The 46517-nt window shown below is 61.1% G+C and carries 51 protein-coding genes and 16 tRNA genes (1 of these 67 only partly in view); 18 read left to right on the top strand and 49 right to left on the bottom strand.

Annotated features, from left to right (window positions below; all coding sequences use genetic code 11):
* The first annotated feature begins 225 nt into the window (after positions 1 to 225).
* The 6 genes from ACFRAQ_RS35210 to ACFRAQ_RS35185 all read left to right on the top strand — a co-directional run bounded on the left by ACFRAQ_RS35210 (position 226) and on the right by ACFRAQ_RS35185 (position 5254).
* The gene (locus ACFRAQ_RS35210; protein ID WP_379107387.1) at positions 226 to 1659 is read left to right on the top strand and encodes a tyrosine-type recombinase/integrase; all 1434 of its coding nucleotides are present in this window, start codon (positions 226 to 228) and stop codon (positions 1657 to 1659) included.
* A gap of 149 nt (positions 1660 to 1808) precedes the next feature.
* On the top strand, positions 1809 to 2633 hold the full coding sequence (locus ACFRAQ_RS35205; RefSeq protein ID WP_379107386.1) for a hypothetical protein: 825 nt from the start codon (positions 1809 to 1811) through the stop codon (positions 2631 to 2633).
* 130 nt (positions 2634 to 2763) lie between these two features.
* Complete coding sequence (locus ACFRAQ_RS35200) at positions 2764 to 3255, top strand: hypothetical protein (protein ID WP_379107385.1); 492 nt, start codon at positions 2764 to 2766, stop codon at positions 3253 to 3255.
* Between the two features lie 461 nt (positions 3256 to 3716).
* Positions 3717 to 4097, top strand: a complete 381-nt coding sequence (locus ACFRAQ_RS35195; protein ID WP_379107384.1) for a DUF732 domain-containing protein — start codon at positions 3717 to 3719, stop codon at positions 4095 to 4097.
* Between the two features lie 517 nt (positions 4098 to 4614).
* Positions 4615 to 4815 carry a hypothetical protein gene (locus ACFRAQ_RS35190; protein WP_379107383.1) on the top strand — a complete coding sequence of 67 codons (201 nt, stop codon included), beginning with the start codon at positions 4615 to 4617 and terminating at the stop codon, positions 4813 to 4815.
* Positions 4816 to 4900: 85 nt separating this feature from the next.
* Positions 4901 to 5254 carry an Lsr2 family protein gene (locus ACFRAQ_RS35185; protein WP_379107382.1) on the top strand — a complete coding sequence of 118 codons (354 nt, stop codon included), beginning with the start codon at positions 4901 to 4903 and terminating at the stop codon, positions 5252 to 5254.
* Between the two features lie 101 nt (positions 5255 to 5355).
* On the opposite strand, the gene ACFRAQ_RS35180 is transcribed toward ACFRAQ_RS35185, so the two are convergent.
* The 47 genes from ACFRAQ_RS35180 to ACFRAQ_RS34950 all read right to left on the bottom strand — a co-directional run bounded on the left by ACFRAQ_RS35180 (position 5356) and on the right by ACFRAQ_RS34950 (position 36817).
* Positions 5356 to 6423: an SGNH/GDSL hydrolase family protein gene (locus ACFRAQ_RS35180; RefSeq protein ID WP_379107381.1), complete on the bottom strand. Its 1068-nt coding sequence runs from the start codon at positions 6421 to 6423 to the stop codon at positions 5356 to 5358.
* A 950-nt stretch (positions 6424 to 7373) separates the two neighbouring features.
* Positions 7374 to 7730: a hypothetical protein gene (locus ACFRAQ_RS35175; protein WP_379107380.1), complete on the bottom strand. Its 357-nt coding sequence runs from the start codon at positions 7728 to 7730 to the stop codon at positions 7374 to 7376.
* Positions 7731 to 7759: 29 nt separating this feature from the next.
* A complete protein-coding gene (locus ACFRAQ_RS35170) occupies positions 7760 to 8836 on the bottom strand; it encodes a hypothetical protein (protein ID WP_379107379.1) in 1077 nt (358 codons plus the stop codon).
* Between the two features lie 130 nt (positions 8837 to 8966).
* Positions 8967 to 9305, bottom strand: coding sequence for a hypothetical protein (locus ACFRAQ_RS35165; protein ID WP_379107378.1), 339 nt, complete (start codon positions 9303 to 9305; stop codon positions 8967 to 8969).
* A complete protein-coding gene (locus tag ACFRAQ_RS35160; protein WP_379107377.1) occupies positions 9302 to 9955 on the bottom strand; it encodes a hypothetical protein in 654 nt (217 codons plus the stop codon). Before ACFRAQ_RS35160 ends, ACFRAQ_RS35165 begins: the two co-directional genes overlap by 4 nt.
* Positions 9956 to 10002: 47 nt before the next feature.
* Positions 10003 to 10611, bottom strand: a complete 609-nt coding sequence (locus tag ACFRAQ_RS35155; RefSeq protein ID WP_379107376.1) for a hypothetical protein — start codon at positions 10609 to 10611, stop codon at positions 10003 to 10005.
* Between the two features lie 9 nt (positions 10612 to 10620).
* Positions 10621 to 10920: a hypothetical protein gene (locus ACFRAQ_RS35150; protein ID WP_379107375.1), complete on the bottom strand. Its 300-nt coding sequence runs from the start codon at positions 10918 to 10920 to the stop codon at positions 10621 to 10623.
* 3 nt (positions 10921 to 10923) lie between these two features.
* Entirely contained in the window at positions 10924 to 11118 is a 195-nt protein-coding gene (locus ACFRAQ_RS35145) for a hypothetical protein (RefSeq protein WP_379107373.1), read from the bottom strand.
* Between the two features lie 33 nt (positions 11119 to 11151).
* On the bottom strand, positions 11152 to 11988 hold the full coding sequence (locus tag ACFRAQ_RS35140) for an N-acetylmuramoyl-L-alanine amidase (RefSeq protein WP_379107372.1): 837 nt from the start codon (positions 11986 to 11988) through the stop codon (positions 11152 to 11154).
* 89 nt (positions 11989 to 12077) lie between these two features.
* Positions 12078 to 12482 carry a DUF2744 domain-containing protein gene (locus tag ACFRAQ_RS35135; protein ID WP_379107371.1) on the bottom strand — a complete coding sequence of 135 codons (405 nt, stop codon included), beginning with the start codon at positions 12480 to 12482 and terminating at the stop codon, positions 12078 to 12080.
* Complete coding sequence (locus ACFRAQ_RS35130) at positions 12479 to 14122, bottom strand: phage tail protein (protein ID WP_379107370.1); 1644 nt, start codon at positions 14120 to 14122, stop codon at positions 12479 to 12481. Before ACFRAQ_RS35130 ends, ACFRAQ_RS35135 begins: the two co-directional genes overlap by 4 nt.
* Complete coding sequence (locus ACFRAQ_RS35125; RefSeq protein ID WP_379107369.1) at positions 14119 to 14994, bottom strand: phage tail protein; 876 nt, start codon at positions 14992 to 14994, stop codon at positions 14119 to 14121. Before ACFRAQ_RS35125 ends, ACFRAQ_RS35130 begins: the two co-directional genes overlap by 4 nt.
* A gap of 46 nt (positions 14995 to 15040) precedes the next feature.
* Entirely contained in the window at positions 15041 to 22960 is a 7920-nt protein-coding gene (locus ACFRAQ_RS35120) for a transglycosylase SLT domain-containing protein (RefSeq protein WP_379107368.1), read from the bottom strand.
* A gap of 21 nt (positions 22961 to 22981) precedes the next feature.
* Positions 22982 to 23287 carry a hypothetical protein gene (locus ACFRAQ_RS35115; protein ID WP_379107367.1) on the bottom strand — a complete coding sequence of 102 codons (306 nt, stop codon included), beginning with the start codon at positions 23285 to 23287 and terminating at the stop codon, positions 22982 to 22984.
* Between the two features lie 158 nt (positions 23288 to 23445).
* Entirely contained in the window at positions 23446 to 23823 is a 378-nt protein-coding gene (locus ACFRAQ_RS35110; protein WP_379107366.1) for a hypothetical protein, read from the bottom strand.
* A gap of 33 nt (positions 23824 to 23856) precedes the next feature.
* A complete protein-coding gene (locus ACFRAQ_RS35105) occupies positions 23857 to 24045 on the bottom strand; it encodes a hypothetical protein (protein WP_379107365.1) in 189 nt (62 codons plus the stop codon).
* A gap of 96 nt (positions 24046 to 24141) precedes the next feature.
* A complete protein-coding gene (locus ACFRAQ_RS35100; protein ID WP_379107364.1) occupies positions 24142 to 24810 on the bottom strand; it encodes a hypothetical protein in 669 nt (222 codons plus the stop codon).
* A 64-nt stretch (positions 24811 to 24874) separates the two neighbouring features.
* Complete coding sequence (locus ACFRAQ_RS35095) at positions 24875 to 25255, bottom strand: hypothetical protein (protein ID WP_379107363.1); 381 nt, start codon at positions 25253 to 25255, stop codon at positions 24875 to 24877.
* Complete coding sequence (locus ACFRAQ_RS35090) at positions 25255 to 25698, bottom strand: hypothetical protein (RefSeq protein WP_379107362.1); 444 nt, start codon at positions 25696 to 25698, stop codon at positions 25255 to 25257. Before ACFRAQ_RS35090 ends, ACFRAQ_RS35095 begins: the two co-directional genes overlap by 1 nt.
* Positions 25698 to 26033, bottom strand: a complete 336-nt coding sequence (locus tag ACFRAQ_RS35085; RefSeq protein WP_379107361.1) for a hypothetical protein — start codon at positions 26031 to 26033, stop codon at positions 25698 to 25700. The genes ACFRAQ_RS35090 and ACFRAQ_RS35085 overlap by 1 nt, the downstream gene beginning before the upstream one ends.
* A gap of 1 nt (position 26034) precedes the next feature.
* Positions 26035 to 26418: a hypothetical protein gene (locus ACFRAQ_RS35080; RefSeq protein WP_379107360.1), complete on the bottom strand. Its 384-nt coding sequence runs from the start codon at positions 26416 to 26418 to the stop codon at positions 26035 to 26037.
* Positions 26418 to 26681, bottom strand: a complete 264-nt coding sequence (locus ACFRAQ_RS35075) for a hypothetical protein (protein WP_379107359.1) — start codon at positions 26679 to 26681, stop codon at positions 26418 to 26420. Before ACFRAQ_RS35075 ends, ACFRAQ_RS35080 begins: the two co-directional genes overlap by 1 nt.
* Before the next feature lie 110 nt (positions 26682 to 26791).
* Complete coding sequence (locus tag ACFRAQ_RS35070; protein WP_379107357.1) at positions 26792 to 27832, bottom strand: major capsid protein; 1041 nt, start codon at positions 27830 to 27832, stop codon at positions 26792 to 26794.
* Between the two features lie 43 nt (positions 27833 to 27875).
* Positions 27876 to 28289 carry a head decoration protein gene (locus ACFRAQ_RS35065; protein WP_379107356.1) on the bottom strand — a complete coding sequence of 138 codons (414 nt, stop codon included), beginning with the start codon at positions 28287 to 28289 and terminating at the stop codon, positions 27876 to 27878.
* A gap of 32 nt (positions 28290 to 28321) precedes the next feature.
* Complete coding sequence (locus tag ACFRAQ_RS35060; protein WP_379107355.1) at positions 28322 to 29002, bottom strand: hypothetical protein; 681 nt, start codon at positions 29000 to 29002, stop codon at positions 28322 to 28324.
* Positions 29003 to 29059: 57 nt separating this feature from the next.
* Positions 29060 to 30112, bottom strand: a complete 1053-nt coding sequence (locus tag ACFRAQ_RS35055; protein WP_379107354.1) for a hypothetical protein — start codon at positions 30110 to 30112, stop codon at positions 29060 to 29062.
* Positions 30109 to 30444, bottom strand: coding sequence for a hypothetical protein (locus ACFRAQ_RS35050; protein ID WP_379107353.1), 336 nt, complete (start codon positions 30442 to 30444; stop codon positions 30109 to 30111). The genes ACFRAQ_RS35055 and ACFRAQ_RS35050 overlap by 4 nt, the downstream gene beginning before the upstream one ends.
* Entirely contained in the window at positions 30444 to 32027 is a 1584-nt protein-coding gene (locus tag ACFRAQ_RS35045; RefSeq protein WP_379107352.1) for a phage portal protein, read from the bottom strand. Before ACFRAQ_RS35045 ends, ACFRAQ_RS35050 begins: the two co-directional genes overlap by 1 nt.
* Before the next feature lie 9 nt (positions 32028 to 32036).
* Positions 32037 to 33740 carry a hypothetical protein gene (locus ACFRAQ_RS35040; RefSeq protein WP_379107351.1) on the bottom strand — a complete coding sequence of 568 codons (1704 nt, stop codon included), beginning with the start codon at positions 33738 to 33740 and terminating at the stop codon, positions 32037 to 32039.
* 9 nt (positions 33741 to 33749) lie between these two features.
* A complete protein-coding gene (locus ACFRAQ_RS35035; RefSeq protein ID WP_379107350.1) occupies positions 33750 to 34217 on the bottom strand; it encodes a hypothetical protein in 468 nt (155 codons plus the stop codon).
* A 197-nt stretch (positions 34218 to 34414) separates the two neighbouring features.
* A tRNA-Ser gene (locus tag ACFRAQ_RS35030) sits at positions 34415 to 34500 on the bottom strand.
* A gap of 4 nt (positions 34501 to 34504) precedes the next feature.
* Positions 34505 to 34581 (bottom strand) — tRNA-His (locus ACFRAQ_RS35025).
* Between the two features lie 2 nt (positions 34582 to 34583).
* A tRNA-Gln gene (locus ACFRAQ_RS35020) sits at positions 34584 to 34654 on the bottom strand.
* Positions 34655 to 34665: 11 nt separating this feature from the next.
* Positions 34666 to 34738, bottom strand: a tRNA-Asn gene (locus ACFRAQ_RS35015).
* A 5-nt stretch (positions 34739 to 34743) separates the two neighbouring features.
* Positions 34744 to 34816, bottom strand: a tRNA-Lys gene (locus ACFRAQ_RS35010).
* A 5-nt stretch (positions 34817 to 34821) separates the two neighbouring features.
* Positions 34822 to 34899: transfer RNA gene (locus ACFRAQ_RS35005), tRNA-Tyr, on the bottom strand.
* A 1-nt stretch (position 34900) separates the two neighbouring features.
* Positions 34901 to 34973, bottom strand: a tRNA-Ile gene (locus ACFRAQ_RS35000).
* A gap of 34 nt (positions 34974 to 35007) precedes the next feature.
* Positions 35008 to 35082: transfer RNA gene (locus ACFRAQ_RS34995), tRNA-Val, on the bottom strand.
* Between the two features lie 153 nt (positions 35083 to 35235).
* Positions 35236 to 35307 (bottom strand) — tRNA-Thr (locus tag ACFRAQ_RS34990).
* A gap of 62 nt (positions 35308 to 35369) precedes the next feature.
* A tRNA-OTHER gene (locus ACFRAQ_RS34985) sits at positions 35370 to 35481 on the bottom strand.
* Positions 35482 to 35546: 65 nt separating this feature from the next.
* A tRNA-Leu gene (locus ACFRAQ_RS34980) sits at positions 35547 to 35619 on the bottom strand.
* Positions 35620 to 35687: 68 nt separating this feature from the next.
* A tRNA-Pro gene (locus tag ACFRAQ_RS34975) sits at positions 35688 to 35762 on the bottom strand.
* 214 nt (positions 35763 to 35976) lie between these two features.
* Positions 35977 to 36050, bottom strand: a tRNA-Gly gene (locus ACFRAQ_RS34970).
* A gap of 66 nt (positions 36051 to 36116) precedes the next feature.
* Positions 36117 to 36197: transfer RNA gene (locus ACFRAQ_RS34965), tRNA-Leu, on the bottom strand.
* Between the two features lie 64 nt (positions 36198 to 36261).
* A tRNA-Trp gene (locus tag ACFRAQ_RS34960) sits at positions 36262 to 36336 on the bottom strand.
* 9 nt (positions 36337 to 36345) lie between these two features.
* Positions 36346 to 36421: transfer RNA gene (locus ACFRAQ_RS34955), tRNA-Met, on the bottom strand.
* 156 nt (positions 36422 to 36577) lie between these two features.
* Entirely contained in the window at positions 36578 to 36817 is a 240-nt protein-coding gene (locus tag ACFRAQ_RS34950; RefSeq protein WP_379107388.1) for an HNH endonuclease, read from the bottom strand.
* A 170-nt stretch (positions 36818 to 36987) separates the two neighbouring features.
* Here ACFRAQ_RS34950 and ACFRAQ_RS34945 point away from each other — a divergent pair, with 170 nt between their 5' ends.
* On the top strand, positions 36988 to 37245 hold the full coding sequence (locus tag ACFRAQ_RS34945; protein WP_379107349.1) for an XRE family transcriptional regulator: 258 nt from the start codon (positions 36988 to 36990) through the stop codon (positions 37243 to 37245).
* 34 nt (positions 37246 to 37279) lie between these two features.
* Here the strand turns inward: ACFRAQ_RS34945 and ACFRAQ_RS34940 are convergent, their stop codons facing one another.
* Positions 37280 to 37711 (bottom strand): hypothetical protein, encoded by a 432-nt coding sequence (locus ACFRAQ_RS34940; protein ID WP_379107348.1) that lies wholly within the window; start codon positions 37709 to 37711, stop codon positions 37280 to 37282.
* Between the two features lie 41 nt (positions 37712 to 37752).
* Complete coding sequence (locus tag ACFRAQ_RS34935; protein ID WP_379107347.1) at positions 37753 to 38439, bottom strand: HNH endonuclease; 687 nt, start codon at positions 38437 to 38439, stop codon at positions 37753 to 37755.
* Between the two features lie 1350 nt (positions 38440 to 39789).
* Here ACFRAQ_RS34935 and ACFRAQ_RS34930 point away from each other — a divergent pair.
* From ACFRAQ_RS34930 to ACFRAQ_RS34880, 11 genes are all read left to right on the top strand, one after another.
* Entirely contained in the window at positions 39790 to 40470 is a 681-nt protein-coding gene (locus ACFRAQ_RS34930; RefSeq protein ID WP_379107346.1) for a hypothetical protein, read from the top strand.
* 318 nt (positions 40471 to 40788) lie between these two features.
* Positions 40789 to 41037, top strand: a complete 249-nt coding sequence (locus ACFRAQ_RS34925) for a hypothetical protein (protein ID WP_379107344.1) — start codon at positions 40789 to 40791, stop codon at positions 41035 to 41037.
* A 95-nt stretch (positions 41038 to 41132) separates the two neighbouring features.
* Positions 41133 to 41447 carry a hypothetical protein gene (locus tag ACFRAQ_RS34920; protein WP_379107343.1) on the top strand — a complete coding sequence of 105 codons (315 nt, stop codon included), beginning with the start codon at positions 41133 to 41135 and terminating at the stop codon, positions 41445 to 41447.
* Positions 41444 to 41683 carry a hypothetical protein gene (locus ACFRAQ_RS34915; RefSeq protein ID WP_379107341.1) on the top strand — a complete coding sequence of 80 codons (240 nt, stop codon included), beginning with the start codon at positions 41444 to 41446 and terminating at the stop codon, positions 41681 to 41683. Before ACFRAQ_RS34920 ends, ACFRAQ_RS34915 begins: the two co-directional genes overlap by 4 nt.
* Positions 41684 to 41793: 110 nt before the next feature.
* A complete protein-coding gene (locus tag ACFRAQ_RS34910) occupies positions 41794 to 42516 on the top strand; it encodes a hypothetical protein (protein ID WP_379107340.1) in 723 nt (240 codons plus the stop codon).
* A 2-nt stretch (positions 42517 to 42518) separates the two neighbouring features.
* On the top strand, positions 42519 to 42782 hold the full coding sequence (locus ACFRAQ_RS34905) for a hypothetical protein (protein ID WP_379107339.1): 264 nt from the start codon (positions 42519 to 42521) through the stop codon (positions 42780 to 42782).
* A gap of 299 nt (positions 42783 to 43081) precedes the next feature.
* The gene (locus ACFRAQ_RS34900; protein ID WP_379107338.1) at positions 43082 to 44200 is read left to right on the top strand and encodes a hypothetical protein; all 1119 of its coding nucleotides are present in this window, start codon (positions 43082 to 43084) and stop codon (positions 44198 to 44200) included.
* Between the two features lie 96 nt (positions 44201 to 44296).
* Positions 44297 to 45106, top strand: a complete 810-nt coding sequence (locus ACFRAQ_RS34895) for a hypothetical protein (protein WP_379107337.1) — start codon at positions 44297 to 44299, stop codon at positions 45104 to 45106.
* A gap of 29 nt (positions 45107 to 45135) precedes the next feature.
* Positions 45136 to 45399 (top strand): hypothetical protein, encoded by a 264-nt coding sequence (locus ACFRAQ_RS34890; RefSeq protein WP_379107336.1) that lies wholly within the window; start codon positions 45136 to 45138, stop codon positions 45397 to 45399.
* Positions 45399 to 46184, top strand: coding sequence for a hypothetical protein (locus ACFRAQ_RS34885; protein WP_379107335.1), 786 nt, complete (start codon positions 45399 to 45401; stop codon positions 46182 to 46184). Before ACFRAQ_RS34890 ends, ACFRAQ_RS34885 begins: the two co-directional genes overlap by 1 nt.
* Positions 46177 to 46517 carry the 5' portion of a hypothetical protein gene (locus ACFRAQ_RS34880; RefSeq protein ID WP_379107334.1) on the top strand. 22 nt of this gene lie beyond the right edge of the window, so the window shows 341 of its 363 coding nt (coding positions 1-341); its start codon is at positions 46177 to 46179; its stop codon lies off the right edge, out of view. The genes ACFRAQ_RS34885 and ACFRAQ_RS34880 overlap by 8 nt, the downstream gene beginning before the upstream one ends.

Genomic DNA, 46517 nt, shown 5'->3' with positions numbered 1-46517 from the left:
TCATTACGAGTGATAAGTTCGAGCATATTCCCAGGTAGGTCAACGATAGGGCGAAACGGATACGTGCAGGTCAGGACTACTTAGTAGGGTCTACTTACCTCTAGTTGGACAAGAAACGTTGTGCCCCCCGTTGTGCCCCCCAGCTCCTTGCCGGTGACGGAGACCTCTCGTAAGGTCCACGCCGCCAACAGGACCGGACCACCGCGCACACTCGTAGGACAACCATTGCCGAAGCAAATGCTCAGCAACCCACCCCGTGGCAAGCGTCGAACCACCGCCAATGGCGATACCAGAAAACGCGCAGTTAACGGCAGTATCTCGCACTACAAGGACGAGAAGAAGGGGCTCCACGTTTTCTCGATGGAGCACCCTCAAAAGACGGGTCCTGACGGCAAACGCATGCCCCGACTGCGTGCCAAGAACAAGGATTACAACGCCGGACTCGCTGCCATTCAGGGGAAATTCGACCGAGTCAAGCAGGGCCTTCCCCCGACTGTCAGCAAGATTACGGTTGGCTGGTGGCTCGACTATTGGTACGAGCACATCCTCAAAGTGACCGCGAAGCCGAAGACCCTTGAAGGCTTCGAAATCGCGATCCGCCTGCACATCACGCCGCACATCGGAAACGTGAAACTCGAAGAACTCGGGCCAGACCACGTCCGATATATGCAGGAACAAATCATTGAAGCCACCGGTGTACCGACCGCCAGGAAAGCTCGGAGGGTGCTGAATAGCGCGATCAACGCGGGCGTCGGCGAACGAAAAGAACTGCCTTTCAACCGAGTCGCTAACGTCCCACAACCGAAGGCTCTGCCTTCCACGAAGACGCCGTACACGCCCAGGGAAGCCGCAATGCTTCTGCGCTTCGTTCAGGACAGCGAAGACTTCTACGCGTCGCTGTGGGGCTTCTTCTTGCTCACAGGTGACCGGAAGGGAGAGGCCATCGGGCTGACGTGGGACTGCGTCGACTTCGTCAACGACACGATCGATATGTCCTGGCAGCTCCAGCGATACACCAAGAAGCATGGCTGCGAGCCGCTGGTCATCGCCCCAAACGGCAAGGTTGAGGCGTGGACCTGCGAGCGGGCGTACGGCGCGTACTGCCCGCAGGCCCGCTTCGACTTCCCCGACTGGTACGAGGTCCGGGAGCTGTGGGGTGGACTGGTGCTGTCACGGCCGAAAACGGAAGCGGGTCAGCGTCTCATCCCGATGATTGCGCCGCTTCGTGAATTGCTCGCCAGACAGGCTGAAAGGACGTACGACGAGCCCAATAACGTCCACAATCTCGTCTGGTACAACATTCGACCGCGAAGCATGTTCCGGCCCGTATCTCCGGAGTTCGTGGACGACTTGTGGGCTTCCGTCCATGAGCAAGTCGGGATCCCCAGTCGCAGCTTGCACGAGATCCGTCACACCACGGTGACTTTGCTCATGGCGTTCGGCGTTCCGATCGAAATCATCAAGCAGATTGTCGGGCACTCGACTGTCTTCTCCACCGAGAACTATCTCCACGTCGGAGTCGATCTCGCACGCAAGGAGTTCGCCAAGCTCAACATGCTGCTCAGTATCGACACATCGGAGCCTGAAGTGGTTGTCTCGGCCGCGAGTGGCCGACGCCTGCCACCAGGACTTTCGCCTCAAATACGCGCTATCTCTTGACAATTCAAGTCCGGATAGCGCACGCTGTCAGGGCTGCCGTTCCTCCCGAACGGCAGCCCAACAGCAAACAAGCTGACAAATGAAAACGCCCCTCGCCGGATTGCCGTCCAGCGAGGGGCTAGTTACCGAGAAGATTGGAGCTTCCCGGCATGAACATCATGTCACAGTCCCCCCTGCCGTCCGCTACCCCGTTGTCGTCGATCGACGACCTGGTCCGGCAGATGAACAACGCCGCCGACCAGGGCATGGCCAGCCTCGTCGATGCGTCCGCCAAGAGCATCGCCACCGAGCGCGCCGCCCTGGCCGAGCAGATCGCGAAGCGCCAGATCGAGATGGACAGGATCGCTTCCACCGCCGCCGCTGACGCCGCCAAGCTGGCCGCCGATACCCAGGCGCAGATCATGAAGTCGGACGCGGACTCGGCACGCTGGCAGGCGAAGGCCATCGCCGACGAGCAGCAGATCACCAGCCCGTACGGCAAGGTCGCGCTCATCAAGAAGATTTCCAGCCGCGCCGACTGGGCTCTGTTCGGTGCCATCGGCATCGGAATCGGCCTGGGAGCCCTCAACATTCAGCGCACGATCGCCACCCACGGTGCCGCAGATCCGCTGACCTGGTTCGCGTTCGGCATGGAAGCCATGGTGTCGGTGCCGATCATCATCACCATGGTTGTAGCCACCCTCGGCATGCGCCTCGGCGAGAGCTTCGACCGCAAATGGTTCGCCGTCATCGAGGCCGTCCTGCTCCTCGCTGCGATCGGCCTGAACTCCGCACCCCACCTCATGGCAGGCGACAAGCTCGCCGCCCTCCAGTTCGGTGCCGCACCCGCCCTCATGGCGTTCACCGTGGCCCTGCACGGACTGGTTTCCGCGCTGCTGGCCAAGTGGCTGCGTAAGGCCGCGACCGAGGCCAAGGCCGAGACCGAGCGTCTGCGTGAGGTCGCCCTCCTGAACACCGCCTACGCCGCCGGTTAGCTGCGCCCGGCCGGTAACCCCAGCATCACAACTGAATACCCTGCTGGGGTTTCCGGCCGTCTGGACACTGATCGCAGTCCGGCGCAAGCCGCTACGGTCGACATCGACACGACAGGAGGCCCCGAACAGGATGGCCATCACCTACAAGGTTGGCGACAAAGTCACCTACAGACACGACGCATACGAGCCGGGCAAGAGCCTTGGGGCCGTCTTGCGGTCGGGCACGAAGCTCGAATGGCCGCCGGGCTGGGACCAGGAGCCCCATGGGCCGTCCAGGGACGTTCTCGGAGTCCATTGGACGAAGGGCAACCACATTGGCCGGAAGAAGCCCGTCGACCGGGCCTACATCCTGCCAGTCAGCCACCTCCAGGACGCGAAGCGCAGGATGCAGGCGTTCATCAAGGCGGAGGACGCAAGGTTCGTCGGCGACCCGACCGCTCTGGATCGGATGCCCCCTGGCACGGCCGTGTGGGACTTCATCGGTCTCGTCTGGCAGCGGGTGCACCACGGCTGGCGTTCTTCGGAAACGATGATCGTCAGCAGCGCCTGGCCATCGACGCAACTGCTCGAGATTTCAGGGGCCGTGAAAGTCATTGGCCCATCGCCGTTCTGGCCGAACTGACAGAGGAAGCACGCAATGATCATGTGCAAGCACTGCCCGTTCGAGGGCACCCCGGATCAGGTGGCGAACCACGAGGTGCTGTGTGCCCGGCTTCACGACCCGGACGCGATCGGTCCACGGCGGTCCGCACTCGGGATCAAGCCACTGGGAGACGACCCACCTTCGAGCGTCGATCGGCTGCCCGTTCCGCCTGCCCGGCGGTCCCTGCACGGCTTGCTGCGGTCGGCGAGGAAGCGTCTGCCGGGTTCCTGACCAATTCTGCTCGAGGCCGTGATGGACCGGCCTCGAGCATCGGCTCCCCTCGGAGCGCGCGAAATCCCGTGCTGACTCGCGCCTCGATGCCGACATATCGTGCCAGCCTGGGTTTTGGATTTGATCCTGGCTGGATGTTTGGTCGTGCGTTTCGCCGCGCGCCTGTTTACGCTCGAGCGGTGAGAAACCTTCGGATGGTTGCAGCGTCCTTGACGTTGCTCGCGTTGGCTGGCTGCTCGTCGCCTGATGGCGGTTCGCAGGCTTCACCGACGATTACGACGACGGCCGCGCAGGCGACTACGGCCGCGAGTAAGCCGGGCAGCCGAATCTTCGGGCTGAGCGACAATCAGACGGCGGCGCTGGACTATTTGACGACCCTGGAGGATCGGCACGCCCCCTTTGTCTCTGATGATCGACTTCTCGCGCTGCACCGTGGCGGCGAGATCTGCGTCGATCTCGACAATGGGATGTCCTTCTCCGATCTCGTTGCGTCCTGGAAGCCGGAGCTTCGGGAGGATGGCGCGAAGCTGTATGTCCGCGCGGCTGTCGAGAAGCTGTGTCAGGACAACAGGTCGAAGGTTCCCGCGTAGGGCTGGTGCCGCTACGCTGAGGCTTGCGGGTCGGGTTCCTTTCCCGAGGGTCACAGGCCCGCATTGGCCCCGGCCGCGTGTTGATTCCGCGTGTCGGGGCCTTTCTTATACCCCTAATGTAACGTTTCGGTAACAGATGCGGACCGATCGCGCCCGCCATGGGGGCTTCCTGGGGTGACCTTTCGCACAGCAACGCACTCACTCAATGTGAAACCGGGCTGTCCGATCCATTCCCTGAACTGCATAAATGGGACAAGTAGACTGCTGCACATTTGCGCACAGTGACGTAGGCAGGGTTTTTGCAAAAAAGTTGCGATCGTCACAGTCATGCACATTATGCATAAGTGACCGTGGCTCGCGAGCCGCCTGCGGCCCACCCCTCCCGATTCCGATCACAAACATCTCCGGAAGAGGGGATAAAGTACTCAGGGAGCAGAGAACCCCGGCCGTTGCACCGGTCCGGGGTTCAGCCTCTGCCCATTACGTCCAACCACGAACGAAGAGGAATACACAAGGCATGACCAAAATACAACACCGCCCCAGCTGGGGCAACTGGGCCACGCCCGCCGACCGGCTGCTCGCCTGCTGCCAGTACCTCACGAGCATCGGACTCAGCACCCTGTGCGCCCTGATCATCGCCAGCTGCGAAAACCCTGGAATCGGACTGAGCGCCCTCGGATTATGCCTCGGCGCAAACGAGATTAAGCGGCTGTTCTAACCGGGCAACTAAATCGACAATGGGGGCACCAGGAATTGGTGCCCCCATTGTTCTCTATTGCGCCGACAGATGCTAGCCTTCGAATATGGCAAAGAAGGTAACCGTCGAGTTGATCGACGATACGGACGGCAAGTCGGTCGCCGAAGAAACTGTCACATTCGCCATTGACGGTGTCGACTACGAGATCGACCTGAGTGGCAAGAACGCAGAAAAACTGCGAGCCGCCCTCGCTACGTACGCCGAGCACGGGCGCAAGGTCACCCCGGCCCGCCGCACCCCCGGCCGCAAGAAGCCGACCGCCAGCGCCAGCCGCCCCAGCGACCGCGAAGAAAGCACCGCGATCCGGGAATGGGCGCGGGCACAGGGTCATCAGGTTTCGTCACGTGGCCGCATCCCCGTCGAGATCGTCGAGGAGTACCGGGGCCAGGCTGCCAGCTGAAGCTCGCCGACGCACCCCTTCGGTGGTGTAGGCTGACGCGGTTCCCTTTTGGGGGACGTGCTTCCCGTGGGGCCGGACTGGTATTCCGGCCCCACACCCATCTAGATGGCCACGTGCGCCTTGACCGCGCGGGCGAGGATGCCGACGCCTTGCGTGGACGGGTGGATGTTGTCGTTGCAGACCAGGGCCGCGTCTACCGCGTACGTGGCGGTGGTACGCATCGGCATGTCCGTGTCGATGACACCGGCGATACCACCCGGCAGCGTACCGAGCCAGTTGTTGACGTTCCCTCGAATCGTCTCCAAGCTAGCGGAGACGCCCTGCCAGTTGCGGGGCATCACGTTGGCCACGTAGATGGGTTTGCCCGCGCCGATGATCGTTTGCGCATTCGCGATGACAGACAGGATGTCGGCTTGGATCTGAGCCAGCGTTCGGTTGTTGTTGATGTCGTTCGACCCGAGACCGACGATCGCGCCCGCCCAAGTGCTCTGCGAGGTGTCTAGCCGTGTCCAGCAACCGAACGACGAAGACGCCCACTGTTGAGCGGAAGTCGTTGCGAGCGCATGGTTTTGGATCAAAAGTGGACTGATGGATTCCCACTGCCGAAGGTACGAAGCCTTGAACAGTGGAGCTGCGGCCGGGGCGGTCGCCTTATCGCCAGTGACGCCTTCCATGATCGAGTCGCCGATGGCCAGCCATGCCGGACGGCGGGACACCGACTCGTACTCGATGACGATGTCCAGTGGCACATACTGTTGCGCCGTGGTCGCGGCGGAACCGGCGATCGTCGGGTCTACACCCGAGGTGGCGTTGCTCCAATACCAGCATCGGCCGGAACCGAGCTGGTGAGTGACAGAGCTGGCGGCCGTCCACCCGATACCGATGATGTGCTCGGTGCCAGCGTCGAACTGGTCACCCGACGCGGTAACCCATGCGGACGTGTACCAACTACCATCGCCAGGGATCGTGAAGTCCGAACTGACAATCGTGGTGGCCGTGTTGCCAACGAAGTTGCCAGTCTCCGGGGTGGCCGTAGACGTCGAACGAGCGTGGTCACCGTGGATGATCTTCTTACCGGTGAGCGCCGTCTTCGCGGTGGCCGCGAACACGTCATAGTTCCTGATCTTGATACGCCAGCGCGTAGACGCAACCGGGAGCTTCACAATCATGCGAGTAGATGCAGCGGCGGTAGCGACAGTCAGACCGAAGCCACCGATACCGCCATTCGAGTACGAAAGAATCCGCGTGGAAGCAGTACCGAGAACCGCGTCTTGAGCCTCAGAGGCGGACACAGCGCCCGTAGCCGAACGGGCGGCAGCAGTCGTACCGGCGGTCAAGACCGCCCGACCGATCGAGGTCGAGTCCGAGATGTCGGTGGATGGGTGGGTGTGAGCCGAGGGCGCGAACGTCGAGGGCTTGCTACTGAGTGTGGACCAGTCGCTCGGGAACGTTGAGGGCTTGCCGGTGATCCCGGTCCAGTCCGCAGGGAACGTGGACGGCTTGCCAGAGATAGTGGACCAGTCGCCGGGGAAAGTTGTTGGCTTGCCGGAGATTTCGCTCCAATTGCTCGCGCCGGACGCCCCGGTGTCACCCTTCGGACCCTGCGGCCCCTGGATTCCCTGGATTCCCTGCGGTCCGGCGCTTCCGTCGGCTCCGGCGGGTCCAGTCGCCCCGGCCGGGCCAGTCGCTCCGGCGGGGCCAGTCGCCCCAGTAGCCCCCGTGTTCCCCTGAATTCCCTGCGGCCCCTGCGGACCCTGCGCTCCCTGGACCGGGGTTCCCGCTGATTCAGCGGGCCATGCGCCCGAAGTGCGCCGGTACAGTTTCCCGCCAGCGAGCCACACTGAACCGTCCGGTGCCGACGATGGAAGGTCCGCGTAAGCCGTTACCTGCCCGTCGATTTCAAGACCGTCGCCCTGCGGTCCGGCGGGTCCGGTCGGCCCCTGGACGCCCTGGATGCCTTGCGGGCCAGTGGGTCCGGTCGGGCCTTGGATTCCCTGCGGGCCTTGCGCGCCGGTCGGTCCGGCCGGGCCGGGCGATGGGATCAGGATGCTTCCGGTCGGCTGGGTGTAGTTGCCGATTTGCGGCGTGTCTGGGCCGGAGCCAATCAGATCAGTCATGGTCAGCCCCCAATTGGCTTCTGCCGGGCGACGATTCCGAGCGCCAGCGTCTTGTCCGTCACCGGAGTGGTGGTCGTGTTCTGGTACATCAGGACGTATGGAGTGCGGTCCGCCATCGCGTCCGTCGTCTCGGATTCGACCTTGATGGATGCACGGGAACCGGAAATGGTGTACGCCCAGGTGGTTCCGCCGGTCCAGCTGTTACCGGGGCCGTCCTTGAACCGGTAGAACAAGTGCGCGCCGGTCGGGAAGGTCTGCGCGGGATTGTCTGCCCCGTCAGGCTTCCAGTCGTAATACCATTCGTAATCGTCGCCGATGATGAGGATCAGGTCCTCTTCCTTGGCGCTGCGTCCAGCCATAGCGGACCCCTATTCAGTTAGATATTCAGTTAGAACGCGGTCTTGATTCGCACGTCATTCCATGAGCCGGAGCCCTGTTTGACGCGCACGCCCGCGTACGTTTGCCCGGCGGCGGGAACATGGCCATTCATGTCGGCCATGACCACGATTTCGCCGCCGATCTCAATCCATGCCGCTTCGCCGTTGCAGCACAACGCGACTAGCGTTCCGCTGGGGATTGAGACAGCTGCGGAGTTGTAGTCGATCATGGTCGGGTTGTCCAGGCCGCCGGTAAAGTGCGAGAGGACGACGGCGTTGTTGAAGACGTTGCCCGCCAACCCTTCTGATCCGTCCGATTTCACGCGAGCGACGAGTGTGCAGTTCGTGGACGACGGTGCATTGTTTCCGCCGACGACGGCTTCGACCCTGTGCGCGCCGTGCGTAACTCCGGTGTCGCGGATCGCCGCCGCCGAGCCGCTGCCTGTCGACGCGTAGCTGTTGTTGACGATTCCGGCGTCGGTGCCGATCTGCGTCCAGCCGTTGCCGACCGAACCGTTGGCCCGATTAAAGTTGTCGTAGAACGCTTCTCGTGTCCAGCCGATCTTCGTTTGCAGGTTGGATCGATTGTCGAACAGCCTGAAATTCTTGATGTACGCCGGGTTAGTCGTCTGATTGAGCAAGCTCAAAGCGCGACGGTTAGGGCCAGCAGCATACTGATTAGGCAGCCAGTACTGAAATCGAAACTCTCCGTTGATGTACACCCGAACAAGGTGGTCCTCATCAATGAGGAGCTTGACTGTGTACCACGAGTTGTTTTGCAGGTCGCCGTAGGTCCCGGTGGATGCCAGCGACTCAATCTCCGCAGCAGAGTGGTACACAATCACGCGGATAGAATTGAGCTGGCCACCGAATGCATCTCGCCAGATGGAGACCATCGGGACTTCGATAAGGTCGCTAAACCCGACCTTAGCCCACGAGCTAGACAGGGCCATCGCAAAAATCTGCGTCTGGATAACGTTACCGTCGATGCGCAGATCAAACTCGATACCCCAGTCTGGAGTTAGACACATCTTTTCGTAGCTGACCCCGCCTACCTGAAACGGGGTCTCCAACCCGTCCGCGATCACGAGCACGTTGCTCTGAAGAGAGACAGTGCGATTCGAATTAGTCCGCTTCCACGGAGGGAGAATGGCGGGCTCATCGGCACGGTCGTAATAACCATCCAAATCGTGCCAACCGGCCCAGGCCCACGGGAGATTACGGCGGAGTAGGAACATCGTGTTCCACCAGGCCACTGATCGTGGCGTCGGCGAAGTCGGCGAGCGTGGCACGCATCTGCTGAAGCACCATCCGGTTGCCACGCAGGCCACGGAAGTCTGAGGCATCCAAGAGTGGACGCAGGGAATCCGGGTCGTGGTTGAACCGGTTGATCGCGGCGTCGAACAGCGGGATTGCCTGCTCGGCCGTGGCCAGGTCGAACAAGCCGTCCAGGCTTTCGACATCAAACGCCTTCGCCCACAGCGGGATCTGCTCAGGCTCGAGGCGGACCTCTTCCAAGCCCTTGCCGCCACCGAAGCGGGTTTCGAAAAACTTCATTCCATGACTCCGAACAAGAGAATTTGAAGGACAGTGGGCGGCGTCGTACCCGTCACGGAAGTGACGTTGATGTACAGGCGCTCGCGGGAATTCATGAAGAAATTCAGATTGGCCCAGTTCGCTCGGGTCGTCCCAGCCGACAACGTGTAGGTGCCGAGGACGCTGCTCGTCGTGCCGAGGGCATCCCACTTGCGCAGCTCGAATGTCATCCCATTCGGCTGCTCCAGCATCGCCAGATGCATATCGGTGACCTTGCGCGTCATGCCGCCCGGCACGTTCTGGCACAAGCCGATCAACAGTTCATTGACGCCGAGTAGCACTTCCGCACTCGCGCAAACAAATTCGGATTCCCAATACGAAGCTCGGGCGGAGGCGCTAGCGGCTGTAGATTCCGCTGCGGCAGCAGTATTCGCGGCGAGTGAGGACTGCGCAACCGCTTCATCCGCCGCGCCTTGTGCTGATACCGCGATCGTGTAGTTGGTCGCGATCTTCTCGTTGTATTCGGTGTGGTGGGAGTCCTGGGCGTTGCCGTAGGACACCCTCACACCGCCGGACATCTGGTTCTTCGCGGACTGCTCGGTGATGTCCTGACCGAAGCGTGAACCGACAACATATGCGCCATCTACTGGCGGCTGACCGGGCATAGTCATCGGCTAGCCCCTACCTATTCAGTTCTATTCAGTTGTAAGTCAGAGGATTACGGCGATGCGGGTACCGGCGTGTAGGTGTACGTCATGTACTGCCAGCCACCATTGAGATCCACGACGTCGAGCACCGTGTGGTCCGTATCGGTCGGCGACACTGGATCGGCCTGCAACGAGACGACCAAGTTGCCGACCTCGCTGCGCTTGTTGATATCGATCACCACGTGGAACTCGAACTTCAGCGAATCTGCGTTGCCGACCTGGCGCACCTTGTCGATTCGCACAAAACCGGGGATCGGAGCGCGGAAGTTGTAGACATCGCCGACCAGGGTCATTGCGCGCAGCTCGACAGGCAGGTAGGCGGGCAGGCCCGGCGGCACCACAGGTGGCATCAGGTACTTCTCCACATACATGTAGGCGTACTGGCCGCCGCGAATGAAGATCTTGCCCAACTCGATCCAGCCCGGAACCTCCAGTGGTGCATCCACATTCGGATGCAGGCTAACCAGGTAGATTTCATCCAGGTTGGTGTCGTCGTAGCGGACGTACAGTTCGACAATGCCCATGTCGGAAATCTGGCGCATCTCGTCGACTTCGACGTAGCCAGGGACGTAGATCTGCATGCCAGCGTTGCCGCGATAGACGGCAGTCTTGATAGCCATAGGTCTCTCTTAGAGATCGTCCGCAATGTCTTGCGGCACAGGCGGAACCGGCCCCGGCACCAGCTTCAACAGCTTGCGTGCGTAGTCGACGAGGAGTCGGTACTTGCGGTTGGATGCGCGCAGCTCGTCTTCGAGGTGCGCTACCCGGTCGCGAAGTTCACGAAGCTCGTCACGGAGCGGTTGCAGGACGGAATTAAAGTCAGCGCGCTGGCTTTCCAGCGACGGCACCCGCGACCCGAAATAGCCGATCAGGGCGACCGCGATAGCCGAGAAAACAGTGGCGACGGTCGCCAAGATCGCGGGCAGCATCAGTTACCGGTCCTTCGGTCCGAACGAGACGTTGCTAGCAGCAACAGACACAGCACCGACGCCCAGGACCGCCTCCGCGACAGTCAGGATCGGGTCCACATAGTCGCCGGTGATCACATGCAAGGCAGCCAGCAACGGCAGCGCGGCGAGGACAATTCGGTAAATGTACGACCGGATTTCCGGAGTGAACGTGAGCATGGCTCTCCTCTATTCAGTTGTGCGGCAGCCGGATTAGGCAGCCTTGCGGGTCTTCGGGTCGTAGAAGCCGGGGACGCCCAGCTTCTCGCCGATCGCGGCCAGAGCGTCCACGACGGTGCGGTTGCCGAGCTGCGGCCAGCCAGGGAAGTCAGCGCCTCGCGAGGTGCCGAGACCGCCGAGCTGATCGATGGTCTGGGCGGCGTGCAGATCGGTGTACTTCTGCATGTCCTCGCGGGATACGCGGTCGCCGGTGAGGTTCACTACCTGAGTGCCCCAGCCGTCACAAGTTCCAGCCATAATGGTGTTCCCATCTTCAGTTGTAGTTGGCCGCCGGTCGATGAATGCCTGCACATCGCGGCGGAAGTCGCCCATGTCGATTCCGGCGGGGTCGATCTTGCCCTCGGAGCTGTACTCACGGTGGGCGGCGCAGTCGTCGGCGTTACGGCCGATACGGCGCAGGATCGCGGCCACGCCACGCTTGTAGGCGTCGATCTGCACGTCGGTCCAGTCGGAGCCGTCGCCGCGCGAAACGGCCTCGATGCCGATGGTGTGGTAGTTGGCATTGTTGGTCGGCCAGTCCGACCAGGAGCCACGCCCGGCGTGCCAGCAGACGCCAGCAGCGATCACGCGGAAGGTGCCGTCACGTTCCAAAACGAGCTGCGCGAGAGGGCCTTCCAAGTCCGGGCGGCCGTACTGCACGATCTTCCAGTCGCTGGTGCCGCCCCCGGCGGTGTGGTGACAGATGACGCCACGCAGGTCACCGAAGTCGCCATGACCTCGATCGCGCCAACCCTCATGCTCGATTACGTTCAATCCCTCGGCACGCAGCACATCGGCAAGCCAAATCGGATCGCTCATGGCAAACCCCATCGCTATTAAGTTGTATTTCAACGTCGCTCCAGAATCGGCGACGGATCTATCTACGATTGTCAACGAGGTTTGCCATGGGCGAAAGATGATTAGTCCAGCAGGACGCGAGCAGTGTCCCGAGGCGGCTCTGGATACCTGATCGCGCCCATCTCTTCGAGCTGGCCAACGATGTGCGCCAGTTCTTCCGGCGTGTATTCGCGCATGTTCGGAATCACCGGGACCGGGCGCGGTTCGTCACTCGGCTCACCGTAGTAGCCCGAAGGGTTGTAGGCATCGCGCTGACCACGCCATGGGGCGTAGAACTGAATGATCGCCTTCTCTGGATGCACGCGGGCCCCCAGCATGTGCTGATGCTTCGCGAAGACCTCCGCGAGAGGAATCGGGACCATCATCGGATCGCCGCTCATGCCCGGCGCATTGATGAAGGTGTCCGCAATCGCCTTGACCTCGGCCTTGATGACCTCGTCCGTTTCGTAGTCGATTTTCGGGTTCACAACATTCCCAACTCGTGAATAGCACTGAAAAGGTCCTGCATCTTCTTGAATGCTTCGATGACAGGATCAGTCGGCTCACGGTGGCCGAGCCCGATCTTCCATGTGGCTGGCTTTTCCCGACTCCATTCCAAACCTACCTCGGTAACCTGATCGACAAAGATCTTTCCGAGCTTCATCCCGCGCACGGTCGTGCCCACTCGGTCGCCGATGTAGAAATGGCCGAGACCGCGCTGGCCAATCTTGTACGGAGCGCCGTCGACCACGGTGAGTTCGTGGCCAATTTTACGTTCCGTCGAGAATGCGCCAAGGCGCATGGCCAACAGCCAGCCGAGGGTGTAGGCACGGTCGCTGCCCTCTTGGAAATGCTCACGGTAATGGTTCTTGCCCAAGCGTGCGGCACGCCCTGGAACTTTTTGCGCACCGAATGCAAGAATCGTGTCCGTGTAGAGCGGCTTCAATATTGCATCAGCCACTCCACCAAGAGGTGGAGTAAATGGAATCATGGCCGTCAAATCGCCGACCATTTGGATAGCTTGGCTAATGAGTTCGTTAACGAATGGCATACTGTGTCCACCGGACACAATTTGCACCGGACCCGCTGGCTTAACCGTGAATTCCGACGTAGCAATGGCGGTGTGAATGCCATCCCGGTAGCACACCCAAGGCGCGCTAGGGAGAGTTCCCTGCCAGTTCGGCTCCGAATACTCAGCCGGGAAATCAGGGTCGTCGACAATGTCAACACCCTCAGTCCAGCCGTCACTGCCGACAGTCGTGATAGACCGGATAAGGCCACCGAACAAATCGCCGCCATTACTGGTCTGAGCGTTGTATCGATTGCCCTTGTCTTCAAGGTCGATTACGAGGCAGCCGTGCCGGAGATTCGCGCCTTCCCACGGCGGATCATCCTCCCCCGCCAAATACCGGCGGAAAGTCCAAGTGAGCTGCGCATCCTCGCAAGCGGACTTCACAGTTTCATGCAAAGACTTCATTCGAGAATGGATGATCGCCAGCGGAGAAGTATCGTTCGTGATCGCGTCAGGCTTGACGACAGTCCACCAAAACGACTGGTCAAAGCCATGCCAGCCGTCCGGGTCGAGCGGGTCGTCAGGAAGCTGCCACAGCGACGATTCGGTGCGCATAATATTGACCAGGGCCGTCAGCTTGCATGCGAAACGGGCCGGTCCGAAGGCAAGCCAAACGCGCGGGAATTGTATTTCCGGCAACAAGAACGGATTCGGAAAACAAATCAGCTTCTTCAGCTCTTCATAGTCGTGCTTGAACGCAACTCGCAAATGCGAAGTGCCGTCCTCATTGGTGACGACCGTGAAGCTCTCCATCCTGCCCGACCAACGGACACCGTCCTTATCGATCGTCGCGTGGATATTCTCCGTGCGATTATCGAAATCGATGATCCAATCACTGATGTAATAGTCGAGCGGCAGCGTGAAAACGGCGGTGCCGGTTTCGTTGTTCTTCTCGACAACATTCGCCGACAGGATGCGTTCGACACGGCCACGCAAATCCCAGTCGCCATCCCAGAAACGCACCAGCGGAGGCGTCAGCCGAGCATTACGCTCGGCCTCGCGAGCCGCCATGAGATCCCAGTAGGCGGCATCAAAATCAATTGTTGCTACGCTCACTGGAGCCCCCACGGACGGCTCCACGTGCGAGGCGCGCGCACCTGAATGCCAGCGCCAGCAGCGGACTGCGAAACCGACACAGGAATCTGCGTCGGCGGAGTCCACGCAGGCACCGGGTAAAGGAACGTGACGCCATTCATCAGCGACCACACCTGCGTGCCATTCGGGTCGCGCAACTGCTCCTCGAAGGGATCGGTATCGACGAGGAATGTCTGGCCGGTGCTTTGTAGCGGCAGCGAGATGCGGCGGTTCGCGTCGATGGTTGCGCGCCGGAATCGGTCGTCGCCCCACGAGAAGTCAGGAATCACCCAACGGCCCGGACCCTGGCAAACCCACTTCAACCAGATCTCCTGATCGGTGGGGTTTGCCACAGTGACATAGCCGCTGTCGGTTGCGCCGCTAGAAATGAACGTGTCGGTCGTATCCGCTTCGAACCACCACGGCGTCGAGGCCACACAGGTCATGACGACCTTTTCGACCTTCGTCAAATGCGGATCGTGCTCCGGATGGAACTGTGGCTGCTCGCTCATGCGCAGCTTCAGGAATCGAGTGGAATTCTCGGTGGTGACCCACAACTTCGATTCCTTGCTGTAGGACCACGCCTTCCGCCAGGCCGAGTCGTTCTCCTGCCACGACCGCGTCGGCGTATTGCCGATATGGACGCCGAAAACCACGTCACGAGACAGCCACCGGGTCGCCTGGTAATCGCTACCAATCTGGTGGGCGTGCGCCTGGTACAGCGTCTTCACCGGGGCGTCATAAATGCCCTGGACGTCCGTGCCGAGCCAGATGCCCTGCGCTCCCATTCCCTTACCGGAAATGCGGAACCAGCTGCCGTCGCAGCCCTCAAGTTCCACGATCGCTCGTGACATGGTCTTCCCCTATTAAGTTGTTATTCAGTTGTTCGATCAGGGCTGGCTATTTGAACCCGAGGGTTTGCTGCCAGCGCCGGATCGTTTCCTTGCGCATCGCCTCGTCGATATCGCTGACGTGGTAATGCACATTGCCCGCTGCCTGCGCCTGCTTTTCGGCGTAGGATTCCTGGTCCTTGCTCTTCTTGTAGGCCACGGCCTGGTCGAGAGCGTTGCCCAGCGCGCCGCCGCCTGGGAGTCCGACATCGGACAGGAACTGCCTGACGTTGCCGTCGATGAAGCCGAGTCCCATGTGAACGAGCTTCTTGCCCATCGCATTTGGCGTCAGCGACGCGTACTTCGCGGCGTTGGTCGAAGCCGAGTAGTCGACGTTCGACGGCGTTGAACCCGAATACGGCGACGCCTGAACGACTTCCGTCTTCGCGTTCTCCGGCTTCGGCTGCTCCGGCGCAACCGCCAACGACGCCGGATCTGGCGTTGTCGGCGTCGGCATCGCCGCCATGTCCGGCACGACCGTGGCATCCGGTGCCGGAGTGATCTCCGGAGTCGTCGCCGCCGGAGTCGTCGTCGCCGGGGTGTTGGCCCCACCAGACTGGAGGAGCTGCGCCTGCGTCTTCGGCTTCGTCGACGGGAACAGCGCGTCGAGCTGCTCAGGCGAGAGCATGTCAGTCAACGCGTCACGCATGATGTCTTCGCCGACGTTGGCGTTCTCGCTCGGCATCACCGACGACTGATTGCCAGCCTGCTGCGAGGTCTGCCCAGTCGCCCCGCCCGGAGTCGCCGGGGTGAGTCCCGTGCCATTCGCGGACGTGTCGCCAGGGTTCTGCAACGACGAGTCAACGCCAGTCCCGCCGGTCGGCGAGTTCGTCATGGCGTTCTGTGTCGTGCCGCCACCGGTCGGCGTGGTCCCGCCCTGGTCGGAAGTCGGCGTCGTACCGCCACCCGTCGCCAGCGTCGAACCGGTGCCCTGATCGGCCTGGCTGACGGAGGCGTTCTTGCCGAACACCTCCTGAAGGAGGGCCTTCATCTTGTCGATGAACTTCGTCGACAGATCCGCGATCAACACCGGCAACGCCGAAACATTCTGCGGCGCAATGATTCCCACGAGGTCGCTGATGTTGCCGATCAACGACTGGATCTTGCGCCACTGGTCGCCAGTGAACACAGGCTCCGGCTCGCCGGACTTGTTCCAGCCGATGCCGCCGTCCTGTAGCCAGCCACCATTGTCGTAACCGTGGCCCTGGTAGGCGGCGGCCAGGCTGCCGTACTTCGGGTCCTTCAACGCGTAGTTGATCGACGCGCGGATATTCGATTCCGGGTCGTAGATGTCCTTGTCGTAGCCCGCATCCGCGTAAGCGCGGAACGTGCTATCGATCAGCTGCATGAGACCCTTGGACGGAGTCCCCGCGAGCGCGTTGCGGTCCCACAGGTTGATCGCACGCGGGTTGCCACTGGACTCGGTGCCCATCTGCATCAACACGCGGTTCGTCTCCGAAAGCGGCAGGCCCTTCTCCCGAAGAACCTTCTCCACCAGAGAACGCCACTGCTCAGTCCCGGCGGACGCCAGGTAGTTGACCGGGCCGCCGACAGCGCCCGCCAGCTGCTGCACAGCAGTCACCGCAGCGTCGGTCACCGTCTTGCCGAAGTCAGTCGGCAAGACGCCACCGAACAGGCTCTTGTCGGTGCCCCGAACGCCCGCCAGCGCCTTCTGCATCGGCTGGACCAGCAGGTTGTTGATCTGGTCCTGAAGGTCGGACACGAAGCTGCCGACACCGCCGGTAGCCATCGAGATCATCCGGCCGTCACTCAGGATCTGACCCAAATTCGCCCAGTGGACGTGGTCAATGTGGTCCTGGTTGGTCTTCGCGCCGTAGTCGAGCGGCTTACCGTTCTTCAGGTTCTGCCAGCCGTTCAACGGCCAGTGGATCAGCTCCGTCGACTGCGGGTACCGCTGGTAGATCCAACGCGCGATCTGATCCATCGGGCCACCGAGGTCGATGGCGTTACCCGTGTTGTGGTAGTCCTGGTGACCCTCGGTCTGGATGGTGCGGGTAGCGCTCGTAAGCACCGCGCCAGGGAACGCAGTCCGAACCGCATTCCACAGACTCCGCTGCACCGCCGAGATCGGCTCGTCGGTAGCGACAGTGCCGCCAGCGATGCCGCCCGACGCGTAATGCTCGAGGCCGCTGATGTAATCGCGGACACCAGCCACGCCGCCACGACGTGCAGCAGCGTTCGCCCCGTGCACGTACTCCGGGGTGACCGCCCGCGTCCACTCCGGCCGCATGATCGCCTCGCCGCCGCTGACCGCGATCAAACGGTCATCGACACCCGGCGACCAGCCGGACATCACGCCGTGGATACCGCCAGTGTTGTAGCCGGTGATCTGCGGAATGTTCGCAGTCCAGTCCGGCAGCGACGGCAGAACCTTCTTCAGTTCGGTCCACGCGTTCTTCAGCGAGACACCGAAGATCTGCGTGAACACCACATTCAGTGGGTCAGCGATAGCCTTCTTGATGCCAGACCACTGCGTCCCCACGCCCGTCACGCCGGTACCGAAGCTGGCAGTCAGCGTGGTCAGGGCATCGACAAGCCGCTTCGCCCAGTACTCGCCCGTGATCGTGGTGACATCGGCGTCGATGGTGGTCTTCAGCCTGCCCCACACCGGAAGCAAGCCCTGCTCACCCGTGATGCGATCGGTGAACAACTTCACCAGGTCGTCGAACGCAGGCGTCGCGACATTGCGGGCGTCGACCACAGCCTGGCCGACAGCGGCAGCCTTCACCGCCAGGTCAGACAGGGCCGGATCGAGCTTGTCCTTCTTAGCCTTCGCCACCTCGTCCGCGAACGCCGTAAACGACGTGTTCGCGGGCGCGAAGTCTGGAACCTGCTGCGTGACAGGAGGCTTCGACTGGTCTGCGGCAGGCTTCGGCTGATCGGCAGCCGGTTGGGCCGCAGGCTGTGCACCCGGCTGCTGCTGCGGCTGAGCCTGGCCCGGCTGAGCGGCCTGCGGCTGCTGCTGAGGCTGTTCCGGCTGAGCCTGTGGCTGCGCGGCAGGTGCAGGCTGCGTACCCTGCTGGGCCTGCGCAGAGTGGATGTTGTCCAGGTTGAGGTAGCGGAGATCGTCCGCCTTCAGCCCGAGCGCAACGTTGGTGCCCTGCAACTGGGCAAGAGTCATCGCATTGATGTCCGTGCCGCCGCGAGCGAGCTTCTCCAGCACGGCGGTACGTGCAGCGAGAACGTCGTCGATGCCGTCCTTCTTCGCCAGCGCCTTGTAGTAGGCGGCCGAAGTGTTGACGTTCGGATCGCCATCCGTGGTCAGCTGCGACAGGAAGCTGCGGTCCTTGTCCGCCAGGTTGATGTCGTACGGGTTCGTGCTGCCCGCACGAACGTTGTTGTCCAGCTTCTCCTTCGACTTCAACGCGTCCTTGAAGAACGGCGCGAAACCCGACTCAGGGTTGAGCTGCTGGACGATCGCCCGCAACTTCACGACAGCCTGGTCAAGCTCGTCAGTGTTGACCTTGAGCTTCACCTCCGGCGGCGGTGCGTCGGCCAGCTGCTGAGTCATCAGGTGATAGCGGGCCAGGACAGCGTCGATCTGCTCCTGCGACAACACATGGTCGGGGTCGAGAATCCCGATCAGCGTGTCGCGAAGCTCCTTGACCTTGGCGGCCTGCGCCTTGCGGGCCTGATCAATGTCCTGCGTCTGGTTGTAGGTGGACGTGTACTCGGCTACCGCGACACCCCGGTAGTTGGCCCCGATGTCCTGGAGCAGCTGCGACAGCTCGCGGGCGGCCGGGAGCTTGGTGTTCAGCTCGTTCGTGCCGTCCACCAGGAGACCGCTCAACTTCAGCGGCCCCGTGGTGTCGTTGCCCTTCAGGAGATCGCGCAGCGAGTCCTGGTTCGCGTAGGCGGCACTCGACGCGTTCTCCAGCGCCAGCGCGTCCTGCTGCTGCTTCTTGAACGCATTGCGCAGCACATCAACGGCATCTGCTGCGCCGACCGCCTTCTCGCGGATCTTGTCGTAAACGTCGACCGTCTTCGACGCGGCGTCCTGGCCCTTGATGAACTGCTGACGCATCGAGTCCAAGACCGGGATCAGGTAGCCCGAATTCTGGCCCGCCACATCGATGATGCGCTGTTTGAAGGCTTCGAACTGGTCGTTCGTGCCACCAACCGCGTCCTGCACGGACTTGATCGGGACCTTCAGCTTGTCCCAGGCGTCCAGGGCCATGCTGCCCCACTGGGAAGCATTGGCCGAGTTCTTCGCGTCGTTCCAGTTACTTGCACCGCCGAAGATGTTCTTCAACGACACCATGGCCGCGTCGGAGAAGTTCGCGATGTCCGAACTCTTCAGCGTCTGGAAGTCGCTCAGGAACGACTGGAACTGGCTGCCGATCACACCGCGCACGGAGTCATCGACGATGTTGCCGGAATCCCCGAGCGCTTCCTTGATCTTTTGCTTGAACTCCGCGCCGTACGACGCGAACTTGTCCTGCACGCCGTGGACCGAGTTGAGCTTCGAATCCAGCTCACCCGACTTCTGCGAGAACAGGCCGAGCGCGATGACGGCCGCGCCGATGTAGCCGGACCACCGCGACAGAGCCGCGCCGATGCCGCTGATCGGGCTGCGGGACACATCCCAACCAGGCCGCATCGCAAAGTTCTGCAAGCTCTGTCCGAGGCGGTCGACCGTCCCAGCGATCGAGCCCACAATCCTCAAGCCCAGAAGCGCGGTGACGACATACTGGAGAACCGGCGCGTACTTCTCCAAGCTCGCGAACGCACCCAAGATGGTCGACGCGAGCGCGAACAGCGCGCCGTACGTGTTCTGGAATGCCGGGTAGAGCGCGTTCGTGACGAGTGAGATCGCGTTGCCGACCAGCGTGGACCACTTGTTCCACACCTCGCTCACGTCGCGGAAGAAGGCCCGCACGCTGTCCTGACCCGCCGTGCTCTGCAACCTCGCGCGCAAATCCTTCAGCCGCGACTCGAACCGGGACAGCATCCCGTCGCCTTCGCCGGAGATCGCATGGAAGATGTCCTTCACGACCCCGAACGAGTCCTTCAGGACAACGCCGACCTCGGCGGCCTTCGTCATGCCGCGATCGATCATCGTGGCCAGCTCGCCCGATTCACGCAGCGCGGAAACCCGGTTGTCGAACTTCGTTGCCCACTCGGCGAGGTTGCCGGTAATCCGAGGCAGGAACGCCCCGCCGGAACTCATCAGGTTCAACAATGAACTGGTCGCCGGAGCGAACGCATCACCGAATCGTGAAGCGGCACGGGTGGATTCGTCGAAGAACGTGCGCAGGTTCAGCTGGCCCACTTCAGTGGACAGCGAGCGGACCGCGCCACGGACACCATTATTGATGCCGCCCGCGATACCAGCGAAGCCATCCTTGACCGTCGGCAGGATCTTCCCGCCGACCCGGTCCAGATCGGACGCAAGGTTCTCGAAAAGGCTGTCCTGCACAGTCCTTCGAAGATCCTTGAGCGTGCCGTCCATCGCATGCAGCTGCTCCACAAACGCACGCGCGTTCGGCGACAACTTGGTCAGCGAGTCGAGGTACCGTGTTTGCGCGTCGGACTGGTACGACTTCTGCTGTGCGCGGATCGCATCCTGTTGCGCTTCAAGGGCCTTCGTGACCGCGTTCTCAGCGTTCGCGTTGGCGATAGCGACATCGCGGACAGTCTTCTGCCGGTCCTTCTCCGCGTCATGAACGTTGCCGATCGCGTCAACAACAGCCTGCTTGGACTTGACAACCGTGTCGTCACCTTCGACTCCCTTAGCGTTCGCCTCGAGGGCGTTGCGCTGGAGCTTCTGGTTGTCCGCGATCGTGTTTTCCCAGTCCTGCTTGGCCTGCTCGACCGAGTCCATGGCCTCGCGGTAGTCCAACCACGTCGCATCCTTGTTCTTCCACAAGGTCGACAGGGTGTTCTGGGCGCGCAGATACCGCGTCTCGGCCTGATGCTCGCTGAGCGGGATGCCTCGGACGGCGCGGTTGTAGTCGTTGATCCGGTCGACAGCGTCACGGCGAGCAGTCGACAGGTCCTTTTGCGCCTGCATCGCCGACCGCTGCGCATCCTGGACGCGCTTCTCGGATGCGACGATCTTGTCCGCGCCATCCGAACGGGTGATCGCCTGGTCGCGCACAGCGTCACTGACAGCCCGGTCAGCGTCCCGCACCTTGCGCTGAGCATCTGCGACCTTGTCTGCCTGCGTCTCGGCCTGCAACGCCGTCTGATTACGAAGATCCGACTCAGCCTTCAGCGAGTCCTTCACTCCGACAAAGCCAACAGCGATCGTCGCGACCGTCGCGGCAGCCATAGCCGCCAACGCGGGCAGTGCAGCCAGCGCCGTACCCATCTGGGAGATCGACGCAATGACCGGGACCAAGTTCACGGCACCGACAGCCGCGAGAGCCACACCAGCGCTCATCGCGATCGTCATGACCGACGACAACATCCGGCCAACGAACAGCAGCTTCTGCGAGATCCCCTCGAGGGCCTTCTCCGCCTTGGCGTCAATCCATTCCGAAGACCGTTGCAGCCTCGGCAAGTTGACGCGACGCCCCAGGGCGGCCTGGTCATGATCGAAGTGGGTGCCCGCACGCTCGAACAGGCGGCTTGCGTCGATGCGATCGTTGTAGGCGTATCGACGCATCGTCTGCGCGTCGTCGATACGCTGACGTGACTGAGCCAGCCGTCGAACATCGGTCTCGCCACTGGCCACCAAGTCCGCATGCGACTTCTCGGCCTTGGAGACAGCGGTAGTCGCGCGCTCCAAATTCATCCGGGTGCGCAACAGGGTGCGCTCCGCCGATTCCAACCGCGAAGCCGAAGCGAACGCATTAGTGATCGCCTTGCGGTCACCGGAAAGCGGCAGCTCATCCATCATGCGGCCACGCAGCAGCCGGGCGGCCTGCGCTTCCACGCGGGCCAGCGGACGATCATCCTGCGCAAATCCGCTAGTGTCGACCGCACTCAACTGGCGCGCGAGCCGCTGCTGCGCCGCCAGGTTGCCAGCCCGAACCAGATCCGTGAAAGCACGTTCGGTCGCGGAGCGGTTGTTGGTGAGATCGCCACGGCGAGCCCCCACCGTGCGCCGCACATCGCGGCGGACGTCGAGCTGCCGCTGGGCTTCACGCAGGCGCTGCTCGAGGGCGGCTGAGGCCGCGCGGCCTTCAAGAATGGAGGGGTCTTCACGCAACTGACGCTGAAGATCGTTGATACGGCGCGACCGGGTAGAACGGGTCAGCGCCTGGCCGACACTGCGGCCTTCTGGCCCGGCACCGCGCAACGTGTCGATTTCGCGGGTGATGCGGGTGGTTTCCCTGCGCCACAACGCATTCAGGTCGGTGGCGCGTTCCCGCATGAGTGCGGCGACGCGAGCTTCGGTCTTTGCGACGGCTCGGTCTGCGGCGGCGAATCGACGGTTGTATCCGTCCAGGCGGCGGGAAGCCTCACGGTAGTCGTCGGCAGCCTTCTTCTCGACCTCGTTGAGCGGGCGCTGCGACGAGTATCGGTTCGCATCCCGGTTCGCGGCAGTCTCATTCGCCCCGACACGCCGGTTGGCGTCACGTGACGCGCGGCGGTCCTCCTGCCGATACCCGTCATTGAAGGCGCGTGCAGCTTCCCGTCCGGCGCGGGCGGCGGAGTCGCGGTCGTTGCGGACCTCAGCGTTGTAGTGGATCGTCCCGGCCTGGCCCTGAGCCTTGGCCTGCGCTTCGCGGACGGTCCTGTCGCGCAACGACACTCGCGCGTCGAGGGTCACAGGACCGCCAGCATTGGCCTCTTTCCGGGCCTTCGCCACCGAGGCGGCGTCCAGCTCGAGCGTGACCGGAATTGACTTTCCGGCACCGGCGATAGCGGCCTTGATTTCGGTTTCGAGCTTCTCCTTGAAGCCACTGAGGTCAGGGCGAATGACAATTTTTGCGACCCCTGCGGAGTACACCGATGCCATATCTAACCCCGATCTGTTTCCCTAGAAACCCAAATCCGCCAGGGTCTCGTCGACCGCTGACCGCTCACGTGTTGCCTTTGCCCGATCGAGCGCGCTCACAGGCCGCTGCATCGGCTTCACTCTTGGCGGCGACGTACCATTCACCGCAATCAAGGTGGTAATCAACTGCTGCAAAAGGTCACACACGGACAACAGCAGGTAAGAATCAATCGAATATCCAGCAGACGAAGTCATCAACGGCAAACCGTCAGAACTAACCTTCTCTTCGCCATGCGGATCTTGCACTTCGCGGACATCGAGAATATGGTTGGCCAAACCCTCATCCATATCCAACTCCGCCTTATACTGCGAGCCAGGCGGCAGACGCTGAAGGAACCGGTAGAGACGCGGCCAGGAATGGACCCCCCGGAAGAAATCCAAGAGGTCCACATTCCAGTAGTGGAGAAGATCCCACTCGATGGCCCCATAATGCTCACAAACGAGCGTTATGAGGCCGACTCGCCCCCCGGCAGATCATCGGCCTCAGCGTCGGGGACGGCATCGAAATGCTTGTTGATGTCCTCGATCAAAGCCATAGCGACCTCGACAGGCTCATCGCGAATGGCATCCCAGATCTGAGTGAAAGCTTCGCGGCCAACCAACGCCAGAATCAGCGGCTCCAGATCGCGGATAGCGATCCCGCCACGCGAATCCAGCATCGACGCCAGCGCCAGCGAACGCTCCAGGCTGTCGGGTGCGGTGATTTCGATCGGAGGATTCACGCCATCGAACACATACGGAGTCGGCGCGGCGTAATCCCGCTTCGCCTCACGCTTCAGCGCCTCCCAGCGAGACACCGGCTTGGTCACCCTCTTGGCAGCCATAGATTTCCCCTATATTCAGTTGTAGATGTTGATTTACTTGCCGCGCGGTTCAGCAGCGGCAGACGCCTTAGCAGGCGGTTCAGGTGCACTCACAGGTGCGCTAGGAACAGTCTTGACCACATAACCGTGGGCCACAAGATTATTCAACTCGACCGGGTTATGGGCCTTCGCTTCACGCTTATCCGGAGACACAACGGTCACCGGGAACACGACAGCAGACATTTCAAATCCTCCAGAGCAGAACTCCCCGAAAAACACTGGAAGCCGCCCGGCCGCACATTCGGGGAGGAAACATGCGGCCGGACGGAGTCTCAAAGACTAAGGGCCAGCGACAAAGCCAGCAGAAGTCGCAACCGACTTCCAGCCCGGACCACCAAAGATGGTCTTGATCGCGTAACCGGCGTCGTCGTCAATAAACGCCCGACCAGTGATGTCATACTCGATCGCGGAATCCATGTTCCACTTCTGCTCACCCACCGAAGTGACAGTGAACTTCGGAACTTCCTTGATGATCCAAATACGGTTCGCGCCCACACCATCAACGGAAACGAAAATCGCGCGGTGATACACGGTATCCGGCGCAGTCGGGTCCGCGAAAGCAGTCTCGCCGGTAGTCGCGTCGTACTTCACGTTCGACAGGTCGAGGTTGTGGTACAGCTCGAGGTTGGTCTTGTGAGTTTCCTCGCCGGTCCACTTGATAGTGGTCTTACGCGAGATGATGTCGGTGCGAGCTGGCTCCAGCAGACCCCACGCCTCGATATCCTTCGTTTCCGTTTCCGGGGTGAAGGTCGGCGCGTTTTCCTTGCTGATATGGCCAACGCTCTTGAATCCAGCGGTCTTCAAATCAGTCAGGTCGCTGGCCGTGCCAGTGAAATAAGTGGTCGGCAGCGCAGTGGCCATCGGCGCAATCAGAACCGCGCCAGCCAGCGGCTTCAGAACCAGCTTCTTCTTCAGATCCCGCAGGGTATCCAGATCAATACCTGGCATTGGAACTCCTATATTCAGTTGTAAAAGCACATCCGCCGCAAAAAACGGCGTCACCTAGCCGGGATCAGGTTTCCCGGAACGTCACCCAGAACTGCATATCCACGAACCGGTCATCGACATCGATATCCCACTCCTGGTTATTGCCGACGATCTCTTCCGTGGTGTCGATCAGCACCCCGTCAACCTCGGTGGCCCCTGCGTATCGCAGGCGGTCCCGAACCGCCCCGGCCGTCTCCCACGCCTTCGGCCGCGTCGAGTCGATCACCACAACCGAGACCATCGCTCGATCCGTGATGCCGTTGATGTCGATCCCGCCGCCGGTGCGGCGAATGGCGATGATGGGCAACAGATTTGGCCACTCCTCAGCTGAGGGTAGCCCGGTGCACGTGTAGCCGAGGTCGTCCAGCAGGCCCATGCACACCAGCTCCGCGTCAGGAAACGACATCAGCTCGCCTCCATGATCCGGATGATTTCGCGCCACGTGTGCGACGCCTTGGTCTTGCCAGGCTTCCGCTTACGGACCGTCCCGGCCTTCGTCAGGTTGCGCGGAGTGTCCTTGGCTGCCATGCCCTTCCAGTTCCGGCGACCGAATTCCACGGACGCCGAATACGGGGCCTTCGCTTCCACATCAGCCGCCCATCGAGGCGACACCGAACCCAAAGGTCCGTCGCTGGCATCCATGACCCGGATCGACACAACAGCCGAACTCGCCAACTCGCCAGACCGGCGCGGCGCTCGAGCCTGCCACAGTCCAGCGGCCTTCACGCCAACCCGCTGCACCGTCCCGCGCATCTTCGGCCCCACCAGCAGCGCGGCGATAGCTGGATTCGTCCAGCCATTCTTCGACTTGGTGCCGTAATACTCGAATGTGTTCTTCGGTTCCGCCATCAGCCACTCACCTGCCTCAGCACAACCACGACACCGGACGCCCCACCGGGGCCTGGCGATTTCCAACGCTGCGGCTTGCCCTCGACCGCGTACACGCCGCCGCCGGGCAACTCGATCTGATCCGACGCCAGCACATCCGCACCCGGCCGGAAGTAGGCGGTCACGTCATCGACGATCGCGTCCCTGAAATCCGATGCCTGCGAGGTGGTTTCGGTCCGCGTCCCAGACCGGGACAGAAGAACATTCCGTTCCTCGTGGTGCGCATCATGGGAGGTGTCGCCGAACCTGTCACGTGACGCCCGACGCAGGATGGTAACGGTCTCGCCCTTCAGCACGTCACACCGCCAGCCAGCTCGGGCCACTGACACCGATCACGCCGACCCGACGCTTCCGCCGGAACAGCGCGAGCTGGTCTGGCGTGAAATACACTTCCTCGCCCATCGCCGACGCCCGGAACTGAACCTCGAAAGGGCCAGACCGTTCCGACAACAGGCCAGCGGGATTCCGCAACGGCCTCAATACCGCGTCGCACACCACGCGCTTCGCATTAGCCAGCGTGATTGCTGGCAGACCGCTGGTGCCAGCGGACAGGGCGGGAACCTCAGTCATCAGCAGCGCCTCAGCATCAGCGATGCGCGCGTCGACCAGCTTCACCTGATCCGGCGACAGCTCACTGCCGAACCGGTCGGCAACATCAGTGGAAGTCGCGAAAACACCCACTACACAGCGTCCTTCGCGGCAGGCTTACGTCCGCGCCGAGGTGGCTGCGGCTCGCTGTAGGCCACCGGGACATCCGGCTCCGACTTCACTTCGGCAACAGCATCTGACGACGGCCCGACAGACGGATACTCGTCGCGATCAGCCCAGACAGCGGGATTGCTGATCGCCTTCACCGCCCATTCCGGCACCTGATCGTCAGGACCGAAGATGTGCGTGACCATGCGGTCGTCCTGCACATGCACATACGTATTCAGTTGTGACATAACCTATTTCCCAGTATCGGCGGGGAATCCTCACCACGCCGGGGCATCAATCGATGATCTGCGAATAGCAGACCACGACCGAGAGGCCCCGGCTAGATGAATACCCAGCGTCAGGCGACGGTCGCCACCATCAGCGCCTCAGGCTTCTGAAGCACAGGCAACAAAAGGCTGTCGACGAACGTGGATTCCTTGTACGGAGGGCCGCTCTTGGTTACAACGCCAACCAGACCCGGCGAAGACGAGAAGCTCATATCGGTCTGCTGCGCGCTCATCAGCTCCATCGCCGTAGCGGTGATGCCCCAAGCCACATAGCCCAGATCCGAAGGATTCGGCGGCAAGAAGATAACCTTGCCCTCAGGGATGACACGAGTGTCAGTTCCCTGGACGTTGATCACAGTGTCATAGACATCCGCAATGCCCGGCAGGTTGAAGTCGTCGAGCACGTTGTTCACGACAGACCGCGAAACGATCTGCGGAGTACCCGACGCCACCTGATTCGCGTACGACTTGAACTCGGCATTGCGCTGCAAATAGCCAGCGGTCTTGCGCGAGATAATCATTCCGCCCGGCGCGAAACCGTTGACGGTGGTGTAGTACTCGATCCACGAAGTGATATCGGTAACCACCTTGGCGTTCGCCACATCCGACCACAAGGTAGTCGGCGCAACGAAGTTGCCGCTGGGCACCTGGTAGTCGGCAGTCAGCGACACGCCGTTCTCGTTCAAAGTCATCTTGCCAGTGGTCAACAGCTCACCACGAGCCACCTCGACACGATTACGGATCGCCTTGACGCCCGCCTCGATGTCGTCGTAAATGGCCTGCACAATCGCATCGACCGCGCCACCCTGCTGTCGCATCTTCTCCAGCTGGAGGCGCTCAAGCTCACCCTTCATGCCCTGCACCGAGATCGGCAGCAGATCCACTTCGCGAGTGGTGAAGGTATCCCGCTCGAGCTGCGGGATCGAGCCATCGAAAGTTCGGAACTGCGCGGTACGGTTCACGCGAGTGACATTCGCCAGGCGAATAGTCTGCTCGGTCACCATCTTATCCGGCAGCCAATTCGCCAGCTTGTGCTCATTCGGGGTCGGAACCTCGCGAGCGAAGAAAGTGGTGTCATCCGGCACCAATGGGCCGTCAAATACCAAAGCCATGGAAACTCCTATATTCAGTTATAAAGACCGGAAGCCGGACAGCTCAGAAGAACTTGAACCAGCTGAGCGCAGTCTTGGCAGCCGAATCCAGGCCAGAATTCGACGGAAGCTTCGACTCCTTGATCAGGCCGACACCAACCCACAATGGAGCCGCTTCCTTCCCAGCCAAATCAGTCGGCGAGAAGGTGTTCCACAGGAAGCCCGCAGCATTCTGACGGCCATCAGTCGCGGCAGCGTCGTACGGTCCATACAGGCCCTGGCTCGCGCCCGCCTGAGTGATCTTCCCCAGCACCATGCCGGAAGGCAGATAGCCCTTCGGGTAATGAGTCCCGGCGGTAAACTTGGTCATATCCAAAGTGATATTCACTCGGCCGCGCTGCTCCGACTGATCCCACAGGACCCAAACCCGAGCGTCGCCGTACCGAGTACCAGTCGGCCGCACAACAATATTCGCCATATCAAATCCCCTTCAGGGAAAACACTATTGACTTATTCCTTCGGCTTGCCGTAACGCCGGGCAGCCTCACTACGGCCATGATCGCCGCGCTTGAGCTGCGTCCCGCCGCCCTGGCCCTGGCCCCAATTCGGGTGCCGCTGGCCATTCGGTGGAGGAGTCTTTTCCTTCTCCTCGGCAACGCCGTACATGTCCCGCAGATACTCGACGACCTTCGAGCCGTCCAGCTCGCCATCCTCACCGAGGAACGCACCCGCATTCGTGGTGCCCAGCCAGCGATCCAGCTTCTTCTGATCAGTCAAAACGATGCTGGCGTAGCCGCGCAGCTGCGCCTCCCGCAACTGCGGAAGCAACTCCTCACGCGCCTTCTGCGCCGCCTCAGCCTTCGCGGCCTCGATAGCATCAGCCTGAACACGCTGATCGTCAGAGAGCTTCTCTCGCTCCAACTCCGCAATGCGGTCGTTCAGCTTCTGAACCTCCGCTGCCGGACTCTTGCCCTTCGCGGCGTCCTCGTGCTTGCGCGACTTGTGCTTCCAGTACGCGAGCTGCTGTTCGGTGGTCATCTCCGCCAGCGGGGTTTCGTCCGGGAATCCGAACTCGTTCACCTTCGCGCCGCTTTCGCCGCCTTCGGGTGTCTTCGGTGCGTCAGGGACCTTGTCGGGTTCCGGAGTAACGACCTCGGTCACAACTTCGCTGGGGTTCTGCTCAGATGGCATATTTAGTTTTCCCTGTCGGGTCATACGATTTCGCCGAAGGCCATGCCGGACTTCGATCTACTTGTTGCCGCTCAGAATCCCTTCAAAGCGGGCAATCTGTGCGGTCTGGTACTTCACTGGATTCGAATTGTCATCGAAGCCATCAGCACGCGTCTGGGCGAGAATCTTGCGGAACAACGGCAACTGCCGTTGCGCAATCTCGTACTGCCGCTGGAACTCATCCAAATCCGGCGGAGCAGTGTAAGCCTTTGTGCGCAGAACATCCTGTCCACGCTTCTTCGGAACCAATACGGCCTGCAACTCTCCGTGCGAATCCACCTTGTACCGAGTACGCTTCAAATCTGAGGCGTACGTGCTCGTCGCATCCTGATACAGGCTTTTCAGGTCGTTCTCGTTCAAGTCTCGACCCGGATCATCCGTACGGGTTACCGCCATAGTTTCGCAATGGCAATGGGTGTGAATCGCCTTCAGATCTTTCACCGTGTAAATGCGATCCGACGCGGCGACACACAAGCCACAAGAACCAGAAACACTGAACTCTGGGTGAATGACGCGCCGATACCCAATAACCGTGCTGTTCTGCCGCTTCGCTTCCTGCATGATCTGCATTTCAGCTTCACGGGCAGCCAACGCGAGATTGGTCCCTGCGATGATTTTCACACGCTCCGCCGACTTTGCAAGAGCATTATCGAATGGCTTCCCCTCGGCCACCTCAGCACGCAACTGCCGCGCAGGACGCTGAAACGGCTCCGACACCGCCAAACGCTCTGACCGCCGACCATTCGCCGACACCTGAACAGGCTTCCCGAACTGCCCCACCACCCCATGCGGAAACGTCCGCACCTCAGGAGGCACATCCGGGACGAACCCGTTCAAATCCACGCCCAGCTCTTGCATATACATCATCTGACCGGCCGTCGTCAGAGACACGATTGCCTGCTGAGCCGTCTCCATCAACGGAATAGCCTGCTCAGTGAAGTACGCGATCTGGTCGTCGTCGTAAGGATCGGTCATCCGCCACCAGGCCGCCAACCGCTCCTCGAGCAGCTCCTCCAACGCATTTCGCTGCCGCGCCTTGGCCTGCACCATCCCCAGCAACGCCGAAGTCATGACTTCGTCTCCTCCAAGTGCCGACGCATACGCTCAGCCACGTCAGCCGGGCTGTGCCCATCCCATTCGGCGGCGGTACTGCGGATCGGGACGCGGAACTTGTACCAGTCAGGAATCGGGTAGTGATTGCTGACCTGCCCGGTAGGAAGTTGCGCCACCACGACAAACCAACCACCGTCGAAGCACACCGATCCATCAGAGTGGCGGACCGACTTGTGCACGTCGTACTTGCCCTGCGCCGCCCACTCATTGAACAGCAATGCGTTGTAGAGCATTCGGTACTCGTAAAGCTCATCGAAGGTGTGGTAGCCGTCAGAGAGACTCCCGGTCATCACGCCGCCTTACCCGGCTGCGCGGAGCCGCTGGACTGGCTAGCCGACTGCTGCCCGGCCGGAGCCGACGCCTGCTGCTGGCCCTGGCCCTGCTGCTGCGGCTGCCCGGCCTGGCCGGTCGTGGCACCACCGGCAGGGATAGCGAACGCCTGCGCCGCCAACATCTCCTGCATCAGCTCAGCCTCATTGAGCTTCGCCTCTTCCGGGGTGAAGGCCATGAACTTGATGACCTGCCGCTTCCGAGAGACCACGCCCTTCGTCTTCGCGACCGCCTCGGCCTGCTGCGCGATACCGTCCTTCGCGATCGGCCGCCACAGCAGCTTCACACCCTTGATTCGATTCGCCTGGCCCGCGAGAGTGAACGCCAGCTTCCACGTCAGAATCCATGGAGCCGTCATACGCGACTGACGATCAGAAACCTTGTCCTCCAAAGTTTCTCGCATCAGCGACGCACCCTCGGCCGAACCATTCGCAGCATCCGGGGTGATCACATGCAGAGGAGTCCGGGTCGACGCCGCGAACTCCTTCACGTCGTCGCGGATCGCGGTCAGCAGCGGCGTCAGCTCGGCCTGCTGCGACTCCCAGAAGTCGACACCCTCCGGCACCAGCCAGAGCGCACCCGGATCGGCCGTGAACAGATCCTGAATGTCAGTGTCGGCCACACGCCGAATGAAGTTACCCAGATCCTCCTCCGGGTCCGAAAAGTCCGCTCCCCCATCGAGATCGCCCTTCACGGCACGCTGACGGAACGACTGGTACCACTGAATGACGATCCGCTGCAAAACCCCATCCATGATGCGGTCCAGCAAATCGATATTCGGCTCAAACTCACCCAAACCGAACTTGTTGTCAAACCGCACAGCCGGGACACCACCGAAGATTTCGATATTCGCCAGCGACGTCTGATTCACGACCTGCCACTCATCGATCGTGAAGTTGTTCGTGTACATGCCCACGTCACGCCGGAACTCATACTGCACCGAGTTCACGAACAGGTGCCCGACCTGCTGGTCATTGATCACGTCGTTGGTGATCTTCACGAACGCCTTCAGATGACGCGGATTCAACGGATCAGGGATACCCAGCGCGAAGCGCGGGTTCTCAGCCGTGATCATCGGCATCGCGTCCGGCACACCCTCGAGCGGCGGAATCACCAACGCGTAGCTTTCGCCGAACAGATACATGTACGTCTGGAGGTCGCGTTGCATCGCCTCCCAACCCGACTCCTCGCCGATCTGGCGGGCGATATCGTCGCCATCCACATCCGACTCAGCATCAGTCAGAACACCCGTCAGAACGCTCTTGTCAGTCATCACATCGACAGACATAGCGGCATAATTGTTGCGAGCCTTACGCAACACCTCACGGAACGTGTCCTGATACTTCTCCTGCACATTCGGCAACGGAGGATCACCAATGTAGTACGACCAGAACAAGTCCAGTCGCTCACGCCTCGTCTTCGGAGTATTCGCCGTCGAAGCATGCCGCTTCTCCGTGAACTTCTCATCGAAACGCTTCATCAAAAACTCAAACCACTGCTCCGGCTGCCAAGAAGCCGACACATCAGTAGGATTAGTTGCCATACCAGCCACCTATCGAACGCGCACAACAGCGCGAGGTTTACGCGGAAGCCCAATACCCTTCGCCACCGCATCAAGGCGGCACTGCCACGCAAGAGTCGCCGCAACAGCAGCGTCAATCTTGTGCGGGCTGTCAGGCTTTTCCTTCATGATCTGGATGCCCTTAGTCGTCGAGCGTCGGCGGGCATTCAGGATGTGCGCCGACAGTTGGAGATCTCCCGTGTGCCGCATCTGCTGATCCAGCACCGCGTTCTCAAACTCCTCGAGCGCCTTCACTGACTTGTAGGCCCGGTCGCCAGTCATCCACCACTCGATCGGATGCGACGCCGTCGACTTCACCTTCAGATGCGGGCCATACTTCGCTTCCCACCCAGCGACGACGGTCTCCCACTTCGCCGGGTCCGCGTAGAAGCCGACAACCCGGTAATCCCGGAACGCACGCTGAACAGCCGCCTGCACGTCATGCTCAGGCACCTCCCAGCCCTCCTTATAGAACTGGCCGGGGTCCTGCTCCCAGATTTTGATCGGCCACACCAGGCCATCCGAGACGCGGCAAGCAACCACCGCCGTCGAGTCCGTGACGCCACGGCGGCGCTTACGGGAACCGTCGAAACCGAGAACGATAACGTCCTTCTCGCTCACAGGCTTGATCGGCTGAACTTCCGGGCCGCACGAATCCCACTGGTATTTCACGATCCACGCGCCCTCAGCGCTGTGCCTCGCGTTGAACCAATAACGGAACGAGTCAGCGACATCCGTACGCGGATCGAGGATCGCGTCCACATAGCCGTCGATATCATTCCAGGCCGCGCAATCGCCGTACGAATCCTTCAGCGCCGCACGGATCTTCTCCTCGTCCTCCAGGTCATCCGGAGTGATATCGCCGTAGCGGTGATCGAGAAGGGTACGCGTCGGCTTCTTCAACTTGCCGAGCCGATAATCCTCAACAACCTGGTACGTGTCCTCGGCGACCGACTCTTCACCGGGGTTGTACATGGTCGTGGTCTCGAGATAGAACGTGCCAGCCGACTTCCGGCGCTTACGCAGGTTGCGGACCAGCGTCTTGTGCATCTGCTTCAGCTCAGGCCGGTTATACAAATGGGACTCGTCAAAGATCACCAGAGTCTCCTTGCCGCCATCTTTCGAACTCGAAGACGCGGTCGAAGGCTTGATCTCGCCGCCACCCGGCAAAAGAATGCGCGTGAGGCCAGCAGAGTCCTTGTGGTCCATCGCAGCAGCCAGCGGGCCGTCCGTGCAATTGACGTACATCGTGTCGTAAACGAGCCCCGACTGGTCCTCTTCCGTTGCGCAACAACGCACCTCGGGAGAATTGACCCGCTTTCCGATCGGATCGCCCGGCGAGTACGTGTACGTGAATCCAGTACCGAACGGACAGACGAACACCTCGCCGCCCTCAGCCCACCGATCGAACCGCGAAGGTCCCAGGCAGTCGAAAAGACCTATGAGCGCGGCGACCTCGGACTTCGCACAACCCTTCGGACGCGACAGGAAGCCAGCGTCATACAGGCGTGAACCGTCCTGCTCGAGCGCATACAAGTCCACAACAAAAGCTGCGTACTCATCGACGAGGGTGACCGGCTCGCCAGCGATATCGCCGGAACCGTGAATCGTCAGCGCCTCAATCCACTCAATCGCCAGCCAACCCAGCGAGAGTGCCCGATCATGTTGAGGAAGCCGGATAACGTCATGCGGCATACCGGCCCACTACGACCCAGAGTTCAACAGCCGGGCACGCCGAGCCGCCGCCATCGGGACGACCTTCTCCCCCGCCACAGCCTCATCCAGCTCGTCCTCAACCGGCTTCACGCGGATACGGGCACGCTGCATATCCAGCTCAGTCAGGCTGAGCGCGGCCCCAAGGGTCGACGTGATCGCCTTGAAGTTCTCCGAGCCAGGACGGCTCAAATACCGCTCAATCAGCGGCAAAGTCATGTGCAGCGTCAACCAAGTACCCGGACCATACGTGCGAGCCTGCGGCAAACGCGCCAGCTCCTCGTAGATCGCCCGCCCACGGCTACCGACATCGATCCACTCCGGGATCGGCGGAATATCGCCGTCAAACGGTTCGTCGGTCAGCTCAGTCCAGCCGTCGCCACCGATGATTGAGTCTTTGTTCGTACGCGCTCGCTCGTGCGGCTGTTTCGGGGCCGCCCCCGGTCGTCGTCCAGCCATATTCAGTTGTCTCCCTGTCGGGTTCGTGTTCCGTCCAGTCGCCTGTCGGCGTGCCGTACGTTGCGGAAGACAGAGAACTCGAATCCCAAGCCCGAAGGCTCAACACCGCTAGCAACGGGTTCCGGCTCCCTCACCGGTTTGTCTTCCAGTGCGCGCATCTCCTACCGTCTCTCGTGTAATGCGCAAACCCACGGTCGCGGAGAGCGGAGGAATCGAACCCCTGGCGCTCGCGCGCCCGTGCCGCTTTCAAGGCGGTCCCGCGACCAATCGCGGCTCACTCTCCAAGTTGGGGTGACCTGTCGGACTCGAACCGACTTCCTCCGCGATCACAACGCGGAACCTCGTCCACTTCGGCTTAGGCCACAGCTCCCCTGCAAGGATTCGAACCTTGATTACCTGATCCAGAATCAGGCGGCCTGCCATTAGCCGACAGGGGACATAAATACAGCTGACTCGGCAGGACTCGAACCTGCATCTTGCGGAGTAACAATCCGCCACTCGACCTATTGAGCTACGAGCCAATGAGTACCCCCGGTTGGGATCGAACCAACGGCCCGCCGATTAAGAGTCGGCAGCTCTAACCACTGAGCTACGGAGGCAAAAGTCCGGGTAGAGGGAATCGAACCCACGATGCCAATGGCCACGGCTTTACAGGCCGCTCCCGCGCCATGCGGATACCCGAGTGCCTTCAGGAAGAATCGAACTTCCGACCCCCGCCTTATCAGGGCGGCGCTCTTACCACTGAGCTACAAAGGCAAGTACTCCGATTTCGGCCTCGGAATAAGGGCACTGGTCGGGCCACCAGGACTCGAACCTGGAACCTACTGCGTGTAAAACAGCTGCTCTCCCATTGAGCTACAGCCCGTTATCCCTTTGTTGACGGAGGTCTGGCAACTCCGGGTGCGATTTGACCTAAGTCACTTCGGCTACACACCGGCCGTGGGAGGCGGAAGGGAATCGAACCCTTAAGCAAAGCTGGGTGATCAACCCAGGCACTGCACCATGCAGTCTCGCCTAGAGCTTCTTCCCAGCCTCGAACTGGGCACTGCTGTTTACTAGACAGCTGCTTTGCCGGATAAGCTAAAGAAGCAAATGCGGCGGGGAGTGCATGCCCCTGTTGCCCCAACGCCTCTCTGGCGAAGGACCGCAAAGCCGGATTACCTGGACTCGAACCAGGGGCCTTCCGAACAGTGCGAAGCACGCATGGCGACTTACACGCTGTTGTCTGCCGTTCGGACGCTCTACCCATCTGAGCTATAACCCGTGGGTACAGGGACGGATGCTGCTGCACCCGGTTACCCCAACGGCTCCATCCGTTGGCCCTGTCCGTGTAGTAGGCCGGATTTGAACCGGCGTCTCCGGAATTTGGCCCCGGTGCCTTCGGCCGCTAGACGACTACCACGATTGCTCCCCCGAGTTAGCTACTCCCAGGGTCTCTCGCACGTATGCATCCGCGCGAAAACAAGCAAGTCTGGATGGGAGGATTTGAACCTCCGGCTTTCCGCTCCCAAGGCGGACACTCTGACCTGACTGAGCTACATCCAGTTGTGGCCTTTTAACGTCGCACCCAAGACGGCCGGTCTTATTTTGCAGCCCCACCAACTAGGGCTCCCAGCTCCCGAAGTCTGGGTGGCTAGGAGGCATTTGAGGACTTCACCCCATCTCCCCGCGTCATGCGAGTTGAGTTTTCGAGAACGCACCTGCTAGCCGATACGTAACCTACGCGCCGATGTGTGGCGCTTACTCCAAAATGCCAACGTGAGGATACTGGGATTCGAACCCAGCATTTCAGCTTGGAAGGCTGACGTGTTAAACCGCTAACACTACATCCCCAAAACCGCCGGAGGAGCCCGAAGGCCACGAAACCGGCGGGTGTGACGACTCTTGTTCGTCACCTTGTAGCCCAGGAGGGACTCGAACCCTCACGCCCTAAGGCACCCGCTTTTGAGACGGGCGCGGCTGCCATTACGCCACCAGGCCAAGCATGCGTTGTTTTCATCCGTCCCTCAGACACACGGACAGGTAGACGCACCCCTACCTCATGCAAGGATGGCAGGACTTGAACCTACAACGGACGCGGTTTTGGAGACCGCCGCTCTGCCAATTGAGCTACATCCCTATGCGTGAGTTGCGGAGGTCAGATTCGAACTGACGGTCTCTTGGGTATGAACCAAGCGAGATGGGCCGAGCTTCTCTACACCGCAATGCCTTACAACACGAAGATTAGTACGTAAAAAGGACCGCGCAAGATGATTACCTCACGCGGCCCTTCCTGCGGATTTCCTACATACCCAGCATCGGCAACAGCAGGCCGAGGATCTTCACAACACAACCAGCAATCTCAACCAAATCTGCAACATTCATAGCAACCCCGGATGTTTCCGTTTGTGATCAACATGGACCGCAGCAGCTCGACGCCGACGAGAACCCTCACGAGCCTCCTCCTGCGTCTTCACCCGATGACACGGCGCACACACGGCCTGAAGGTTCTCCATCCGATCCGAGCCGCCGAACGCAACCCCCGACCGATGATCGACCTCCGTCGCGGCACCGACGCAGCCCGCCAGCCGAAGCTGACACCGCCGCCCGTCCCGCACCATCACCAGCGGACGATTCCGCAGAAACTCGACCGACCGGCCAGAACCCGACCACACCACGCACACCCCAACCCATCGACACCACTGCACCCGCAAGGATCTCGCAGAAACATGCACATGCATAGATGATTGCCGAGTTGCCTCCGTAAACACTAGGAGTATACAATCGCTACATGACCGAGCGACAGGACATGAACCAGCAGGACGCGAACATCCGACACCTGCTCGCCTCCGCCATCACCGACGCCGGACGCCAACGGAAGCTCCCCGACGTGGACGTAGCCCGCGAACTTGGCATCAGCCGCGCCGCCTACCATCGCGTCACCTCCCACCAAGTCGGGAAGCTCTCCCTCAGCAAACTCATCGAATACGCCGACAAGCTCGGGCTGGAAGTGGAACTCACCGTAAAGCCGCGAACCAGCGCCGCCTAAGAACCCCAGCCCAAAACGTCACTGTGACGGCACGCTAGGCCGCCACCCGGTTCAACACCTCATGGTCCGGTGCCATCGCCCGGACCGCCGACTCCAACTCCTCGATGCGCGCGAGATACGAACGCCGCGCCAGCATCTCCCCCACGTTCTCTGCATGCGTCACTGACCCGAGGTGGTCCGGGTTCACACACAGGGAACGGCCGCACGCATGGTGCGCCGAGAGTGCCCCGAGCGGCTGCCCCGCCTGCGCCTCGGCGACCAGGCGGTGAACAGGCTTCCATCGCCCCGCGATCTTCACGAGCGGATAGCCCTTCTTCTGCTTCTGCGCCCACATATGGCATGTGTCCCACTGCCACGTCCGAAGTCGAACCTCCGCCAGGAACGACTCGTAATCCCTTGTCTCCCAAGCCTTTCCGAGCTTGCTGCGAGCCTTGCTGACCTGCGGGGACGAGACGGCGTCGGCCATCGGGGCGACCTCTATTCAGTTGGTATGAAGTTGTGGGAGGACTAAGCGGAGGTGGCTGCGAGTAGAGCCGCCGGGAGAGTTAGGGGCAAGTCCAACTCGCTGAGTAGCCTCGCGTTCTTGTGGCCATTGCAGTACGCGTGAGCTGCGCGAACATTCTCGAACCTATGAACGCCACCACGTGCCAGCGGAACAACATGGTCGACCTGAGGCTCAAGACCGGAATGCTTCGGCGCGGCCGGATCGATCGGCGTCTCGCAGAGATAGCAGATCCAACCGTCACGCTCGAAGACATCGACACTCCTGAACGCCGTGCCTCGTGGTGCGCCACGGCGCTTCGCTCGATGAGCGCCCTTCGTCGGCCGCTGGTCTCCGTTGTAGCTCCGGAAGTAGCCGAGCCGATGCTCCCGATAAGCCGGGTCCGACCAGTAGTTGTCCCGCTCTTTGCGCGCGACGTGGATTCGATAGCAGTTCTTGGAGCAGAACTTCGTGTGAGCGTTGGACGAGGCGAATCCTGCTCCGCAGATTCCGCAAGACTTCTCGACAGGTGATTTTCGCGCCGCCGCCAGCCGGGCTTCGTACCGGCCATCGGCCTTGACTCGGAGGTAGTCCGCAGCCTGCCTGCATCGGGTCGGGCAGTACTTTGGCGGTACGCCGCGCTTCGTCTTTCGCCGGAGGGGAGCGTTGCAGTGCGCACAGTACCCGCAGATGTCGTCTACCGACTCGGCCATTTGCCTGCCCTATTCAGTTGTATTCAGTTGTGAGAGTTGAGCCTACCACACTCAGGGTCAAAGATCACGGATTGGTAACAAAAGACCCTTAGGTGTGGTATCTGCAACGTTTTACAGAGTGACCCGATGCGGCGAAGGGGCAGGCCAGGGAGGTGCCCCGGCCTATGGTTTTGCATTTGCCCTGGTCGGCCCAGCTGCGCGCGGGTGGGCACGCGGGCGCGCGGATGTTGAATCGGGCGCGCGCGGATACCACATGACCGGCCGGGCCGCAAGGGGTTCGCGCCAGCGGGCGCGTGACTGGCGCGCGGGCGCGTGGGGGCGCACGGGTACGGGCGGGGGCGCGCTGCGGGCGCACGGGCGCACGTAGGCGGGCGCACGGGGGCGGGCGCGTGACGCGAGCGGGCGCGGTGGGGGCAGCCTGCCGACGGTCGGGCGCAGGTGGGTCTCCAGGGTGCGCTGGTGGGCCGCTTTCGGGGGTTCCATGGTGGTCGATAAACGGTGCCTGACCTGCGGTGTTGCACTAGGTGTTGACAGCTCGTCATCACCTAGTGTTTACTTGTGCCATGCCGCCGGACAGACCGGCAGCGGGGCAAGGGTTCTGAGGCTCTCGAGCTTCCCCGGTTCTCCCCGTGAGGCAAGCGCTTCTTCCCCTTCTTGGGGGCGCGGAACGGTTCGCCGTTCACTTCCGCTTGACGACAGCGGTGAATGTCGTTGCGCCTAACAGGGCGGGGAATCTGTGATCGGGACACCAATAGGCCGGGGTGCTGTGGAGGTGTTGCGATGGAAAAGCGTTGCTTGATAATTCAATACTGCTTTGCACCATGTCCCAATTGGCTGGGTGAACTGGGTTTATATCGATGACTTGTCTCGGTATCCGGAGCCTGTAGCCAGTGCATGGAGGGGTGCGTTGCATGGACCTTGCTTCTATGCCTTACGTGAGTGATTCGCGAGTCTGCTTTGTGCAGGCGGACGGGTTGCGTAGTGCGTTTCGTTTGCGCCCGATATGCGCCAGCGTTCGATTGTCCGGCGGTTATCCGTTCGGCTGGTCGATGTTGGGTTGTTGAGGTTGCGGCGGGGGTGAATGGTTGCGAGTTCTGTGCGTGTGGGGTGACGTGAAGATACGACTGAAGCCACCAATGTTTCGAGTGCAATGCTCGGGGGCTATGTGGTGAAACGACGGCGGTAGGTCCCGCCAAGGGAAAGCAACGTCATTCACTCTTTTCTATTTTCTTGTTCTATTCGGTCGGACGCGTTTAGTGCGGCTCGCGGGTTGTGGCTCGCTGGTAGGGTGCGAATCCCTGTCCGACTACCAATGTTCTGATATTCCGAGAAACAAAAGGGAGATCAATTATGCATGACTTCATGCCTAACGAAATGCGGAACGTCCGCGCTCATGTCGATACGGTCGGCATGTTCACTAAGGGCAATAAGGGACAGCTGGGTATCAGGCGTGAGGCGCAGGATAACTGTGCGCGTTGCGGTCGGCTACTGTCTCCGGGCAATTACATTGGCGGCGGCGAGTATCAGGGTCGCCTGATGGAGTCGCAGATTCGGCCGGGCTATTGCGTCAAGTGCGGCGTGGACAAGTCTGGTTCAAATATGGAGTTGCCGGGTGAGTTCCCGACGATTCAGCGTGACGCGATGCATTACGCGGATTTGGGTCGCCGTCTGGCCAAGGGTGTCGAGTTCGCGGATTTCTTGCGGTCGGTGCCTTTCCGTTTGCGTTCGCAGGTGGAGTCTGTCTCGGATGAGGCGTTTCTCCGGGCAATCGCTGAGCGGTCGGGTTGGTCGGTGTCGGTGCGTGAGAATGCCGATATTTCGACACGGAAGCAAAAGGATTCGGGCGACCGTCGTTACGGGCGGGTGACTGATTTCCGGGCTGGAATTGTGTCTATTGCTGTGCAGTTCGATTCGGCGGGCGTGCTGGTTAAGGCGCAGGTGCAGGATTTGAACCGTGGGCATGGTCTGTCAACTGTCATTGGCCGCAATCGTGCGGCGCAGGTGTCGGACATCATGTCCGGCCGGAAGTGAGAGGGTCTGTTGTGGCTAAGTCTCCCATTGCTGTTGTTGTTGTTCGGCGTGCGTTTGGTGAGTCGCCGGATGCGGTGATCATTCGGCGGAATCGTGAGACTCCTGAGCAGGCGGTGTTGCGGCGTTACCCTTCGGCGGTTCTTGACGGGCTGGGTGGGTTTGATACGGCTGATGGCGGGAGCTTTGTTTATGACCATTGCATCGCGTCGGATTAGTTAGCTAGTGGGCTGGCCGATCACATGCGCTTTTCGGGGCGCGTGTGATCCCTTGCCAACTGGGTGACCGTTGGTTTCGTGGAATCTCGGGAAAGGTTTCATCATGGCTGTTGTGTTGGATAAGAATGCGTTTCAGTTGTTCGCGGTTCATGCTCCGGGGCGCGTGAATGAGGTTCACCTGGATTTGTGGGTGGGCACTTACGGGGACTTGTATGCGCGGCTGGTGGGTCTCGCTGAGGTGGTGGGTTCGGCTGGTATCGAATTCGAGCTGGTCGAAACAGAGTGGAGTGCTTCTCTGTCGGTGTTCTCCGAGGGCCGGATCTACACCGTTTTCGTCCTGACGTTGATTTGAGTCGGTTAGGTGGGCCTTGGTCGCGCTTTGTGTGCGGCCTGGCTGACTAGTCGATTGAATGTCGACTGTTTGTGAACCTCGGGAAAGGTTTTCTCATGTCCAATGCTGTGTTGGTGCGTGATGGCGTGCCGGTGATGGATGGCGGTCGGGTTGATTGGCGGAAGCCGGTTGATCTGCGCAAGTTCATGGTGGTGCAGTGTGAGGTGACGCCGCAGGGTGAGGTTCGGATTTTCGAGCATCCGTTGCCGAAGTGCCAGGCGTTGAATCTGTTCGCGCGGGATAAGCGGACGCTGTTGCGTTCGGCGCGTCGGTTCGGTGGCTTGGTGGGGTTGCTGGACAACGGGCTGTTGGTGAATCAGAAGGGTGCGCCGCGTCCGTGGTCGCAGTGGGTTCACTTGGTGGTCGCGTGACTGAGCATATGGCGACGCATGCTGTCGTGATGCCTGCTGACATGTTCGGGCCTGGCAAGGAGTTGGGTCGCGGCACGTTGGGTGAGTGCAGGCAAGCGCTGTTCTCCGGTGCCATCTACTACCGGAACGACGAGTTCCGTACGGAGCTGAGCGAGGATCGCACGTTTCTGCGTGTGATCAAGCGTGCCACGGATGAAGTCGAGATCGAGCGTCATGTGATCGCACTGAATATCTAGAGACTGCACGCGGGTAACTCTCAGTCGCTGTTCCGTTTCCTGGACGGTGGCGGAGGGTTGCCCTATGCATGAGCTAGGGCTCTTGCGTGAACCTCGGGAAAGGTTTCGGAATGTACGGCTATCAGTTCATTGCGGAGTTGGCGGATCACGTGCACGACGGTATGCAGTTCCATCTGTCGTCGGGTGGCGGGTCGGTTCACTACCGTTACGAGCCGCTGTTCGGGTGGGATGCTGTTGCGAAGAAGTACGGCGTCGCGGATGGTGATGATTTCCTGGAGGCCATCGCTTACATGGATTCCGATGCGCGGCAGATCAAGGTGTATGTGGAGATTCCGAACACGGTCCACGATGATCGGACCGGGCAGGGTTCCATCACGAATGAGGTGAACGCCCGGTACATGTCGGAGAGCTACCAGACGGAGCGTATTTCGACGCTGCATTCCGCCAGCCTGTACGTGCTGGTGTTCGATGGGCCGGGGGATGCGTTGGGCACCGAAGTGGATCAGGCGCTGGCGGACGACGTTTACCGCCTGATCGAAACCGGCTACATCGACGATTCGGATACGCGGGCGGAGATCGAAGAGGAGACCATCGACCACGATTGGGATTCGTTCGTGAGGGGTGAGTGCGTCGACAAGCTGAGTGACGCCGCCGTTGAAATTTGGTGGGACGCCACCGTGGAACAGGAGTCTGCGCTGTTCCATGCGGCGCTCGGCCAGTTCTACGAGAACGATCACCCGGAGTTTGAGGGCGATTCGTGGTCGGTGGATCATGACGCGTTCGCGAAGGTGCTCGAGTCCGTGATCGTGGCGTCCGTGGCGAAGGTGGCGTGATCATGAGCAACGTTGTTGCCTCCATGATCGCGGATTGGCGGGCGGCGCGGGCTGAACTGGCCGCGCTGGAGCGTGCCGAGCATGCGGACATCACTGACCGTTTCGGCCGCGTTTGGACATGGTGGAAAGGCGATCTGTATCGGCACGATAAGGGGTTGGCCGTGCCGCAGAAGTTTCTCACTGAGGGTTGGGTTGGGTTGCCTAAGCGTGAGCTGAAGGACAACCCGAATTACGAGTTGTGCGAGATCTGCAAGTCGGAGTGGTAGGTCGCAGTGTGGCTGCACTGGTGGCGCACAGCTTGTCTGTGCGCTGTCCACCGCGTCATATGTGGCGTTGGGTGAACCTCGGGAGGGTTGGTATCAATGAGACTCGCGTATTGCCGGGATGCTCACGATTGTCGTTGCGGCTTCTGCAAGCTCGATGATGAATGCGATTATGGCGATTGCCGGAGGAAATGGGTTGAGATGATTCCGAACTATGGCCCGGTCTGCAATTACCACAACAACTTCGGTCATGTGCCCGCGTATCTGCGCCGGGCCTGAATCCTCGAGAAGGAGAACTACTCATGGCTACTTTTACTGCTGATTTGAAGGTGTTGGCGGGTGATCTGCTGTTCATTCGGCGGGCGACTGGTTTCCGGTACGCGATGGTTCCGGCGTTGGAGTTGCTGGCCGTGATGGTCGGCGATGGTGTGGCGGCGGTGAGTTTCTATCCGGACTTTGAGACTGCCGTGACTACGCGCATGGCGGCCGAGGGTGACGATGTCTCGTTCGCTGTGAACATCAAGGCACTCGCGGACGCTGTGAAGGCTGCGGGCGGTAAGGGTGTCGGGACGTTCACGGTGGATGGTGAGGCGCTGACCATTTCGGCGGGTGGTGTGGCCGTGAATGTGTCGCTCGCTGGGGATGAGGCGCGGTCGGACATGGTCAAGCATCCGGTGCCGGATGGGAAGCTGGCTGCGATTCTGTCGGGCGCTGATCTGGCGCGTATGGGTTCGGTGACGGCTACGTCGGTCGGCACGGATGACACGTTGCCGATGCTGACGGGTGTCCGCCTGGAGTGTGCGGGGCTGGAGGTGCGGGCGGTCACGACGGACCGGTTCAGCCTGGCTGTCACGGAGGCGGTGAACGCGTTCCCTGTACGCGATGAGGTTGGGTTGTTGGTGCCGGGTCTACCGTTCCATCACTTCGCGAAGCGCGCCGGTAAGGCGGGTGACGTGCTGGTGTCGGTGAGCCTGGATGGCACGGTGTGGTTTGAGTCGGATGACTGCACGCTGTCGGCGCGGCAGCTCGATTCTGAGTTCCCGAAGTGGCAGTCGTTGATGGGGTTCGTGGATTCTGCGTCGATTGCGTTCACGTTCGATCCGGCGGCGTTGCTGAAGGCTGCGAAGGCGATGCCGAAGGGTATTGCGAGCACCATGTATCTCCATATCGATGGCGCGGGGGTGAAGGCGGTCGGCCATTCCCATGAGTCGCAGTTCTCGGAGATGACGCTCGATGTGGCGGCCCTGGAATGCGATAACCCGTTGGTCATCAAGTTCTCGGCTGAGAAGCTGGCGGCGATTCTGGGTGCGGTCCCGAAGGGTGCGAAGGTGGAATGGCGGTTCAGCACGCCGTCGCGTCCGGGCTTCTTTTCGTGGGATTCGGAGCGTGTGTTGTTGATGCCGATTCGCCTTCCGTCCTAGGTGGCGGATGTCCAGTATCCGGGGAGCACTCATTTCGCGGTGAGTGTTGCCCGATCAACTGGAAGGTTGGTTGTGAACCTCGGGAAAGGTTTCGTTATGTCGGATGTTGTCGTGATAGATCCGTCTTGGGAGGCGGGTAGCGGCGGGAATGATTGGGGCACCAAGGTTCTCGGTTACAGCGCTGGTATCGCACGTGGCCAGTTGGTGGCGGTGGTCAACGGGCAGGAGCGGTGGGAGTACACGGCCGTGGTCGCGTCTCCGGACCGCAAGGCTGTGGATACTGTGCACACGGCCGAGTTTCAGGATGTGATCACTTTCCAGAACTGGGTGTCTCGTGTGATCGCGGAGCATTTGGCGCGGGTGTCTGGTCGGCCGGTTTGGTATACGCGGAAACGGGGCCGGATCGGGACACGTGTCGGCAAGGTGTTCGTGTCTACCGACGAACCGAAGGATGCGACTTGGCAGGGTGTCGAGTTCAAGTCCACCGCCACGTTTACTGATCCGAGGACGGTGGGCGCTGTGACCGTGGTCGATCATGTGGTGTTGTGGCGGCGCATTGTGCGGCGTTGCGAGGGTGTGGATGGTTTGGTTCCGGGTATCGCGGTGGCGGCTGGTGAGGCGGCGGCTGCGGAGGTGTCGGGGCCGGAGTTCGGTTCGCATGGTGCGCAGTCGGATTACGTGTTCGCGATGTTCGCGGTGCAGGCGTTCCTGGGTGCGTGTGCGGCGGCTGAGATCCCGGATATCGATCTGGACTTCTTCGTGTCGCCGCAGTGCCAAACCATGTTCTGTATCGCGGATGAGCACGACGACGACGAACACGTGGACGTGACCGGATCGTCGTGGATTGAGCTTCCGAACGGGGATGCGGAGATCACGCACACGAATCACAACGTGTGGACTGACTGACAATGATCATTGATTCATATTTTTCGTCGGTGCTGGATCATGTTCGCACGCAGGTGTTTCCGGGTAACGGCTTGTCGCGGCCGACGGATGAGCAGTGGGCGCTGGCGGATTCGATTGTCGGCCGGGAGCTGGATCGGTTCTGGACGCGGGATGACCCGTGGAGGCCGCATCTGTTCGCGCCGAAGTGGCACAACTTGTCGTGGCTGCGTAGCCAGGTAAATCGGCATCTGGCGCGGCGTACTTCGGCGGAGATCAACAAGATTCTGGATCGGATCGGAAGCAAGGTGGCGTGATGGAAAGTGTTTACATGCAGGAGTACGGCAGCTTGTCTGTGTGCTCGCTAACTCCGGAGCAGCATGAACGGACATGCGGCTATTGGTACACGGTGACTTGCGGCGCTATGGCGCACACCGCCTTCCGATCGGTTGAGGAGTTGCGCGAGTGGCTGGATTCGCACGGTTTGAAGCTGGTGAATCCTCTGCCGGAGGAGCGTGGCGTGCATTCGTGGGGTCCGATCGAGGGCCGGTACCGGTCGGCGATGTACATGGACATTGCGCAGTTCATGGCGGTTGACCCGCTGCTGATGATTCCGCAGATGAGCAACGGCCGTTACACGCTGGGGAAGATCACTGAGGATGAGGATGGGGTTCGCACGGTCCACTATCTGAATCCGAACCGAACGACCGGCGTGTTCCCCTGGGACACCGCGTCTTTGGGCGCGATCAGCCCAAGCTATCGGACCAACGTTGAGGGTGAGCGGCTGGTCCGCGAGTATATCGCCGAGGTTCTGGCGGCTCGGGAGGTGCTGGCAACCAGGCCGGTCGGGCACTGGCGGATCACTGCGCGGATTGTTCATGTCCAACCTGAACGGTTTCACATGCGGACGCTCGTTCTGGTGACGCCGTGGTTTGAGATCTACAACAACCCGGAATACGGCGACGTCGCTGACACGGTTGAGCAGGTGGAGCAGCTGGTCCGTGAACGGTATGCGGCGTTCCTTTCCGAGGATCACGAGATGTACGTGACCGCGTTCCCGAAAGCGAGCTGGCGAGATTTGGAGGTTTACAGCGGTGAGTGACAGTAAAACGTGGGATGTGCGGTTCACGAATCTGGCGGGTGAGCTGGAGTGGTTGAACGATCTGATGCTGGAGGCGGATGCGCGGAAGGTGGCGCGGCAGATCTCGGATGGCCTGTGGGGTGTTGAGTTCCGCGATGGCGTGGCGTTGGATCGGGTGGCGGACTTGGCGTCGCGGTTCCCGGTCGGTGCGCGGGTGGTGTTCAACAAGTGCACCGAGTGGGAGCGGTCGGGGACGGTGGCGGCGGGGCATTACGTCACACTGCACCGCTTCAGGGTTCTGGAGGTGCTGGAGTTCCGGCCGGATGTCGGCCGGGGTGGCGGCGTGGACGCGGC

Source organism: Nocardia sp. NPDC056611, assembly GCF_042792755.1.
In the GTDB taxonomy this organism is placed as follows: domain Bacteria; phylum Actinomycetota; class Actinomycetes; order Mycobacteriales; family Mycobacteriaceae; genus Nocardia.
Note: the sequence above shows the minus strand (reverse complement) of the source record. Positions and strands in the feature narration are given on the sequence as shown.

Bases quoted from the DNA above. Each gene is read 5' to 3' on its own strand.
- ACFRAQ_RS35205 (WP_379107386.1), top strand. From the start codon at position 1,809: ATGAACATCATGTCACAGTCCCCCCTGCCGTCCGCTACCCCGTTGTCG.
- ACFRAQ_RS35200 (WP_379107385.1), top strand. From the start codon at position 2,764: ATGGCCATCACCTACAAGGTTGGCGACAAAGTCACCTACAGACACGAC.
- ACFRAQ_RS35190 (WP_379107383.1), top strand. From the start codon at position 4,615: ATGACCAAAATACAACACCGCCCCAGCTGGGGCAACTGGGCCACGCCC.
- ACFRAQ_RS35185 (WP_379107382.1), top strand. From the start codon at position 4,901: ATGGCAAAGAAGGTAACCGTCGAGTTGATCGACGATACGGACGGCAAG.
- ACFRAQ_RS35180 (WP_379107381.1), bottom strand. From the start codon at position 6,423: ATGATTGTGAAGCTCCCGGTTGCGTCTACGCGCTGGCGTATCAAGATC.
- ACFRAQ_RS35175 (WP_379107380.1), bottom strand. From the start codon at position 7,730: ATGGCTGGACGCAGCGCCAAGGAAGAGGACCTGATCCTCATCATCGGC.
- ACFRAQ_RS35165 (WP_379107378.1), bottom strand. From the start codon at position 9,305: ATGAAGTTTTTCGAAACCCGCTTCGGTGGCGGCAAGGGCTTGGAAGAG.
- ACFRAQ_RS35160 (WP_379107377.1), bottom strand. From the start codon at position 9,955: ATGACTATGCCCGGTCAGCCGCCAGTAGATGGCGCATATGTTGTCGGT.
- ACFRAQ_RS35155 (WP_379107376.1), bottom strand. From the start codon at position 10,611: ATGGCTATCAAGACTGCCGTCTATCGCGGCAACGCTGGCATGCAGATC.
- ACFRAQ_RS35150 (WP_379107375.1), bottom strand. From the start codon at position 10,920: ATGCTGCCCGCGATCTTGGCGACCGTCGCCACTGTTTTCTCGGCTATC.
- ACFRAQ_RS35145 (WP_379107373.1), bottom strand. From the start codon at position 11,118: ATGCTCACGTTCACTCCGGAAATCCGGTCGTACATTTACCGAATTGTC.
- ACFRAQ_RS35140 (WP_379107372.1), bottom strand. From the start codon at position 11,988: ATGGGGTTTGCCATGAGCGATCCGATTTGGCTTGCCGATGTGCTGCGT.
- ACFRAQ_RS35125 (WP_379107369.1), bottom strand. From the start codon at position 14,994: ATGTCACGAGCGATCGTGGAACTTGAGGGCTGCGACGGCAGCTGGTTC.
- ACFRAQ_RS35120 (WP_379107368.1), bottom strand. From the start codon at position 22,960: ATGGCATCGGTGTACTCCGCAGGGGTCGCAAAAATTGTCATTCGCCCT.
- ACFRAQ_RS35115 (WP_379107367.1), bottom strand. From the start codon at position 23,287: ATGGATGAGGGTTTGGCCAACCATATTCTCGATGTCCGCGAAGTGCAA.
- ACFRAQ_RS35110 (WP_379107366.1), bottom strand. From the start codon at position 23,823: ATGGCTGCCAAGAGGGTGACCAAGCCGGTGTCTCGCTGGGAGGCGCTG.
- ACFRAQ_RS35105 (WP_379107365.1), bottom strand. From the start codon at position 24,045: ATGTCTGCTGTCGTGTTCCCGGTGACCGTTGTGTCTCCGGATAAGCGT.
- ACFRAQ_RS35100 (WP_379107364.1), bottom strand. From the start codon at position 24,810: ATGCCAGGTATTGATCTGGATACCCTGCGGGATCTGAAGAAGAAGCTG.
- ACFRAQ_RS35095 (WP_379107363.1), bottom strand. From the start codon at position 25,255: ATGTCGTTTCCTGACGCGGAGCTGGTGTGCATGGGCCTGCTGGACGAC.
- ACFRAQ_RS35090 (WP_379107362.1), bottom strand. From the start codon at position 25,698: ATGGCGGAACCGAAGAACACATTCGAGTATTACGGCACCAAGTCGAAG.
- ACFRAQ_RS35075 (WP_379107359.1), bottom strand. From the start codon at position 26,681: ATGTCACAACTGAATACGTATGTGCATGTGCAGGACGACCGCATGGTC.
- ACFRAQ_RS35070 (WP_379107357.1), bottom strand. From the start codon at position 27,832: ATGGCTTTGGTATTTGACGGCCCATTGGTGCCGGATGACACCACTTTC.
- ACFRAQ_RS35065 (WP_379107356.1), bottom strand. From the start codon at position 28,289: ATGGCGAATATTGTTGTGCGGCCGACTGGTACTCGGTACGGCGACGCT.
- ACFRAQ_RS35060 (WP_379107355.1), bottom strand. From the start codon at position 29,002: ATGCCATCTGAGCAGAACCCCAGCGAAGTTGTGACCGAGGTCGTTACT.
- ACFRAQ_RS35055 (WP_379107354.1), bottom strand. From the start codon at position 30,112: ATGACTTCGGCGTTGCTGGGGATGGTGCAGGCCAAGGCGCGGCAGCGA.
- ACFRAQ_RS35050 (WP_379107353.1), bottom strand. From the start codon at position 30,444: ATGACCGGGAGTCTCTCTGACGGCTACCACACCTTCGATGAGCTTTAC.
- ACFRAQ_RS35045 (WP_379107352.1), bottom strand. From the start codon at position 32,027: ATGGCAACTAATCCTACTGATGTGTCGGCTTCTTGGCAGCCGGAGCAG.
- ACFRAQ_RS35040 (WP_379107351.1), bottom strand. From the start codon at position 33,740: ATGCCGCATGACGTTATCCGGCTTCCTCAACATGATCGGGCACTCTCG.
- ACFRAQ_RS35035 (WP_379107350.1), bottom strand. From the start codon at position 34,217: ATGGCTGGACGACGACCGGGGGCGGCCCCGAAACAGCCGCACGAGCGA.
- ACFRAQ_RS34950 (WP_379107388.1), bottom strand. From the start codon at position 36,817: ATGGTGCGGGACGGGCGGCGGTGTCAGCTTCGGCTGGCGGGCTGCGTC.
- ACFRAQ_RS34945 (WP_379107349.1), top strand. From the start codon at position 36,988: ATGACCGAGCGACAGGACATGAACCAGCAGGACGCGAACATCCGACAC.
- ACFRAQ_RS34940 (WP_379107348.1), bottom strand. From the start codon at position 37,711: ATGGCCGACGCCGTCTCGTCCCCGCAGGTCAGCAAGGCTCGCAGCAAG.
- ACFRAQ_RS34935 (WP_379107347.1), bottom strand. From the start codon at position 38,439: ATGGCCGAGTCGGTAGACGACATCTGCGGGTACTGTGCGCACTGCAAC.
- ACFRAQ_RS34930 (WP_379107346.1), top strand. From the start codon at position 39,790: ATGCATGACTTCATGCCTAACGAAATGCGGAACGTCCGCGCTCATGTC.
- ACFRAQ_RS34925 (WP_379107344.1), top strand. From the start codon at position 40,789: ATGGCTGTTGTGTTGGATAAGAATGCGTTTCAGTTGTTCGCGGTTCAT.
- ACFRAQ_RS34920 (WP_379107343.1), top strand. From the start codon at position 41,133: ATGTCCAATGCTGTGTTGGTGCGTGATGGCGTGCCGGTGATGGATGGC.
- ACFRAQ_RS34910 (WP_379107340.1), top strand. From the start codon at position 41,794: ATGTACGGCTATCAGTTCATTGCGGAGTTGGCGGATCACGTGCACGAC.
- ACFRAQ_RS34905 (WP_379107339.1), top strand. From the start codon at position 42,519: ATGAGCAACGTTGTTGCCTCCATGATCGCGGATTGGCGGGCGGCGCGG.
- ACFRAQ_RS34900 (WP_379107338.1), top strand. From the start codon at position 43,082: ATGGCTACTTTTACTGCTGATTTGAAGGTGTTGGCGGGTGATCTGCTG.
- ACFRAQ_RS34895 (WP_379107337.1), top strand. From the start codon at position 44,297: ATGTCGGATGTTGTCGTGATAGATCCGTCTTGGGAGGCGGGTAGCGGC.
- ACFRAQ_RS34885 (WP_379107335.1), top strand. From the start codon at position 45,399: ATGGAAAGTGTTTACATGCAGGAGTACGGCAGCTTGTCTGTGTGCTCG.